This is a genomic window from Xanthomonas sp. BRIP62415, from assembly GCF_003993515.1.
Lineage (GTDB): Bacteria > Pseudomonadota > Gammaproteobacteria > Xanthomonadales > Xanthomonadaceae > Xanthomonas > Xanthomonas euroxanthea.
Window position 1 is genome coordinate 172,437 of the sequence record NZ_QEZH01000037.1, and the last position, 57,671, is coordinate 230,107.

The window sequence follows — 57,671 nt, forward strand, 5'->3', positions numbered from 1 at the left end:
TCCGGGTCGGTGATGCGCAACAGCACGATCGGCAGGTCGCCGGAGATGGCGTGACTCCACAACGCCGACTGGCCGCGATGGTTGTGCAGCAGCACTTCGTTGTCGGCGCGCAGTTGCGGGTCGACGAACAGCACGCGCGCGGCCAGCCGCTCGTAGCGCATCGCATCGTCCAGCGAGGCATTGATCTGCCGGCGGGTGACCTGGCTCTGGGTCAGCGCCAGGTCGAACACGCGATCGGCCAGACGGCGGTCGCGGTACTTGTCGATCAACGCGGTGCAGGCCGCGCGCTGGGTACCGACGCCGTAGACCATGTCCACCTGCGCCTGTTGGTCCGGTGCCAGCGAAATACGGCAGCGGATCGCCACGATCGGGTCCAGCACCGAGCCGGCCGCGCCGGACAGGCTGGCCTGACCGTGCAGCGCCAGCGGATCGCGGGTGCTGCGCCCGCGCCCGACAAACGCGGCGCGGTCGGTCTCGTAGGAGATCGACGCCACATCGGCATCATGCACGGCCACCAGGTGCAGCATCCACGGCTGCGCTTCGTCATGCCCGCGCGGGCGCCGCGTGCACAGCAGCGCCTGTTTGTCGGCCAGGATCTCGGTCTGCACGAACAGGTTGCTGAAGGCCGGATGTGCCTCGTCGGCCTGCGCCGGTGCCAGCACCACTTCGGCATAGGTGGTGATTTCGATCACGCGCGTCTGCCGCGAGCGGTTGCGGATGCGCAGCCGGCGCAGTTCCACGTCGTCCTCGGCGGAAATGGCGATTTCCAGATGGCTGTCGTAGCGCTGGTGGCTGCCCTTGAACTCGGCCTTGGCCTCGGAAAAGATCGCCTCGTAGCGCTCCACCGGCACGCAGGTGGGCTGGTGTGCGGCCGACCACACCACGCCGCTGTCCACATCGCGCAGGTAGCAGAACGTGCCCCAGTGATCGCGGGTGCCGTCCTCGCGCCAGCGCGTCACCGCCATGTCGCGCGCGCGGCTGTAGCCACCGCCGGCCGAGGTCAGCATGCCGTGGTAGCGCCCGTTGGACAGCAACTGCAGCGCCGGCTGGGCCAGGCTGGGGTCGCGATGGATGCGCAAGGCCATGCCCGCCTCGGCGGCCACCGGGCGTTGCGCCGCGTCGGCCAGGCCTTTGACGTACACACCGGCGCGCGGTGCGCGCTCCTGCAGCAGCAATAGCGTGGCCTGGAACTGCGGGTCGGCGACAAAGCGCCGCTGCATCGGCGCATCGCGCAACACGTGGTCCAGCGCCAGCAGCGCCATGCCCTGGTGATGCGACATGAACGAGCGCACCAGCGCGTGGTGTTCGCCACGCGGCACCCGCGACGGGGTGTAGTCGATCGCCTCGTACAAGCCGAAGCGCCCGCCAAATCCCAGCGCCTGCAGCTGCTGCAGGTTGCGGCAGGCCGCATCCGGTTCGACCATCAGTGCCATGGCGCTGGCATACGGGGCGATCACCAGGTCCTGGCCCAGGCCGCGCTTGAGCCCCAGGCCGGGCACGCCAAAGGCGCGGTACTGGTAATTGCGCCGCGTATCGACCGTGTTGTAGCCCGATTCGGACACGCCCCACGGCACCGCGCGCGCGGCGCCGTAGCGGATCTGCGCCTGCACCGCGCCGCGCATCGAGCGGCTCAGCAGCGTCTGCGGGTAGCTGGGCATCACCAGGTCGGGCATCAGGTACTCGAACATCGAGCCGCTCCACGACAGCAGCGTCGGTTCGGCGCCGGTGTCGGTGAGCGTGCGCCCGAGTGCGAACCAGCTGTCCTGCGGCAGCTTGCCCTGGGCAATGGCCACGAAGATCCCCAAGCGTGCCTCGGAGGCGAGCAGATCGTAATGCCCGCTGTCCAGGCGGTGGTCGTCGACGTTGTAGCCGATCGAGAGCAACTGCTGGGCGGGGGTGTAGAGGAAGTCGTAGTCCATCTGCGCCAGTTGCCCGGCGATATGCGCAAGCCGTTGCAGCTCCTGCACGCGTGCGGCGGCCCAGGTCTGTACGCCAGATGTGAGGTGGCCGGCGGCGAGTTGGCGCAGCGTGGCGACGGTGGCGCCAGGCATCTGCGTTGCGTGCGCATCGGTATCGGCAGGCGTGCCTGCACAATGGACCACCTCGGCCAGGGCGGCCGCACAGCTGTCGATCAAGCGTTGCGGCCACGGCTCGTCGTCGTCGCTGCCCGGCATCAGCGCCAGGAGCGTGTGGCTCTGCGCCAGCAGCAGGGCCAGCGCCTGCTCGGCCTGGTGCAGGTTCGGCGCGGGCTGGCTGCGGATGCGCTGCACGCTCTGCGCCATTGCGTCCAGCGCCTCGGTGGCGGCGTCGCTGCGTGTGCGTGCTGGCGATGCCAGCAGGCCCAGGATGTCGGCCAGTCCATCGAATACGGCCATCGACACCGCCGGTGCATCCACCAGCGCCAGCAGCCCTTGCCGCAGCGTCAGCAGATGCCCGACCAGGTTGCCGCTGTCCACGGTGGAGACGTAGCGCGGCAACAACGGCACCAGCGTTTCGGTGTCGTACCAGTTGTAGAAATGGCCGCGGTAGCGCGGCAACGTTTCCAGCGTGGCCAGGGTATCGGCCACGCGGGTCATCGCGCCGGCCACCGTCAGGTAGCCCAGATCGTAGGCGGCCAGATTGGCCAGCAGGCCCAGGCCGATATTGGTCGGCGAGGTGCGGTTGGCCACCACCGTGACCGGATATTCCTGCACGTTGTCCGGCGGCAGCCAATGATGCTGCGCCGTGCAATGGCTCTCGAAGAACGCCCAGGTTTGCCGCGACAATCCACCCAGGAAGGCGCGCTGCTCCTGCGACAGCTGCGCCACCGGCGCGGCGGGCTGCTCGCCCAGCCAGGCCATCAACCAGGGCGCGCCCATCCACGCCAGCCCCAGCGGCAATGCCGCCCACAGGGCCAGCGGCGACCACCAGGCCACCGCAGCGACCACCAAGGCCGCACTGCAGGCGGCGCCGGCCATCAGCTGTTGCTCGGCACTGCCACTGCGCGCGCTGCGCTCCACTTCGCTGGAGGGCGCCCACTGCAACAGGTGGCGCCGGGTGATCGTCATCCGCACCAGCGTGCGGGCGATTGCCGACAGCTGCAGCCCCGCTTCGAATGGCAGGCAGGCCAGTACCACGCCGGTGCGCAGCAGGTGCTGACGCAGCCCCATCCCGACCTGGCGCGCGTGATGGCGCAGTCCCAGGCCCTCGGGCGGATGCGCCAGCGCATACAGCGCCGAACACAGCCCCGGCAGCAGCCACAGCACCAGCAGCCACAGCGTCCAGCGCAACGGGGTGGGCGAGACCAGCCAGCCGATCACCAACAAGCCCAAGGCGGCCGGTGCCACCAGGCTGCGGCGCAGGTTGTCCAGCAACTTGCCGCGCGACAACCACGACAGCGGATTGCGCGCGCGTCGGCCGCCACGGTCGGGCACCCACGGCAACAGCCATGGCAACAACTGCCAGTCGCCACGCACCCAGCGTGCGCGTCGCTTGGCATCGGTGGCATAGCGTTGCGGATGCCGTTCGTACAACCGCACGTCGCTGAGCAAGCCGGCGCGCACGTAGCAGCCTTCCAGCAGGTCATGGCTGAGCACACGGTTGTCGGGGAAGCGGCCGGCCAGCACCTGCTCGAAGGTGGCCACCGCATAGATGCCCTTGCCGATGAAGGAGCCTTCGCCGAACAGATCCTGATACACGTCCGACACCACGCGGGTGTACGGGTCGATGCCCGGCTCGATGCCGAACATGCGCGCAAACCGCGATTCGCCGCCCTCGCTCATGCCGGTGCCCAGGCCGGGCTGCAGAATGCCGTAACCGGCCTCGACGATCTGCCCGGACGCATCCATGCGCGGCACATTCAACGGATGCGACATCGCCCCGACCAGCGCGCGTGCCGCATCCCGCGGCAGGTGGGTGTCGCTGTCGAGCGTGATCACATAGCGCACCTGTACCAGCGCGGCCACATCGCCCTGCACCTGCAGGAATTCGCTGGCTGCCTGCAGCCGCGCGTCGTCGGCGCACAGCAGGCGGTTGAGCGCCTCCAGCTTGCCGCGCTTGCGCTCTGCGCCCATCCAGCAGCCCTCGCCGGCGTTCCACTGGCGTGCGCGGTGCAGCAGGAAGAAGCGATCGCCGTGCGCATCGGCATAGGCCGCGTTGAGCCGGTCGATGTGCTGCGCCGCATGCGCCACCAGCGCCATGTCTGTGGGCAGCACTGCCTGCCCGGCATCGAGGAAATCGGTGAGCAGCGCGAAGTACAGCTGCGCGTCGCGGTTGGCCAGGTAGTGCACCTCCAGCGCGCCGACCAGCTCGTCGATGGCCTCGTGGTTGGCCAGCATGCTCGGCATCACCACCAGCGTGCGGCAGTCGGGCGTAATGCCGGCGCGCAGGTCCATGCGTGGCAACGGACGCGGGCGCACCCACAGCGTTGCCACCCAGTTGACCAACGCAATGCCCAGCTCGCTGGCGGCCAGCAGCGCGATGCCGGCGGTGATCCACCGCAGCATTGGCGGCGCTGCACTCACGCCCTGCAGCAGCACGCCGGTCCACAGCAACGCGACCGCTGCGATCGGCAGCAGGTAGACCGGCAGCGCAACGCGACGCGCACGTGGGCGCAGTGGCGCCGGCGTGCCTGACGCGGCTGGGTCGCGCAGCGCGGCACGCAGCCGCGGCAAGCCCGCATCCACCAGGTAATAGCCCACGTGGCTGGCCACCGGCGTGGCGGCATCGGCGTGCGCGGCCAGCTGCAGCACCGCCTCGGCCACGGCCGGCTCGTCGCGCTCCAGGCGCTGCGCCAGCTGTTCCACCACATGCCGGTAGCTATCGCGGGTATGGAAATCCATGCGTGCGTAGACGTCGGCCGGATCCTTCCGCAGGCTCTGCTCGACCACGCTCATGGCCTCGACGAAGTCGCGCCAATCCATCTCGTCCAGGAACCGCAGGCTACCGATGCTGTTGCTGATCGACACCTGCTCGGCTGCCTGGCGCTGGCTTTCGGCGTGCACCAGGCCTTCCACACTGTGGCCCTCGCTTGCCAGCCATTGCTCCACCCAGGCGCTGGCCATCGACAACACCGGCCCGCGGCCCTGGATGCCACGCGTCAGCTCGGCCACGAATGCACCGGTGGCCGGCGGCTGCGAGCGTGCCAGGTCGGCCACCACCACCACCACATCCTTGGGCTGGGTGGCGGCAGTGGTGTTGAGCAATGCCGCCCAATGCGCCGCCAGGCTGCTGTCGCGTCCATCGTGCATGATGTCGTCGGCAATGCGGCGCAGGTTGTCGATCAGCGCCAGCCGCAACATGATCGGAATCGCCCACAACTCGCCGAGCTTGAGTGGCACCACCTGCTGGTAGGCGGCGATGAAACGGCTCAGCGTGATGACATCCACGCGCCCGTCGCCATGCGCCACCACCTGCAAGCCCAGCTCATACACGCGCGGCAGGCCCACCGAGGTGGGCGTGCGCAGACGCGGCAATTGCCGGCTGTAACCGGGCGGAAGATGCTGGCGCGCCAGGCGCATCTGTTCTTCGACCAGATAATAATTGTCCAGCAACCATTCGCCGGCCGGGTGCAATTGCACGCCGTCGGCCGCCATCTCGCTCAATCGTGCAGCGGTGCTGCCAAGCGAGCGCTGGTTGGATTTGAGCTGCGCCAGCAGCAGCTCGCGCGTGGGCCCGGTATGCAGCACATGGGCTTGCGCCAGCGCCTGTCCCAGCGCTTGCATCTGTTCGTCGCCGAACAGGGCCGCGCCTTGCGGCGCTGGATCGACCGGGGACTGTTGCAGTGTTGCGGCTGGCTGCGTGATCGACTGCCACCAGAGGGAGAACGCAGAAGCCTTCCGCTGTAGCGGCATCGAGACATGACCTGTGCAGCAGGTGCGCCGCTAGAGGTTGTGATCATGCGCGCTGGCCCGGTGGCGCATGTGAAGGCAGGCCGCTTCATCTGCCTGCCGTGTCTGCGCAATAGGTCTGCGTCTCCTCGGTGCGTACCATTGATCAGGACTGCCTGCCTGCGTCGAAGGCGCGCGACGGTAGTCAGGCACGCGGTGTCGCCTGCGACAGGCCAGCGCGGCGCAGGCAGCGGCCCATTCGCTCTCTGCGCGCCTGCTTCCGCGCAGGACAGACCGGAGACGCGGCCATGCTGCATGCTGCGCCTTTATGCAGGGAACAGCCGACATGTCCACCACCGCGCCTGACCACGCCCTAGCAACGCCGGCCCGGCGTGCGATCACGCCACGTGCCGCGTGGCGCGTCGCGCTGACACTGACGCTGCTGATGCTCGACAGCGCGGCAGCGACCACGCCCACGCCCACGCACGCCACCCTGCACGTCGCCGGGCTGGAACAGCCGGCGCAGATTCGCGTGGACCGCTGGGGCGTGGCGCATCTGTACGCCAGGACCGACAACGATGCGTTTTTCGTGCAAGGCTTCAACGTCGCGCGCGACCGCCTGTTTCAGCTCGATCTGCTGCGCCGCAAAGGGCTTGGTCATCTGGCCGATGCATTCGGGCCGGCCTATGTCGAACAGGATCGCGCCGCGCGGTTGTTCCTGTATCGCGGCGACATGGCCAGGGAATGGCGCAGTTACGGGCCTGACGCACAGCGCGATGTCAGCCGCTTCGTTGCCGGCATCAATGCCTATATCGACTGGCTGGGCGCAAACGCGCAGGCACTGCCTTATGAGTTTGGTCGCTTCGCCTATCGCCCGGAAAAGTGGGCGCCGGAAGACGTGCTGCGCATCCGCACCACCGGCCTGAGCCGCAATGTCAAAAGCGAAGTCGCGCGCGCCAAGGTCGCCTGCAAGGCTTCGCTGGCTGTGGATGCGGTGCGCCAGACACTGCAACCGACCTGGACCACCACGGTGCCGGAGGGCCTGGATCCCTGTCTTCCGGAGGATGTGCTGAAGGTCTACGAACTGGCGACGCAAAGCCCCAGGCTCAGCGCCGACACGCAGCTTGCGCTTGCGCAGACCAAGCCGCTGCGTGCGGCCGAGGACGTCTCCGCCGAAGGCAGCAACAACTGGGTCATCGCACCACAAAAATCCGCGACCGGCCACGCCGTGCTCGCAGACGACCCGCATCGCGCCTATACCGTTCCCAGCCTGCGCTACTTCGTGCATCTGAACAGCCCGGGCCTGAACATCATCGGCGCCGGCGAGCCGACCGCACCTGGCATTGCGATCGGCCACAACCAGACCAGCGCGTTCGGTCTGACCATCTTCAACATCGACCAGGAAGACCTGTATGTCTATCGCCTGAACCCGGCCGACAACGCGTCCTACTGGTACAACGGCAAGTGGGAGCCGTTGCGCACGCAGCACGAACGCATCGCAGTGCGCGGCGGCGCAGCGGTGGATGCGCAGCTGCAATTCACCCGCCACGGGCCGGTGATCCATCTTGATGCAGACAAGCACATCGCTTATGCGATCCGTTCGGTGTGGAGCCAACCGGGCACGGCCCCCTATCTGGGGTCCTTGCGCTATCTCAAGGCGGACTCGTTCGAGCAGTTCAAGGACGCGCTTGCACAGTGGGGCGCGCCGTCGGTCAATCAGGTCTACGCAGACGTCAAGGGCAACATCGGTTGGGCCACCGCCGGCATGACGCCGCGCCGCACGCGGTCCGACGGCCTGCTGCCGGTGCCTGGCGATGGCCGCTACGAGTGGGATGGGTTCTGGAACGCCGATGCCCTGCCTTCGGCGAAGAACCCGGCGGCAGGCTTCATCACCACCTCCAACGAGATGAATCTGCCGGCCGATTATCCGTACGCGCAGCGCAGGATCGGTTTCGAGTGGGCCAACGACGCGCGCCATGCGCGCATCACCCAGGTGCTGTCGCAGCTGCCAAATGTGAGCCTGCAGGATTCGGAAAGACTGCAGAACGATCAGGTGTCGCTGCTGGCGCAGCGCCTGGTCGCCTTGCTCACTCCGCTGCAGGCGCACGACGAGGCCACCACTGCGGCACTCGGCCTGCTCAAGCCCTGGGATGGCACGGTCAGCGCCACCTCCGCCGCCGCTGCGCTGGAGGAGCTGTGGTTCAGCCGTTATCTCGGCGAGGCCTACAAGGCACTGGTGCTGCGTCCATCGGAGGCAACCACCTTCGGCATGCCGGATGCGGCGGCGTTGATGGATGCACTGGAGCATCCCGGTGCAGCATTCGGTCCCGCACCGGTAGCACGCCGCGATCAACTGCTGCTGGACTCGTTACGCAGCGCGTACCTGGCGCTGGTCGAGCTGCAAGGGCCGGATCCCGCGCAGTGGCAGTGGGGCAAGCTGCACGTCAACAAGGTCTCGCATGCGATGAGCGCGGCGGTCGGCACCGATCATGCGTTGCTGGATGTCGGCCCGTTCGCCAAGGGCGGCAGCCCGTACACGCCCAATCAATCTAGCTACGACCCCAAGGATTTCCGCCAGACCATCGGCCCGTCCGCACGGCTGATCATCGACCTGGGCAACTGGGACAACGCGCGCGCCATGAACTACCCCGGCCAGTCCGGCGACCCGGCCAGCCCGCATTACCGCGACCTCGCACCGCTGTGGCTAAAGGGCAGCTATTTTCCGCTGCTGTACACGCGCGCTGCGGTTGATGCGGCCACCGAGCAGATCGTGGATCTGGTGCCAGCGCACGCAAAATAGCGCGTTGCTGGAAGGCGCGTATAGGCATCGAAGGCGACGCAGATGTGCTGTCGCCTTGCCGTCGGATGCATCGAATGTGCTGCGTGGAGTCGATACAGCACAGCACACGCTCGCTCCATGGATCAGCGCGTGCCAACAGTGCGAGAGATCGCGCTGCGTTCGATGTAGCAACTACACATGCATCAAATGCATCTGCTTTCGGCCAGAAGGCGTCGCGATGGTTTCTCCCTCGCACGCGCTAGTGGCTGAGGCGCTGGCTGGTCGCTGTCCACGCCACCTGCGCCGCCCAATCCTTCATCTACACCGCCCCTGCCATCCGACCTATTGACTACATCTGTCGTCACGTCTACGGTAGCGACAACTGTAGTCATGGAGAGCGGCATGCGCGGCAAGACCATCGGGGACCAGGAGCTGGCCCTGCTGCAACATATCGAAGAACAACGGCATGCCAGCGTTGGTGAGGTTGCGGCCGCGTTCGGTGAGCCGCGCGGGCTGGCGCGCTCGACCGTACTGACCATGATGGAGCGGCTGCGTGCCAAGGGCTTTTTGCGCCGCAAGCAGGTGGATGGCATGTACCGCTACAGCGCCACCGCCGGGCAGGACGACGTGGTGCGTGGCGCGGTGGGGCAGTTCGTGGAGAAGACCTTGCAGGGGTCGGTGTCGCCGTTCGTGGCGTGGATGTCGCAGCGCGCCGAGGTCAGCGATACCGAACTGGCTGAGCTGGAAGCCTTGGTCGCCAAGCTGCAATCGCAGCGCAAGGAGGATTGAGCATGTCGCCACTGATCGAATCGCTGTTATGGAAACTTGGCGCCACCAGCGTGCAGACCGCGGTGCTGGCGTTGGCGGTGTGGGCGCTGTGTCGCGCCGTGAAGCGCTTGCCGGCCACCACGCAAACCTGGCTGTGGTGGCTGGTGGGGGTGCAGGCCGTGGTCGGCCTGCTCTGGAACGCGCCGCTGCAGTTGCCGGTGTTGCCTGCCGCCACGCCCACGCCTGCGGTGATCGCCGGCGACAGCCTGGCGCCGATGGTGATGGCCAATGCCACTGCATCCGGTACGAGCGCCGTCGCCAACGCGACTGCCGCAGACGTGCTGCAGGGTGCAAGCGGTCAGTCCTGGGCGCTGTGGCTGGCTGTGTTGTGGGTTGCCGGCGTTGCGGTGATGTCGCTCGGCACCCTGCGCGCCTACCGACGCAGCCGCGCCCTGGTCCGCGCTGCCGCACCGTGTACCGATCGTGCGCTGGTGGCCGCACTGCGCATGGCCGCAGAAGCGCATGGCCTGCCGCAGCCGCCGGACATCCGTCTGTCGCAGCAGATCGCCTCGCCGCAGTTGATCGGCCCGTGGCGCCCGGTATTGCTGCTACCCGCCGCACGCCTGCCGCAGATGGCCGATGACGACCTGGACATGGCGCTGACCCATGAACTGATCCACCTGCGTCGGCGCGATCTGTGGTGGGGCTTGCTGCCGTCGCTGGCCCAGCACCTGTTCTTCTTCCACCCGCTGGTGCACCTGGCCGCGCGCGAATATGCCACCGCCCGCGAGGCCGCCTGCGATGCCGCGGTGGTCGCAGGCCATCGGCATTGCCGCCACGACTATGGCCGGCTGTTGCTGCAACTGGGCGTGGCACCGCGCCCGCATGGCGGCGTGGCCAGCGCCTCGCCGTCCTTCCTCAGCCTCAAGCGGAGATTGCTCATGTTGCAGAACCCGACCTCGTTCCCGCGGTTTGGCGCGGCGCTGATCCTGGGCGCGGTGGCCATCACCGGCGTGCTGCCGCTGCGCCTGGTGGCGATGCCCACCGCGCCGGCTGTTGCTGCCGCGCCAGCGGCCACACCCGCCAAGCCAGCTGCCGGCATCTCCAACACGGTTGCACCGGCTTCCGCCGCCCCGGCCACTGCGGCAGCGAACGCGGCCCCGGCAAACGCCGCCGCCCCGGCCGCAGCGGCGGCCTCCACCAGCCAGACATCCACCACCACGCACGGCCAGATCAACCTGTCGCACGACCCCGACCGTGATGCCTATGTGCTGCTGCAGGGCAACGACAGCGTCATGAATGGCTCGGTGGACGATCTCAAGCACGTGCGTCGTCTGGCCGGCAAGGACGGTCGGCTGATGTGGTTCCGCAAGGATGGCAAGCAGTACGTCGTGCGCGATCCCGACACCTTCAAGCGCATCGATGCGCTGTACGCGCCAATCGCCAAATTGGGTGAGGCACAGGGCGCGCTGGGCGAGCGCCAGGGCAAGCTCGGCGAGCAGCAGGGCGAGCTGGGTGCGCAGATGGCCGAGCTGGGAGCACGTGCTGCTGAGGCTGCCGCAAAGCACGTCAATGCCTCATTGCGCGACACCGATGCACGAACCGAGCAGGCCGCCGAACGTGCGGCGCAGGCAGCAGAGCATGCAGTCCGTCAGGCCGAACAAGCCATGCAGCGCAGCGGCGCCGAACAGCGCATCCAGGCGCTGGCCAGGCAGCAGGCTGCGCTCGCAACGGAGCAGGCAGATCTGGCCAGCCAGCAGGCCGCCGCCAGCGCACGCGCCGACAAGGAAGCCCGGCGCATCATGCGCGAGGCGATCGCACAGGGACTGGCGACGCAGATCGAGGGCTGATCGGCGCGGGCTGCTCGCCGATGCTGTCCGATCCTCAGGCGGCGAGCAGATAAACGACATCCGGCCGGCGGCATTGACTGTTGCCGCCGATGTGGATGAGCATATCGCAGGCCCTTTCCAGGGCCAGGACTAATGCCGTGGCGCGCATGGCCTGCATGGACCCTGGCCGAATTCGAGCAGGAGTTTGCCGCGTGGCAGATGACGGCTGCGGTATCGGAAAGCGCATCAGCAACCATGCGCTGCGCAGACTGACGCGGCGCCAAGCCCTCGCTCACCGAAGAAATGCGGTCAAAAAAGCCTCTTTCTCGGAGAAGAGGGCCTGATGCATTCGCCATACAAGCCCGACGTCAAACCTCATGCACCTCACGAAACGCGGCCATGTCCTTGAAGGTGCAAAAGTGAAAATGCGGCACCGTGATCGGCCCTGCTGCCGCAAGCCGTTTCAACCAATCGCTCACCGTAATGCGATATGCCGCCTGCTCAGCAGCATCAAGCGTCTCGCACAGATAGGCCAGCGAGATATGAAAGCGGAAGTTGGTGTAATCCGGACGCTGCAACCTGGTCAACACCATCAGCCCCTGGCGCGCAGTCTCCAATCGCTGCGCGGTGGCCGCATCGGCAGGCACTAGCGGAATCAGTAAATTGTCATTGCGGCCGGTTCTCGCCGCCGTTGGGTCGACCAGGAACCGGCAGGCCCCCAGCGGCGCAGCAGTGCGTTGCTGCAGCCGCGACAGGAAACTGGCGCTGATATCCGCCAACGCAGCATCGCGCGCCATATCGCCCGGCCACGGCCCACTCGCACGATCGATCTCATTGACCCCGCCCAGCAACGTGGCGTGATAGCTGCTCGGCGGCAACACCGCCAGCTTGCTGGCAAAGCGCTGCTCGGGCAACGCACGGTAGATGTCCAACACCCGGTCGAAACTATCGTAGCCATCGCCCTGCTGATCGAGAGGGCCTAGGAAGGTGTTGCCGGCAAATGGCAGCGGCGTTTTCGAGCGCAGGAATTTGCGACCCACATCCGGCAGCGCTGCGGTATTGGCCAGCGCCGGCAATGTCGTGGACAACAACGAGGCGCCCGCAGCGGCGGCCAGCAAGCGTCGCCGGCTGAAGAGCGTGTCCAGAAGTGACGACATGCAGCGTGTCCTTGAAATCGACGTCGAGGGCAAGCAGCAGGGTGTAAGTCGCGGAGTTGACCCGACGATGACAGCGGCACGCTTTTCAGTGCCGCAGCATGCTTCCCGTCGCCAACGCGGCCGTCTTTTCCGATGGCATTGCCGCAGCAGTACCGGCTCCGGGCACACCGCGCGTTCGGCTGGGCGTCGCTCTCACGTGCGCACTGCAAGGCGGTCGGGAGCGCTCCAGGGTGCATCCAGCATCGCAATCACGGGCCGATGCTGCGCTAATTGCGCGACCGATCGCGCATCGACCTCAAGGCGCGTCCATCAACGGAATCACCTCGCGGTCCTGTGCCTCCACCGCCACCAGGCGCTGCAGCAGCAGCGACAAGGTCACCACGTCCTGGTGGTTGTGCTCGGCCACGCGGCGCAGGTTGCGCGCGCTGCCGCCGCGCAGGTAGCTCAGCCATGCCGCCGGGGCTTCGGAGCCGGGCAGGTCGTCCTCGCGCACCACGCGCAGCAGTTGCCGTTCGATGGTGGCCAGCTTGCAGTTCTCCCAGGTGCCGCGATACCGCCGGCGCGTGGGGAACAGCAGGTCCACATGGTCCAGTGCGGAGATCGGGTCGCCGCGGCGCGCCAGCCGGTAGCGCGTCTTCAACAACGGCGCGTCGTAGCAGCGTCCGTTGTAGCTGGACAGCACCGTCTGCGGCGACAGCCAACTGCGGAACAGGTCCAGCATCGCGCTTTCGGCCGCCATCGTGGACATCATCAGCTGGCGCACGCGCAGCCCGCTGCCCTGCGCAGCGTCGATGTGCCAATCGGCCACGCCGATCATGAAGGCGCGCGTGCCGGTGCCGCCGGCCAGGCCGGTGGTCTCGGTGTCGAAGAACAGCAGGTCCATCGGGTCCACCGCGTCCTCGCGCTTGGCGAAGGCCAGCGACAGCGCCTGGTGCGGAATCGCCTGCGGCAGGAAGGCTTCGATCAGGTGCAGGCCGGGCGCGATCTCGTTGCCGGGCAGCTGCCGGTCGGTGGAGGCCGCACGCAGCGGCGCGTGCGTCGAGACCGCGCGCTCGCGCAGGCCGATCATCCGGCGCAGGCCGGCGATATCGGTACGTCGCTGCGGTGCCGGCATGGCGGTAGGCGCAGCCGGTGTCGCGCGCACAGCCGGCACGCGCGCGGCCGCATCGGCCGCCGCGCCTGCCGGCTTGTGGCGCACCTCGTGCTCCACCCAGGCAAACGCCGAGGTATCGCGCGCAGGCGGCGCCGCAACCGGCGCCTGCAAGGCGCGGCGCGTCATCGCCGCTGCGGCGGGCTGGGGACGGGGCGCACGGACAGCCTCTGCGCTGCCGGGCTGCGCGCTTGGCGTAATCGCATCGCGCGGCAGGGCGCGTGACGCAGACGCAGCCGCACCCGGTGCAGGCTGACGTTGGGCACGCGTGGGCATCACCGCATCGTCCCTGCGCGGTGCAGGCGTCAGCCCGCCGACCTGACGGCGTAGCAGGCGCAGACGTTCTGCGCTCACGCCAGGGTCGCTGCCAGGCACCGGTGCTGCCGGCGCACGCGTCGGTGCCGTTGCAGACATTTCACTTGCGGCACGCGTGCGCGCATCGCCCACAACAACTGCTTCACCAGATGTTCGTCCGACCACTGCGGAGTGCATCTGTTGTGCAGGCGAAAGCATCATGCATTCGGTCGCGAACGCTGAGGTTTCATCGTCCACGCCGGTCTGCGCGATCGCCGGCGCATCGCAGGGCGAAGATGCACCACGACGCACCTCACGTGCGGCAATGTCGCTAGTAGGAGCAGGATCCACGACTGCGCGTGCCATCGCTGCATGCGGCGCAACAGGCGCGCCTGCATTGGAATGCAGTTGGGGCACTCCACCAAGAATTCCGGCATCCGCATCAACCACAGGCGCTGCCTGCGCGCCATGCGGTGCATCGCCGTCTGCATCCGCCACCGGCGCACGCACATCGGCGTGCCCGGCCTGGCGCCGCAACAGCCGCAGCCGGTCCGCACTCACACTCATGCAAGCACGTCCAGCGCCAGGTCCTCATCCACCTGGGTGGCATGCCGCAACGGCGCATCGGCATCGAACAACAGCGCCAGCACGGTCAATGCCAGCGACTTGGGCGACTCGCCCTTGCCTTCTTCGTGCGCGGCCAGCACCGGGCCCACGCAGGCCGGGCAGCCGGCGCTGCAATCGCATCGCCGCACCAGCTCGTCGGCGCGCTGCAGCAGCTCGGCCTGGCGCAGCCACAGCGGCTCGCTCAGGCCCACCCCGCCAGGAAAGTTGTCGTACAGGTAGACGGTGGGCACGAACGCCTGCTGCAACTCCACCGCGCCTTCTTCACCCTCGTCCACGCCGCGCAGTTGCCCGCGCCCGGTCTGGTCGGCCACCGCAAACCACGCGCCATCGCCATTGCCCACGGCCTTCTGCAGGTCGCGCGCATCGGCCATCACCGCCACCGTGGCCACCACGTGCAACGCATAGGCGGCGCCCAGGAATCCATCCAGCGCATCCTGCTTGGACGCAAACGCCTTGCCCAGGGTGGCCTGCGGCAGCTGCCACCACACCGCAGTGGTGTGCAGTTCCTGGTCGGGCAGATTGACCGGCCCGTAGCCGATGTTCTCGTGCGTGTAGTAGCGGATCTTCTTGTAGCCGGACACGCGCCGCACCACATGCACCTCGCCGTGATGCGAATCGCCGCGCCCGGCCACGCCGCCGTCGAAGCGGTCCAGCACCTTGAGCTTGGTGTAGTCGATGCTGTCGGTGTAGTAGTCCACGTGGGTGCGCGTGACATAGGCCTTGCGGCCTTCCCAGTCCAGCCGCTCCACCTGGTACGGCGTGCTCTGCACCATGTGGATGGCGCCTTCGTACAAGGTCAGCGCAGCGGCCGAGTAATCCACCTCGGCAATGATCTGCTGCTTGCCGTCGCTCTTGTCCACCACCACGAAGTTGCCGTCGGCCACCGAGCGCAGGCTCACCGCATTGGCCGGGTAGCTGTCGGCGATCCATTCCCAGCGGTCGCCTTCCTGGTGAATCACCTCGCTTTCGGCCAGCGCTTCCAAAAACACCAGCGGGTCGATCGGCCCGAACGGTTCGCTGGCAATGAATGGCAGCTCGAACGCCGCGCAGCGGATATGGTCGAACAGGATCAGCGGCTGGTCCGGCGCGATGCGTGCGTGCTCGGGCGAGGCATCGGCGAAGAAATCCGGGTGCCGCACCACGTACTGGTCCAGCGGCTGCGAGCTGGCCACCAGCACGCCCAGCGCCGGCTGCTGGCGCCGCCCGGCACGGCCGAAGCGCTGCCAGGTCGCCGCCACGCTGCCGGGGTAGCCGTTGAGGATCACCACATCCAGCGCGCCGATATCCACGCCCAGCTCCAGTGCCGAGGTGGAAATGATGCCGTCGATATTGCCGGCGCGCATCGCGCGCTCCACCTCGCGCCGTTCGGTGGGCAGGTAGCCGCCGCGGTAGGCACGGATGCGTGGCGGCTTGCGCGGGTCGTGGTCGAAGATGTCCTTCAGGTACTTGGTCAGCACTTCCACCATCAGCCGCGTCTGTGCGAACACCAGCGTCTTCAGCCCGCTCTTGATCGCGATGCGTGCAATGCGGTTGCTCTGCGAGCGTGCCGACGCGCGCAGCCCCAGGTCGGCATTGACCACCGGCGGGTTCCACAGCAGCACGTGCTTGTCGCCAGTGGGCGCGCCGGACTCGGTGATCGCATGCACCTGTTCTTCGATCAGGGCCTGCGCGTGCGCGTGCGGGTTGCCGATGGTGGCCGAGCACAGGATGAACTGCGGGTTGGCACCATAAAACGCGCAGATGCGCTTGAGCCGGCGCAGCACGTTGGTGACGTGGCTGCCGAACACCCCGCGGTAGGTGTGGATCTCGTCGATCACCACATAGCGCAGGTTCTCGAAGAACTGTGCCCACTTGGTGTGATGCGGCAGGATCGCCTGGTGCAGCATGTCCGGGTTGCTCACCACGATGTCGCCATGCAGGCGGATCGCCTGGCGCGCGTCGCCGGGCGTGTCGCCGTCGAAGGTGAAGGCCTTCACCCCCAGCGCGCCGGCGCGGTTCAATTCCAGCAACTCGGCCACCTGGTCCTGTGCCAGCGCCTTGGTCGGGAACAGGTACAGCGCCTTGGCGCCAGAAGTCATCGCCGCGCTCACCACCGGCAAGGTGTAGCACAGCGACTTGCCCGAGGCGGTGGGCGTCACGATTGCCACATGCTCGCCGCGCTGGCTCGCCGCCCAGGCGTCTGCCTGGTGGCTGTAGAGCCGGTCGATGCCGCGCGCGCGCAAGGCGTCGGCCAGCGCGGCCGGCACATCGTCCGGGATCGGCGCATAGCGGCCCTCGCGGCCGGGCAGGGTGAAGCTGCCGGTGATGCGGTCGTGGTAACGCCGTTCCAGGCGTTCGGTGAGCAAGGCACCATCGCGGCTGGGCCGGCCATCGGTGGTGGCCAGCGCGCGTTCGGCGGTTTCGGTGCGGGGAGCGAGGGCAAACGGAGGCATACGGCGGCTCCCAAAGAGGGGCATGAGACAGGGGAGGTGTCTCAGGGTATGAGACCGGGGCCAAACCGGCGAGCCTGTGTCACTGAGCGGATTCAGCAAGCCGGGTATTCTGTTGCCCCCGCCGCGTCACCGTTGCCTGCACGGCGTGGGCTCCCCCATCTCGAAGAACCGCCGTGCCCGTTTCCCCCAGCATCGCTGCCCCGCACTACAAGACCCGTTCCGCCCGCCGTGCCGATGTGATCGTGCATGCGGCCGGCCTGTTCCTGGCCATCGTCGGCGGTGCCTGGATGGTCTGGCGCGCCCATGCCAACCAGACCATGCTGCTGGCCACCTGCGTGTACGCGCTGGGGCTGCTGGTGATGTTCGGCTGCTCGGCCGCCTACAACTTCGCCCCGCCGCAGCGCCAGCCGATGCTGCGCAAGTTCGACCACGCCGGCATCTTCGTGATGATCGCCGGCTCCTACACGCCGTTCCTGCTGGTCGCCCTGGACGGCACCTGGCGCTGGGCGATGATCCTGGGCGTGTGGGGCGTGGCCTTGTTCGGCGTGTTTGCCAAGCTGTTCCTGCCCGGCATCGCCAAGGGCTTCTGGGTGGCGATCTACCTGCTGCTGGGCTGGGCCGGCATCGTGGTGATCAAGCCGTTCGTCGCCGGCCTGGACAGCACCGTGCTCTGGCTGATTGCCGCCGGCGGCGCGTTCTACACCGTGGGCGTCACCTTCTACGTGCGCAAGTCGCTGGTCTACAACCGCGCCATCTGGCACGCCCACGTGCTGGGCGGCGCACTGTCGCACTGGTGCGCCATCTGGTTGTGCCTGCGGCCGTTGGGTGGGGTGTAGCCAGGTCGGCCGCCTCGCCCGGCGCAGCCGACTTGCCTCACCCGGAGTGATACTTTAGTGTCACTCCATGCGCACAGAACTTGTCACCACGCTCAAGCGTCAGGCCACCGAACTCCTCGCTGATGTCGAGCGCGACAAGGAGCCGATCCTGATTACCCAGCATGGTCTGCCCAGCGCATATCTGGTCGATGTCACCAGCTATGAGCGCCTGCAGCAGCGGATGGCGATCCTCGAAGGTATCGCCCGTGGTGAAATGGCGGTAGCGGAAGGCCGCAGCCTGAGCCACGAGCAGGCCAAACAACGTCTGGCGCGATGGCTGAAATAGTCTGGTCGGAGCCGGCGGTGGCCGACCTGGACGCGATTGCCGACTACATTGCACTTGAGGACGCAGCCGCCGCAGCGGCACTGGTGAGACGGGTGGTTGCGCATGTCGAGCAATTGGCCGAGCACCCGGAGAGCGGGAGCTGCCCGCAGGAACTCAAGCGCTCCCGCTACCGTCAAATCGTCGAACCACCGTGCCGCGTGTTCTACCGTGTGGATGGGCAGCGCGTCGTCGTGGTTCACGTGATGCGCTCGGAGCGGTTACTCCGGAGAAATCGTCTTTCGCGCTGACAGCGCCCCCCCTACAACTTGGTCTTCAACACCGCCTCGAAGGCCGCGTCCGGCGCAATGCGGTCGGAGAGCACGATCACCGAATGCAGCGTGCCCCGGGCCTGTACGTTGTACTCGAAGCCCACCGGCGTGCCGCCGTGGCTGAACACCTCGATCTCGCTGTACTCGCCGAGCCGGCCTTCGTAACTTTCGCGCTCGAAGCCGTGCTCCTTGGCAAAGTTGCCGGCGGCGGTACGTGCGCCTTCCCACACCGCGTCCTCGTAGGTCATCGGCTGCAGCAGGCTGATCAGGTGCGTCGCGCAGGCGCTGGTGCTGGTCACGCCATAGCCATCGACCTCGCCCATCAGCGGGATCTTGTGCCTGGTGCGCTTGGGCGTGGCGGTGACCGTGCAGCCAAGCTGCTGCAGGTTGGCAAGGGTGAAGTGCTCGGCTTCCGGGCGCGGCGCGCCGGGGGTGCCGGCGCCGGTACAGGCGCACAACGCGCAGAGCAGGCCGAGTGGGAGGCAGCGGTGTAGGCGAAGGTTCGGCAAGGGGGCGTCCATGCAAGGGGGCAAGTGCGGCACCGCGGTCGGCGGTGCGCCGGATGCGGGCGCATCGGCGGCCGTGGAGTATCCGCCGCTGCCGGCTGGCGCGCCAGGCGCGCTGCGGCCGGCCGCAGGGCGACGGCGTGGTACACGTTTCCCTTGCCCGCAGCCGCGTGGCGTGCCGCGGCCGTACTCACCTCACCGCGTCGGCACCCGCATGCGGATGCCGTCCGTCGCAAAGGACGGGTCCAGCGGCGCCCGCCGCTGCACCCACATGTCGCCCATCATCCGGTCCAGCCCGCGGTCCAGGCCGGTGACCAGCCCCGCACCCGGGGTGAAGGTCAGCTCGCCGAAGTAGATCTGCCCGCGCTGGATGTACCAGTCCACCCGCACGTAATCGACATCGCCCGCCAGCCGCTTGCTCAGTTCCAGCGCCTGTTCCAGCAGCGCCGGCGGGCTGGGTGGCGTGCGCCCGTCGTCGCGGATGCGGTGGAAGGCCGTGTGCAGGTTGTTCACGAAGAAGGTCATCGCCAGCTTGGGCGTGTCAAAGCGCCCGTAGATCACCTGCAGCACGTACTGAAAACTGCCGTCGGCCTGTCGGAACATGTGGAACTTGTAGTCCACCGGCACCTGCTGCGCATCGCCGATGTACTCCTCCACCAGGATCCGCGGCGGAATATCGCGGTAATGGATCTCGCGCACCATGTCGGAGAAGTCGGTGCGCAGCCACTGGCCGCAGCGCTCGATGATGCGCCGTTTCTGCACAGCGTCCGGCTCCTCGCGCACCACCTCCACCATCGCCGCGCCATGGTTGGCCTTGATCACGGTCTGCCGCCACTGCGGCAGGCGCAACAGCTCCTGCGGGTCGGTGCTGTCCAGCAGCAGCGGGATCAGGTGCGCCTCGCCGATCCTGGCCGCCACATACGGGCGCACCGCAAACTTGTCCGCCAGCCGCTGGTACAGCGGGTAATCGCCGTGCACGCACTTGCGGTAGAGAATCTTCTCGTTGAAGCACTTGGGCGCATACAGGTCCGGCAGCCGCCCGAACGTGTGCAGGTAATACAGCCGGTCCTGGTGCCGCCAGGGCAGGGTACGCAGCAGGCCACGCGCGCCTTTGCGCAGCAGGCGCCTGAGGCCCGGCATGTCCGAGGCCGGTGCGGGCAGCTGCGGTGCCGGGGCCGCGCAGCGCTCGTCGAACGAGGCCATCAACGGCGGCGGCATGGCCAACCATCCTTGCGCTGGCGCACCGCGCCCGCCCACCAACGGCGTGGTGAGCGCCAGCATGTTGTCGGTCATGTGGAAATCCTTGATCCGCTAATAAAGTGCGACACCAGTCACATTTTATTGTGACGTAGCGCACGATATACGGAAAAGGCGAGACCGGGGGAGCAATTTGTCTCAAACCGCCTGCCGGCCTGAATCAGGTCGCTTTCGCGCCCCGGCCGGCCGCCTCCAGCCAGCAAGCCGGCGCCGCAAGGGGCTGCCGGCGCGGGGCATGGCCCGGTCTGCTGCGCCGCCGGGCCAGGCCGGGGCGTGGCACCCTTCGGCCACCGGGCCGGCCGCGGCATGGCCCGGTCCGCCCTTTGCACGCACCGGCGGCAACCGGCACCGTAGCCCGCTCACCTCAACGGAGCCGTCTGCATGACCATCACCATCACCGCCTTCGAACGCTCGCCCGACGGCGGCAAGGGCCTGGTGCGCGATCTGCGCGTGCGCTGGGCGCTGGAAGAGGTGGGCCAGCCCTACCAGGTGCGGCGGGTGCCCTTCGCCGCGCTGAAGCAACCCGCGCATCTGGCCCTGCACCCGTTCGGGCAGATCCCCACCTTCGAACAGGGCGCGCTGGTGCTGTTCGAAACCGGCGCCATCGTCCTGCACATCGCCGAGCGTTATCCCGGCCTGCTGCCGGCCGACCCCAACGCCCGCGCCCGTGCCATCGCCTGGATGTTTGCCGCGCTCAACACGGTGGAGCCGCCCAGCCTGGAGCTGGCCACCGCCACGCTGCTGGAAGCCGACAAACCCTGGACCGCAGAGCGCATGCCGCTGCTGCAAAAGCGCATCCGCCGGCGCCTGCAGCACCTCACCGCGCACCTGGGCAGCAACGCCTGGCTCGATGGCGACTTCAGCGTCGGCGACCTGCTGATGGCGTCGGTGCTGCTGCGCATCGGGCACTTCGGCCTGCTGGACGCCTTCCCCGAACTGCTGGCCTATGTCGCCCGCGCCGAGCGCCGGCCGGCCTACCAACGCGCCTTGGCGGCGCAGTGGGCGATCAACGGGGCAGGTGCCTGAGCGAGGGGGCCAACGGCACGGAGCTCGCTGCCCGCTCCCCTCGGGGCAGTGTCGGCTTCCCATGCCCACAGGCACAGGCCGCAGTCGCATGGCGCGCCGACATCGCGCACCATGCCGCCGTCTTCAACGGAATGGAGTGACCCATGCGCACAACCCACGTCCTGGCCCTGGCCGCCCTGTGCAGTGCGCTCGCCGCCTGCACAGACACAGGCCGGCCAGCGCCTACCGACCAACCGTCAGCGGCAACGCCTGCAGCGGCCGCAGCCACGGCAGGCCCCGGCGCAGCAGCGCCGTCGCCGGATCGAACAACTCGCTCACCCAGGGCGTGAGCCAGCAGGCACGGCGCTACCTGTGCCCGCAGGGTCCGGGCGCGTGCAAGGCCAGTGGGCCATTGGTGGCCGACTCCGAGGCAGAAGCACAGTGGCTGCTCACCCACGGCTACCCCTCCGAGAGTGAGCGCGCACGCCTGGATGCCTTGCAGCTGGACCAGCTCAAGGCGGAGTCGCAAGCAGGCAACCAGGCCGCCACGGTGGTCTATGGCATCAAGACCGCAGTTGCCGGCCGCTTCTCCACCGGCGTCGGCATGCTGCGGCGGGCCGCACTGGCCGCCTGTATGCCTACTACGGCCTGTCGGAGGTGTACGCCAGCGACACGCAGCACAAGAACCTGGTCGACAGCCTGGCCTACCTGCGCCTGGCGTACCTGCTGGGTGATGGCAAAGCCGCGCGCGCCATCGCGGCGAAAGGACTCAGCGGCGTCGAAAATGCCGTTGCCGACGAGCGCGCCGCAGCGCTCTACAAGACGTTTTCGAACAACCAGCGCCCCTCGCCCAGACCGCTCGACTAAGCGTGCAATGCGCGGGCCGAATGCATGGCCGTGCAGGAGGCACCGCCGGCGCAGCTGCAGCAGCCCGGCGCCTCACCGGGCACGGCCCGGCAGACCGTCCACGCAGCACGGCCGCCCGCGCGGCCGCCACACCGCCCAACGCCCGCCTCACCAGACCTGCGCACGCTCCTGCTCGGAGCGCACCATCGCATCGCCGGCCTTGCACGAGAACGCCTTGGCGTACTGCGGCATGTTGGACGGCCCGGCGTTGACGCGTACCACGCTGGGCGGATGCGGGTCGGCGTTGAGTGCCTTCACCTGTGCTTCTTCCCGGCGCGCACTGCGGTGTTTCCGCGCCCAGTTGATGAAGAAGCGCTGCTCGGGCGTATACCCATCGATGGCGACGTTGCGCTCGGGGTGCTGTTGCAGATCCAGCATCAACGCATCGTAGGCGGTGCCGACCCCGGTGAAGTCGGCGATGCTCTCGCCCAGCACCAGCTGCCCGTTGACGTGCAGGTCCGGGCGGTTCTTGAGCGGCACGTAGCTGCTCATCTGCTGCTTGATCCTGTCGGTGCGGGTGTCGAACGCGGCAACATCCGCGGGCAACCACCAGTTGCGTGTGGCGCCGATGGCATCGAATTGCCTGCCCTCGTCATCGAAGGCATGGCTGATCTCGTGACCGATCATGGTGCCGATCCCGCCATAGTTGAGGCCATCGTCGGCAGTGGCACTGAACAACAGCGGCTGCAGGATCACCGCAGGAAAGAAGATGCTGTTCTGGCGCGGCGCGTAGAACGCATTTACGGTCTGCGGCGCCACATCGTCCCAGCTCATCCGATCGGCCGGCTTGCCGATCCTGGCCATGTCGGCGCGGTGGTTGAAAGCGGTCGCACGTTCGATATTGCCGAGATAGGCGCCCTCTTCCAGCCGCAAGCCCGACCAATCCTGCCACCGGTCCGGATACCCGATCTTGGGAACGATGTTGGCGAGCTTGTCCAATGCCTTGGCCTTGGTCGGAGCGCTCAGCCAGTCGGCATGCGTGATGCGCAGCTTCATGGCGGCACGCACGTTTTCCACCAGCGCCAGCGCCTGCTGCTTGGAGGCAGGAGAGAAGTGGCGGGCCACATAGAGCTGGCCCATCGCCTCGGCGATCGTCGTGTTCAACGCATCGATCACCTGCTTCCAGCGTGGCGGCTGCACCTGCCGGCCCTCCAGCGTCTTGGCGTAAAACGCGAAATGGTTCTCCACGAACGGCTTGCTCAGGGCCGGTGCCGCATCGTCGATGGCGCGGAAGCGCAGGTAGGCTTTCCACTGCGCCACCGGCGCGCGCTGCAACTGCGCATCGAATGCCTTGAAGAACGCCAGCTGCGACAGCGCCAGGCCGCTTTCCCCTTCGACACCTTGCGCGGCCATGAAGCGGTCCCAGGCAAAATGCGGCGTCAGCGCATTGGCCTGTGCCGTGGTGAGCCAGTGGTAGGTATTGCTGGGCTCGCGCATCTGGGCCGGCGTCAGCAGCGCGGCGGCCAGGCGGCTTTCCAGTTGCAGCACCTGCGCTGCCTGCACCGATGCCTGTGCGGCCGGTGTTCCCGCCAGCACGAACGACCGCGCGATATACGCCAGGTAGGCTTTGCGAATGCCGGCATATTGCGCATCGGCATAGTAATCCTTGGAGGGGAGCGTCATGCCTTCGACGTTGGCATAGGCCACCATCGTCGAAACGTCCTTTTCATCCGGATGCGCAACAAACTGAAACAGCACCGTGGTGCCTTGGGCATGACGTTGGGTAATGAAGCCGGCAATGGCGCGCGCATCCTTCAGCGCATTGATCTCGGCGAGCCGTTGCCGGATGGGCGCCGCGCCCAGGCGCTCGATGCCCGCCTCGTCCATGCCCGAGGCGTAGAACGTCCTGACCAGCTGCTCGATCGAACCGGCTGTCGGCTGCGACTGCAGCAACGCCTCTGCAATGGCGTGCTGATCCCGATAGGCGCGGTTGTAGAAATCAAACGAGGTACCAATGCCAACCTCGTCGTCAGGGATGCCTCTGGCAAGCGCCTTGCCGTTGGCAAAGGCATTCAGATCCTGGCAGGGGTCGGCAGCGGGATCCAGTTCATTGATATCCAGCGCCGGTGCATCTGCAGTGGCCATCGGAACCGGCGCTGCAGGTTTGGCGTTGATTGCCTGCTCGCTGGCCTGCTTGCAACCGCTCAATGCCATGAAGGCCGCAAGCGCGAGAAGGTTCCTGCTCAACATGGTCGTGGCAGCCGTACATTGGGGGAGTGCCGCGAGCTTAGGCGAGCCTTGCGCGCAGGCTGCGCGCAGACGAACAAAGTTGAGCATTCCCCCAACGCGATCAGCGGCCAGTGTGCGCAAAAACGAAGTGGTGCCGTCACGACGACTGCATCACGGCCCGCGTCAAGGACGCGACGCCGCCATGCGCTGCAGACTGTTCGCACAGGCCGCTGCAATGCCATCCATGCATCCACGGCCACCAACCCGCCACGCGGCAAAACGCCCGCCTCACCAGACCTGCGCACGCTTCTGCTCGGAGCGCACCATCGCATCGCCGGCCTTGCACGAAAACGCCTTGGCGTACTGCGGCATGTTGGACGGCCCGGCGTTGACGCGTACCACGCTGGGCGGGTGCGGGTCGGCGTTGAGCGCCTTCACCTGCACTTCTTCCCGGCGCGCATTGCGATACAGCCGGGCCCAGTTGATGAAGAAGCGTTGCTGGGGCGTGTAGCCGTCCACGGCGACATTGCGCTCGGGGTGTTGTTGCAGATCCAGCATCAGCGCGTCGTAGGCGATGGTGACCCCGGTGAAGTCGGCGATGCTTTCGCCCAGCACCAGCTGTCCGTTGACGTGCAGGTCCGGCCTGCTCTTGAGCGGCACGTAGCGGCTCACCAGCTGCTTGATCTTGCCGGTGCGCGCCTCGAAGGCCGCCCGGTCCGCCGGCAGCCACCAGTTCCGGTTGGCACCGATGGCATCGAACTGGCTGCCCTCGTCATCGAAGCCGTGGCTGATCTCGTGGCCGATGAACCCGCCGATTCCGCCATAGTTGAGGCCATCGTCGGCTGTTGCCGCAAACAGCGGCGGCTGCAGGATCACCGCGGGAAAGTAGATGCTGTTTTCGCGTGGTGCGTAGAAGGCATTCACGGTCTGCGGCGCCACATCGCCCCAGCTCTTGCGGTCCACCGGCTTGCCGACCTTGGCCATCTCGGCGCGGTGATTGAACGCCGCCGCCCGTTCGATGTTCTGCAGGTAGGTGCCGGTGTCCAGCTGCAGGCCCGACCACGCCCGCCAGGTGTCCGGATACCCGATCTTCGGCATCATGTTGGCCAGCTTGTCCAATGCCTTGGCCTTGGTCGCAGCGCTCATCCAGTCGGCGTGCGTGATGCGCAGCTTCATGGCGGCGCGCACATTCTCCACCAGCGCCAGCACCTGCTGCTTGGACGCCGGGGGAAACTTCTGGGCGACATACAGCTGGCCCATTGCCTCGGCGATCGTCTGGTTCAATGTGGTGATCACTTGTTTCCAGCGCGGCTGCTGCACCTGCCGGCCCTCCAGCGTTGTGGAGTGGAACGCGAAGTGGTTCTGCGCGAATGGCTTGCTCAGTGCCGGCGCCGCATCGTCGATGGTGCGGAAGCGCAGATAGGCTTTCCATTGCGCCACCGGCGCGCGCTGCAACTGCGCATCGAATGCCTTGAAGAACGCCAGCTGCGACAGCGCCAGGCCGCTTTCCCCGGTGACACCCTGCGCGGCCATGAAGCGGTCCCAGGCGAAGTGCGGCGTCAGCGCATTGGCCTGCGCGGTGGTGAGCCAGTGGTACATGTTCTTCGGCTCGCGCTGCTCGGCCGGCGCGAGCAGCGCGGCGGCCAGGCGGCTTTCCAGCTGCAGCACCTGCCCGGCCTGCACGGCCGCTTGCTCGGCCGGCACGCCGGCCAGGACGAACGTGCGCTGGATGTACGCAAGGTAGGCCTTGCGGATGGGCGCGTATTGCGCGTCCACATAATAATTTTTTGCGGGCAGCGTCATGCCTTCGACCAGGGCATAGCCCACCATCTTCGACACGCTCTGCGCGTCGGGCTGGGCAACGAACTGGAACAGCACGTTGGCGCCCTCGGCGTGGCGCTGGGTGATGAAGCCGGCAATGTCGCCCGCATCTTTCAACGCATCGATCGCCGCCAGCCGCGGCTGGATGGGCGCCGCGCCCAGGCGCTCGATGCCCGCCTCGTCCATGCCCGAGGCGTAGAACGTCCTGACCAGCTGCTCCACCGAGCCGCTGGCCGGCTGCGCTTTCAGCAAGGCCTCTGCAATGGCGTGCTGATCCCGATAGCTGGCGTTGTAAACGTCATACGAGGTGCCGATGCCCACCTCGTCGTCGGGGATGCCCTTGGCCAGCGCCTTGCCATTGGCAAAGGCATTCAGATCCTGGCAGGCGTCGGCACCTGGATCCAGTTCGTTGATATCCAGCGCCGGCGCCGCCGCGGTGGCTGCCGCCGCAGGCGTGGGTGCGGTGGGTGCGGTCGCTTGCTCGCCGGCCTGCTTGCAACCGCTCAAGGCCATGAAGGTGGCAAGCGCGAGAACGTGTCTGCTCAACATGGGCGTGGCAGCCGTGCATGGGGAAGGTGCCGCGAGCTTAGGCGAGCCTTGCGCGCAGGCTGCGCCCGGGCGAACAAAGTTGAGCATTCCCGCGTCCGCAGCGGCACATGCGTGCAGGAAAGCGAAGCGCCGGCGGCGCACCGGCACCGGCACCACCGCAGCGCAGGTGGCGCTAACGGTTGAGCTGCGGAATCTTTGCAAACGCCTCGGCAATGAAATCCATGAACACGAGCGCGCGCTTGGGCACCAGCCGGTTGGCGGCGTAGACAATCTGCATCGGCGCCGGCGGCGGCGCAAAGGCATCCAGCACGGTCTGCAATTCGCCCGAGGCCAGGCCTTGCTCGTACAGCCACGCCGGGCCCAGGCCGATGCCGAGCCCGGCGCTGACCGCCGCGCGCGCGGCCTCGGGCGAGTTGACCCGGAACCGGCCGGACACCGGCACGTCGGTATCGCGGAAACGCCAGCTCGCCCCGGTGCTGAGCAGCGTGTACAGCACGCAGTCGTGGTGGCGCAGGTCCTCGGGCACGGCCGGCACCCCGCGCCTGTCCAGGTAGGCGCGGCTGGCCACCGTCACCCGCGTGAACGCGCCGATGCGGCGTGCGCGCAGCGCACTGCTGTCCAGGTGGCCGATGCGGATGGCCAGCTCCGCGCCTTCGTCGAGCAGGTTCACGTAGCGGTCGTTGATCTGCAGGTCCAGCTCCAGTGCCGGAAACCGCTGCAAGAACGCCGGCACCAGCGGCAGCACGAAGGTGTGCGACAGCGCCGTGGGGCAGGCCACCCGCAACAGCCCGGAGGGCTGCACATCGTCGCGCAGCGCCATTTCAGACTCGCCCACCGCATCCAGGATGCGGCGCACCTCTGCGTAATAGCGCTCGCCCTCCGGGGTGAGCACCAGCTTGCGGGTGGAGCGGTTGAGCAGCCGGGTCTGCAGGTGCTGCTCCAGCGCCGCCACATGCCGGCTGACGTTGGGCTGGCCCAGCCCCAGGTCGCGCCCGGCGGCAGAAAAGCTGCCCGTCTCCACCGCGCGGGCAAAGCAGGTCATCAGCAGAAACCGGTCCATGCGTCCTCGATTCATGCGCACAGCGCATGAAGGTTATGTTCCCGCAGGATCTTATAGCAGCCGGGGCATGGGGCGAAGATGCCGCATCGAAGGCCGCCATACGGCGGCCGGGCACCGCACCATCAGGAGCACACCATGTCACGTCTTGCAGGCAAACGTACCCTCATCACCGGCGGCACCACCGGCATTGGCCTGGAAACCGCCAAGCAGTTCCTCGCCGAAGGCGCCCGCGTCATCGTCACCGGCGTCAACCCCGACTCCATCGCCAAGGCCCAGGCCATCCTGGGGCCCGACGTGCCGGTGCTGCGCGCCGACTCGGCCAGCGTTGCCGCCCAGCAGGAGCTGGCGCAGGCGGTGCAGGCCCATTATGGCCAGCTCGATGTCGTCTTCCTCAACGCCGGCGTCTCGGTCTGGGTGCCGATCGAAGAGTGGACCGAGCAGGCCTTCGACGCCTCCTTCGCCATCAACGTCAAGGGCCCGTACTTCCTGCTGCAGGCGCTGCTGCCGGTGCTGGCCAACCCCGCCTCGGTGGTGCTCAACACCTCCGTCAACGTGCATGCCGGCATGGCCCGCTCGTCGGTGTATGCCGCCACCAAGGCCGCCTTCCTCAGCATGACCAAGACCCTGTCCAGCGAGCTGCTGGGCCGCGGCATCCGCGTCAATGCCGTCAGCCCCGGCCCGGTGGAAACCCCGCTGTACGACAAGCTCGGCGTGCCCGACGCCTACCGTGCAAAGCTCAACGAGGAAATCGCCGCCAGCATCCCGATGGGCCGCTTCGGCACTCCGGAAGAGGTGGCCAAGGCCGTGCTGTACCTGGCCTCGGACGAATCCAGCTGGACGGTGGGTTCGGAAATCGTGGTCGACGGCGGGCGCCTGCTCAACGGCTGAGCCTGGCGGCCCCCCGCCAGGTGCCGGCAGGCGGCGCGTATCGCCGCCCTGCCGGCACCCACCTGCGCCTGCGCATCGCCATGCCCCGGTTGCATGGCGATGCGCAGGCGTTTTCTGCCATGCAGGCACGGCCGGCCCACGGCTGCCCTGGCACCCCCTTTTGCAACGCGAGCCACTGCCCATGCCCAACACCCTCACCCTGATCAGCCACCCGCTGTGCCCGTTCGTGCAACGCGCCGCCATCGTGCTGCTGGAACATGACGTCGCCTTCGAGCGCGTGGATATCGACCTGCACGCCAAGCCGGACTGGTTCCTGGCCCTGTCGCCCACCGGCAAGGTGCCGCTGCTGCGCATCGGCCAGCCGGACGGCAGCGTGGCCACCCTGTTCGAGAGCGTGGTGATCTGCGACTACCTCGACGAGACCAGCGGCAGCAGCAGCCTGTACCCGCGCGACCCGCTGCAACGTGCACAGCAACGCGCCTGGATCGAGTTTGCCGCGCCCACCTTTGCCGACGCATGGCAGTTCCTCAATGCCAGCGACCAGGCCAGCGCCGACACCGCCAGCGCCGCCTTCCGCGGCAAGCTGCAAAAGCTCGAACAGGCGCTGGGCCAGGGCCCGTATTTCGCCGGCCCCACCTTCGGCATGGTCGATGTGGTGTTCGCCCCGCTGCTGCGCTACTTCGGCCTGCTGCCCGCCGATGTCTGTGCACCCCTGTTTGAAGGGCTGCCGCGCATCGGCGCCTGGCGCGCCGCCCTGGCCGCCCGGCCCAGCGTCATCGGCGCGGTGGCGCAGGACTACGCCAGCCGCTTCCAGCAGCATCTGCACAGGCAGCGCGCCTTGCTGGCAGAGGCGGTGCGTGTGCCGGCGTAAGCAGCCAATGCCAACGTGCAGGGCTGGCCGCGTCACATGCCTGCCCTAGCAACTAACCCTCAGTGCCAAGGGCTTGCCAGGCCTGAGACGCAGCCTGCGGAGTCACCCGCCGCGTCAGCCACCAGAACAACAGCGCAAGCGCACTGACCAGCGCGCCCAGCAGGCACACACCTTGCCAACCCGCGTGGGCATAGGTGACGGTGGTGCCGATGGCACCCAACCCGCTGCCGACCGCATAGAACAGCATGTAGAGGCCGACCATCCGGCTGTGGGCTTCGGGGCGCGTGCGGAAGATCAGGCTCTGGTTGGTGACATGCAGCGCCTGGCCACCCAGGTCGAGCAGCACGATGCCGATTACCAGCGCCCACAACGACCATTCCATCAGCGACAGCGGCCACCAAGCCAGCAGCAATACGGCCAGCGCCGCGGCGCTGGTGCGCTGGGCATGGCCACGGTCGGCCCACTGCCCGGCACGCGCGGCCGCCAAGGCGCCCACCACACCGACCAAGCCAAATGCACCGATGACGGTGTGCGAAAAGCTGTACGGCGGCGCACTTAACGGAAGCACCAGCGCGCTCCAGAAGATGTTGAACGCGGCGAACATCAACAACGCCAGCATGCCGCGCACTTGCAGCACCTTTTCTTCCCGCAGCAGCGTCAGCATGGAGGCGACCAGACGCGGGTAAGGCATGGGATTGGCTGCCAACGGCAAGGCTGGCAGCCGCCGCCACAGCGGCAGCGCGATCACCAGCATCAGCCCGGCGGCGCAGAAGTACACGCCGCGCCAACCTGCCAGATCGCTGACGCCCCCTGCGAACACGCGCGCAAGCAGCAGACCGATGAACACGCCACTCTGCGCCGTCCCGACAACCCGCCCTTGTTCATGGCGCGCGGCAGCACTGGCCGCATAGGCGATCAGCCCCTGGGTCATCGCCGTGCCCAGCAGCCCCACCGCCAGCATGCCCGCCAGCAGGACAGATGCAGACTGGGCCATGCCGACCGTCGCCAATGCCACCACCAGGCCCAGCAGTTGTACCGCCATCAATCGGCGACGATCTACCCGATCCCCCAGTGGCACCAGCAACAACAGGGCCAGGGCGCAGCCGATCTGGGTGGCCGTCACCACGCCTCCCACGGCGGCATGACTGATGTGGAAGTCGCGGGCCAGCGCATCCAGCAGGGGTTGGGCGTAGTACACATTCGCCACGCTCAAGCCACTGGCGGCGGCAAACAGCAGCACTAGGTCGCGCGGCATATCGGCAGTTCGGGATGACTTCATGCGCCACAATCCATGCAATCTGGTTTCAAAACAAAACTCATTGAAGGCTAGGGCACGCAGTTTTAAAATGCAACCAGAAATTTTGGTTGTTGCTATCTGTCTGGAGAAGTCATGCCGCGCCGTCCTATCAACGACGAACCCTGTCCCGTTGCTCGCGCCGTCGATGTGGTCGGGGATCGCTGGTCGCTGTTGATCGTGCGCGATGCGTTCGATGGCACGCGCCGCTTCAGCGACTTTCAACGCAGCCTGGGCATGGCGCGCAACATCCTGTCTGACCGTCTTCGCAAGCTGGTAGAGCAGGGCATTCTCGAAACCCAGGATGCCTCGGATGGCACGGCCTATCAGGAATACGTGCTGACGCCGCAGGGCGAGAGCCTGTTTCCCTTAGTGGTAGCGCTGCGCCAGTGGGGTGAGCAGCACCTGTTTGCACCTGGCGAACGCCATTCGGTGCTGATCGACAAGCGTACGCGCAAGCCGATTGCGCGCATGGCGCCACAGGCCAACGATGGTTCCGTGCTGCTGCCTGCCACGACCGAAGTGCGGAAAGTGAAGTAAGGCGAAATGCGCCTAGCTGTGATAGCTACGATCAGCCCACGACAAAGAGCGCAGCCCATGGGCTGCGCTTTCCCTTTCAAGGCTGTCTTGTGGCGGACCGGGGATATGGATGGTGAGACCTTGCCCGCTGCGACGCTCCCGCACTTTCCCCCGCGAAGCCCCTACGTGGCGCCTAGCTCGGAAAGCAGCAGGAGCACATAGAGGCCGAAATCTCGCCTAACCTGTTGCCCCGTCAGATCTTTCGCGCCACTGCGTAGCTCCACAAAAAACTTGAAAGCGGACATTTTCCATTTCAGGAAAGCACTCTACGAGTGATCGAACCTGATGGTCTTGCAGTATCTGCCGCATCGCGCGCTGCAACCCGACTTGCGCGGCCAACTTAATCGGCCTAGCGTCGCCTGGCCACCATTCGGGTGGCGAGGAGGTCACAGCATGGCGACCAACGAGAAAACCGGCCCCAAAGCAGCAAAGGCGGCTAGCAAGGTCCTGAAAAGTGGCAGCACCGGCAAGGATTCAAAAACAGCGGCCGCGTCCGCTTTAAGCCAAGCGCCGGATAAGAAAAAAAGAAGTAATTAAGCGAACACGGCAGTAAATAAGCGAGCAGTACAGTAAATCGGTGAAGGCGCTCGACCAAGCACGAGCGCCTTCTACCCGAGTAATTTCAGTGCGTGTAATCACAGCGGATGACGCCACTGGTACAAAATGTCGGGTACCCGCTGACAAAACCTCTACATAACGGTAGGGTGCAGACTGGAACGGGGGTTTCATGCATGGGAAGCAGATGGGGAAGTACCTGGTTTACCGCTGCGCGGTCATTACATGGCCGCTTGGGCTCGCTATGTGGTTGGCTTTCTTTGCCATCCGAAACAGCATGCAGTGGTTGCTGTCGCAGAAAATCGGCCAAATCGCGCAAGGCTTCAATCAAGGCATCAGCGCAGCGCTCACATCCATCGCATGGATGGTGTTAGCAACGTATGGCTTGGCCGCGCTCGCTTCGTTTGTAGGCAGATACTAATGTCGTAAGTGGATGGACACGCCAAATACTCTAGGAGTTTCGTTGCCCACGGCTGATTGACTGCATCTAGTCAAAATAATAGATGGGCTAGGTAAACCTAAGAGCCAAAGGAGGGGGGGCAGCGATTTAATAAATACATTCGACTTGTAAAAATCGAAGAAGACTTATTGGTCAGCAAATTAAATTTATTAATAATTAATGGGTGAAGTATGAATAACTCTTCCTATGACTTAATTCGCGACGCAATTGTTAACAAAAAAATTGTTGTAGCCACTTATCAGGGGCACGTTAGAGAGATGTGCCCCCACGTAATTGGTCTCAAAAACGGTAGAGAGCAGGCGCTGTTCTATCAGTTTGGAGGTACAAGCAGCAGCGGGCAGTTAGTAGCCGATTCGCCCAAAAATTGGCGCTGTATTCCTATCCAAGGATTATCTGAAATTTCTACAAGAACGGGCGATTGGTGTGCTGCTGAAAATCATTCACGTCCGCAGACTTGCGTTGATGAGATTGACATCGAAGTAGATCTAGATTAATCAACATCAGAAGTTAAAACTTTTTGATTTTTTAATTTCCGGTCTCAATCGAAAAGTTGCCATAAAATCTCGTGAAGGACGTGCGGAAAAATGAATAAGTTGAAGGTTGTTTTGCAGAACTGTTATGGCATCCACTCGTTGTCGCACGAGTTCGACTTTGATACCGGCATAAACGGAGAAAAGAAACAATCAAAAGCATATGCTATTTATGCTCCCAATGGCTTGATGAAATCCTCGTTTGCTAAAACCTTTGAAGATGTAGCTAATGGAGTCGAGCCAAAAGAAGAACGTTATAGTAGAGCGTCAGAATGTAGTATAACGCTAGATGATCTCCCGATAATAAAAGAAAATATATATGTATTAAAGTCGGAGATTGACATTAGTTTGGATAGTCCAGCTATGACAGACATTCTCGTCAATCCTGAAAAAAAGGCGCGTTATGACGAGCTATTAGTAGGACTGGAAAAGCACAAAGTAAAATTGATTGGTGCGCTGCAAAAGAAATCGAAAATTAAGAAGGGGGATGTCGAGAAAGTCATATTGGCAGACTTAGGAGAAATATCGCTGCCGGCATGTATCCAAAAGTTAAGTGAATATTCATGCTTAGATGATTTAAGTCCATATGAATATGCAACTATATTTGACCCAAGATCACTAGAGGTATTGAAAAGTAAGGAGTTTATATCTAAGGCCCACGAATTCAGTAAGCGCTACCAAGACTTGTTTAACAAGGCAGGCTCAATTTATAAGAGGGGTATTTTTAATCCGGCGCGCGCAGAAACATCTTTTTCGACGCTAGACAAGCAGGGATTTTTCGCTGGAGGTCATCGCGTTCATCTAAGTGGTGAAAAGGCCTCAATTGACAAGAAGGAGTTAGACGAAAAGCTTTCGCTAATCCATGCCGAGATCGATGGAGATGTAGAGCTCAAGAAGTTGCGAAGTAGCCTCGCTAGAAACGCACAAACTATCGCGTTGAACGAACTGATAGAAAGTCTTTCACCTAGTGAAGTGGAATTCTTACTTGATAAGTTGAAGCCGGAACGTCAGCTTGAATTTCGCAAAGATTTATGGGCTTTTTACATCAAAAATGCGCCCGAAGTTTCGGTTTATATGTCTTGTCACGCTGATAGCAAAAAAGAAGTTGAATTAATTGAGGCGGCCGCATCACAAGAAGCTCCCCAATGGGCCGCTGCAGTTAAACGCTTCAATGATCGATTTGTAGACATGCCATTTACTCTTTCTGTAAGCAATCAAGCGCAAGCGTCACTTGGAAAAGAGAACGCAAGATTGATGTTCTTATTTAAGGATGGGGAGGACGAAGCTAGCTATCTTCGCTCTGAAATTAAAACGCTTAGCCAAGGAGAAAAGAGAGCTCTGTACCTCCTGAACTTTATTTTTGAAGTGGAAGCAAGAAAGTTAGCTAAGAAAAAGACAATTTTCATAATTGATGACGCGGCGGATTCGTTTGACTATAAAAATAAGCATGCAATAGTTCAATATTTAAACGACTTATGCTCTGTAGATTTTTTCAGTCAAATAATACTCACGCACAATTTTGATTTTTTTCGAGCACTTGCGCTAAATTTTGTTGGCCGAGAAAGATGTCTCATGGCGAATAGAGGGAAAAACGAAATTGGGCTATTTAAGGCCGATGGAATTAGTAATATTTTCATTAAAAAATGGAAGAGTCAGGTTCACAAAAATGACGTCATCCTGTGTGCCTCCATTCCATTCACTCGAAATATAGTTGAATACACTACGGATAGTTCATCAGCGGACTACCTACAGTTGACTAGTTTACTGCACTGGAAAAAGGAGACGGATAGCATAACGGTAGGTGACTATATCAAAATATATAACAGAGTCTTTTCTAAGAATATATGCTCAGACAATAAGAAGCTAATTAAGAATCTTCTGTTCGAGAAGGCGGATGAAATCTCCGTAAGCAGCAACCACGACGGATTGAACTTAGAAGATAAGGTGCTGCTTTCTATCGCAATACGTCTTTCCTCGGAAATTTATATTACACGAAAGTTGCGTGAACATATGGGCGATCCAGATTATTGGTGCCCGTCCAAAAGCCAGTTTGGCAGTTTGATAAAAGAAATATCAACCAAGCTCCCCGACCTGGCGGAACTCCGAACTTTAGAGAAAGTAAGCATCACGGTGAGCTCAAATATTCACCTTAATTCTTTCATGTACGAACCTATTTTAGACCTGACGATTGAACATCTCGTCAGCCTTTACAAGGAAGTTAGGAAGATGGAATCTCCTTGACCATCGTGCCGGCCTCGGCCTGCTTCAGCGCAAACGCGATCTGTTCTTCAATGAACTTTGACTTATTTATGGCGACGGGCGTTCTGGGCCTGAGCGTAGCCAAATTATTGAGTTCTGGTTGATCTAAATTCTAGGACGCAAGTCAAAACGTAGTTTTAGCGGGCAGTGCTCAAATCCCCAAGCACATCGTCCACCTGCTCGGCCAGGTACTGCAGGCAGTGCGCCCATTGCTGGAGTGGAATGGCTGGCATGCCCATTGCACCTTCGTCACGGGCGCGCGGTGCGGCCAGGGTGGCGAGCAGGCGTAGTTGGTCGCGTACGCGCAGCAGGTGGTATTGCGTGCCTTCGGACATCCAGTAGCCAGGTTCGTCGTGCATGCCGCTCTCCTTGCCATGAGGCAGCTCCCGCTGCACAACGCAGCGGGATGCCGGGAGGCTAGAAACCGCAGACAGCCGGCGGGCATATTCCCCTTGCGGGTGTTGTATTCGCCGCCCTCCCGGCGCAAGAACGCCGAGCAGTGCCAGGCCAGATGGCCGAGCACAAAAAACCCACCAAATTCTCGGAGGTGGGTACCGCTGTCTGTGTGGAGTTTCTAGGCTCCAAGCGGAAGTGTGCGTGTGGCGGTGAGTTGGGTCAAGTTGAAGCGATGTCCGGTGCCCACATGTGCGGCTTTGCATGTAATTTTTTCGAGTGGACGCGCGGCGGCAATGACGCACTAGTTATCAGTTGACACATCGCCAAACAGGTAGCAATCTCGGTGGCAAGGAGCCTAGAAACTCCTCAGACAGCGGTACCCACCTCCGTCAAACCGGTGGATTTTTTGTGCCTGGATTTTTTGTACGAGTGCAGCCGACGCGATGCCTATGTGGGAGTGCAGCTAATGCAAAAATGTTTGGGAAAACAATTCTGAAGTCTGTCTGCGGTTTCTAGCCTCCCGACATCCCGTTGCGTCGTGCGACGGGGCTTGTTCGTCAAGGAGGGCTTTGCCATGCGTCGTTCCTCGTCCCGCCCCACGCCTGCGCGCAAGCGCGCCACGGTGCGCCGCCTACCGAAGTTGTCTGGCGCTCGCTGGACCCTTCGATCCCGCCGCGGCGCTACCTCGAGCGCACGCCCATCCCCGAACCCCGCGCCGAACCCCGCACGCCACGGCGGCCCGGCCGGCCGCGTGCGCCGCAGCAGTGCACCGTTGGCTATGGGTACTATCCCGACAGTCACCAGCGCATTCCCACCCTGCGCCTGCGCGGCCGCTGGCTGGAACAATTGGGCTTTGCCATCGGCAGCAAGCTGCACATCCGCCAGCGCGATGGCGAGCTGGTCATCAGCCTTGTAGACCCACATTGATCACGCCGCAGCGCATGCGCGCACCGCATGTGCCCGGCCCGTTGCTGGAGACGTCGCATGATGAGTGAGGGCATGACCGGCGCGTTGCGTGCAGACCGCCACGGTGTCATCGGCCAGGTGGTCGCGGCACGCGCGCACGCCGTAAGCGCGGTGCCGGTTGAGCGCTACGGCAGCCGCCCGTGGCGCCACCGCAGCGCCTGTGCCGTGCGCGAGCTGCAGGCCCGCGCGCCCGCGGCGGGTATCTACGCGCTTGGCCGCGTCACCACGCGCTGGCACGTGCGCGAGGAGCGTACGCCGGCCAGGGAACGCTTCGACCAGGCGGTGGTGCAGCTGCAGGCAGAGCTGCTCACCTACATGCGGCGGCGCCTGCGCGACCCGCACACCGCCGCCGACCTCGCCCAGGAAACGCTGCTGCGCCTGCTGGCCTACCGCAACACGCCAGACATCCACAGCTACAAGCTGCTGCTGTACCGCATTGCCCACAACGTGGTGCTGGAGCACTGGCGCACGCGCCACCGCAGGCACGCCGCCCGCCATGTGCCGCTGGAGGACAGCGAACCGCTCGCCGCCGCTGGCACGGCGGTGGACCAGCTGGTGGACGCCCGCCGCACCCTGCAGCACCTGCACACCCACACGCTGCCCGCGCTGCCGCCCAAATGCCGCCAGGCCTTCATGCTCAACCGCTTCGACGGCCTCACCTACCCGGAAGTCGCCGCCGTCATGGGCATCTCGGTCAAAATGGTGGAAAAACACATCAGCCGCGCCCTGGCCGCCTGCCGCGCGGCGGTGGGTGAGTGACGCCAGGGCAATGCATCACGCAGGTGGCAGTGCATCACGATCAGTCGGGCACTGGCCCGGTTCATTGCGCTTAGCTATTCGGCTACGTTAGCGGCACGCGGCTCCACGGGCCACTAATAGGTTGGTGCTCATTTGATCAGGGTGCGCCACGTCATCCTGTTAAGACTCCGTTCTCTGCTCTTCGCTCCCATCTCCTTGGGTTCTCTTTGAGCGCCAACGACTGTGACGCGCAACGGGGACCCAGCGCGAGAATTCCCCTAGTGTTGCATCAGGCAGCGACGGCGAACGCGAGTCACTCGGCACGCCGCCGATTGCCAGTCAGACGCAATCGCCCCCTCCCCCCACAGCACAGCGCCCCCCAGCGCAAAGGTTCTTCATGATCGATGTCATCAAGCGGAAAATCTTCTCAAGACGTTCGGTCATGGGGCCCGTGTTTTCCACCGTCATGCTCTTGGCTGGAACGACAACCGCGGCACTGGCAAGCGAGCCTGTCGGCTTCGGCGCGGGAACCACCGGAGGCACGGGGGGCGAGGTGGTCGATGTCTCCACACCGGAAGAGCTCAAGAATGCCTTGTGCCAGCGTTACCAGGGCTATACCTGCATAGACGACACGCCTCGCATCATCCGCCTTAACACCGTCATCGACTTCACGGCAACGCTGGGAACCACGTCCACAACGGGCTGCGTTTACGCTGACAGACAGTGTGCAGAGCCGAGCGGGAAGCAGGAGCGGGTTCTGGACAACGGGTCATACTGCAGCGGTCGTATAACGTTCCCACTGACCTACGACAACGCAGCGAAGTCACTGCTATCCGTGGGTTCGAACAAGACGCTGATCGGTGTCGGGGCATCGGCGGGGATAAAGGGCACTGGCTTGTCGATGACCGGCGGTGTGTCGAACATCATCGTGCGGAACCTGTCGATCACCGATCTCAATGAGGGCATCGTCTTTGGCGGCGATGCAATCAGCATCGATAACGCAAGCAGGATCTGGATCGACCACAACGCGTTCGCACGCATCGGCCGGCAGATGATCGTGACGGGCTGGGGGCCGGCCAAGGCAGTCACCATTTCCAACAACATGTTTGATGGCGAGACCGCGTATGGGCACTACTGCAACGGCCGAAGCTCCTGGATCATGCTGCTGATCGGCGAAGCTGAAGAAATCACCTTGCTGGCAAATCACTTCCACGCCACCGCAGGGCGTTCGCCGGAAATCGGTACGGGCGGCATGATTCATCTGGCGAACAATCTGTATACGTCCAACTTCTATTTCGGCGCCACTGCGTCAAGGGACGTCAACCTGTTGGCCGAAGGTAACTACTTCAATCCAGAGGGCCAATACTTCTTCCCTGTCGCCAGTACACCCGGCGATCTGGTGTTCGCGCCACTGGATGAGAACGTGTCTTCCACCGGGTCGCTTTGCTCGCAGACGCTGGGGCGTTCCTGTGTCACCAGTTACACGGAAATCGGACAGGAATCGTTTCTGCTGGACACCACGGTGATGGCCAATATTGCCGGCAATGCGACCTGGAAGAATGCGATAGGCAGCGTCAGGCCAATGATGTCCAACGACGTCGCCAAGTCGGTGGCCGCCAACGCAGGCCCAAGAGCCGATCCGGACAGCGTTAGCCGGTAGTTTCAAGCGGGGGGCGAGACGCACGTGCTCGTCCCCTTGCCCGTGGTTGCGCACCTGCTTTGCACACATCGAGTTGGCGCGATGGTGAGGGTGCTGGCTGGGCCGGGCGCGTTGCAGCGGCCCAGCCGACAGCGCTCAATCAGGCATCGAATCACTGCAGCGTTGCGTGGATGGCCGCTGCTGTCGGCGCATACGGTGAAGGCGGCTGGCGGGCGGCGTTTTGCATGCCAAACGAGGCGAGCAGAAAGAGCAGGCCCAGCGCTGCCGGTACCGCACCCTTGGGCTTGCGCACACCCAGATGCGCCATGCCGGATAACAGCAGGTGGTAGAACATGCCGGCGTAGGCAAGATCGCTCAACGCGGTGTTGAAGCGGCACACAATCGCCACCGGGCCCAGAATCTTGATGACGATCATCCAGGGCACCAGCAACGGCGCCGAGTAACCCAGCTCGGCCTGCGCCTTGCGCACGAACTCACCCTTGACCAGATACATGCAGGCAGAGGCGAGATACAGCAGGCACAGCAGTGCGGTACTGATCCAATAGACAGAGATGCTCATGGTGTTTGCCAGTCAATATGCGAATGCAACCGGCAATCAGAATGTCGCCTAAGATACCTATTGAAAAGTAGGATGAATCACTGGGGTTTAGTATGAAAAAGCAGACCATTGATACAGGCGAGCCCAATATGCATGCAGAAATGCGCCGTGCATTTGCGCTGCTGTCGGGGAAATGGAAGCTGGAAATCATGTGGCTGCTGAATCAGCGGATGTATCGCTTTGGCGAGCTGCGCGCGGCAATCCCCGGCATCACTCAACACATGCTGACGGCGCAATTGCGCGAGCTGGAAGCAGATGGCCTGGTCACACGCACCGTGTTTGCAGAGGTACCGCCACGCGTGGAATACGCCATCACGCCAAAGGCGCATGGACTGGGGCCAACCATGGAAGCGCTGACCGCGTGGTGGCAACAGTACGGCGACAGCATTGCGAAGCGGCCTGCTACACGCGGGCGCAAGCCAAGCGGTTAGAGACAAGCGGCTGGTCCTTCCGGGTGGGTTCATGACGCAGACCTATTGGCCGGCATGCGCGCGCACCTGTCCCAAGAATCGTTACAGCAATCTGCGCACAATCCTGGCGATCAGGCTTGTAGGTCAACACCTGTCCAGACCCCACAAACGCCAACGCCCCATCATGTCGGGGCGTTGGTGCGATCTCGCCGAAGTGGGCGTTGCCGTCCGCACTTTCGTGCGTTACGGCTGCTGACCAGTCCACTGCTTCGCCGCGGCGGGCGTGACACCCGCGGGCAATGCAGTCGGCGTGGACAGCTTCGATCGACTTACTTGGAGGCGTCGCGCACTTTGTCGGCGACCTGGCCAGCCTTGTTCTGCACCTTGCCGACGTTCTTTTCGGTGGCGCCTTCCAGCTCGGTGCTCTTGTCGCCCGTGACACGGCCGACGGTTTCCTTGATCGAGCCCTTGATCTCTTTCGCGGTGCCTTCGATACGGTTCTTGTCCATGGGTGTGCCTCTTACGGTTGGGGATGTTGGAGGCCAGTCTGGACCCCGGTGGTGTGAGTGCGACGTGGGCATGCCGTCATCCGCGCGTCAGGACGCTTGGCTGCTGCGCTGGCGTGTGCGCGGCCTGTGCGCGAGCAGGGCGTTGTTCTGCACGTCTTGTTGAGACCGCTGCGTGCCACAATGCGCGCACTTTTTTGCCAGGCAATGCCGTCACGTGAGCACAGTGCGCCCCGCCATCGAGCCCATTGGCCTGGAGTTTCTTGCGGGGGGCGGCGAGATGGGGGCCTTGATGCGCGCCCACGACTGGGCGGCCACGCCGATGGGCGCGCCCGAAACCTGGCCGCAGTCGCTGCGCTCGTCGTTGTCGGTGGTGCTCAATTCCACCCTGCTCGGTGCGGTGCTGTGGGGGCCGGAGCTGCGCCTGTTCTACAACGACGTATACGTGCAGTCGATGGGCGAGCGTCATCCGCAGGCGCTGGGCCAGCCGGTGACCGAGGTGTGGAAGGAAACCTACGCGCCCATCGCGCAGGCCTTTGCGCGGGTGATGCAGACCGGCGAAGGCTTCGGGCAGGAAGTGATCACCTTGCCGATGCTGCGCAACGGTGTCAGCGAGATGACCTACTGGAATGCCACCGCCTCGCCGATCCGCGGCGAGGACGGCAGCGTGGTGGGGCTGATGAATATCGCCATCGAAACCACCGCGCAGGTGGCGGACGCGCGCAACCGCGACCTCCAGCACGCGCTGCTGAGCGACGAAAATACGCACCTGGTGCACGAGGTGGTCAACCGCACCAGCGAGCGCGATCGTGCGCTGGAGGCCGAAACCGTGGCGCGCCGCAATGCCGAGCGGGTGCAGCTGGCACTGGCGGCCGGGGCGATCATCGGCACCTGGATCTGGGACCTGCGCACCGACGCGTTTTCGGTGGATGAGGCCTTTGCGCAGAACTTCGGCTTCGATCCGTCCAGCAGCCGCAACGGCCTGACACTGGAGCAGGTGATCCGGACGGTGCACCCGGACGACCGCGAGGGGCTGCGCGCGGCCATCGGCGAGGCGCTCGCCCGCGGCGGTGCGTACGCGCACCAGTACCGGGTCAAACGGCGCGACGGAAAGTACTACTGGCTCGAAGCCAATGGCCGGGTCGAAAAGGCCGCCGATGGCACGCCGCTGCGGTTTCCCGGCGTGTTGCTCGACATCGAGGCGCGCCACGCGCTGTCGGAAGAGCGCGACCGCGCGCTGTCGGCCTTGCGCGAGTTGAGCGACACGCTGGAGCAGCGGGTCACCGAGCGCACGCGCGAGCTGATGACGGTGGAAGAAGCGCTGCGCCAATCGCAGAAGATGGAAGCGGTGGGGCAGCTCACCGGCGGGCTGGCGCACGACTTCAACAACCTGTTGGCGGGCATTTCCGGTGCGCTGGAGCTGATGAGCCTGCGCATCGAGCAAGGCCGCTTCTGCGAACTGGAGCGTTACGTGGCCACCGCGCAGGGCGCCACCACGCGCGCGGCGGCGCTGACGCACCGCTTGCTGGCGTTTGCACGGCGGCAGACGCTGTTGCCCAAGCCCACCAACGTCAACCGGCTGGTGGTGGACATGCTGGAGCTGATCCAGCGCACGGTGGGCCCGGGGATCTGCGTGGAAAACGTCGTCGCGGCCGAACTGTGGCTGGCGCTGGTGGACGCGCCGCAGCTGGAGAATGCGCTGCTCAACCTGTGCATCAACGCGCGCGATGCGATGCCCAACGGCGGGCGCGTGCGCGTGCAGACCAGCAACCGCCGGATCGACCGCGAGATGGGCCAGCAACTGGGCATGCCGGAGGGCCACTACCTGTCGTTGTGCGTGAGCGATACCGGCACCGGCATGCCGCCGGAGGTGGTGGCGCGCGCGTTCGATCCGTTCTTCACCACCAAGCCGATCGGCGAAGGCACCGGCCTGGGCCTGTCGATGATCTACGGGTTTGCCAAGCAATCCGGCGGGCAGGTGCGCATCCACTCGGAAGTGGGCAAGGGCTCGACGGTGTGCATCTACCTGCCGCGGCACGCCGGTGCCGATGACAGCAGCGACGGCAGCACCGCCGCGCTGGAACTGGCGCCCTCGCTGGCCGGCGAAACGGTGTTGATCGTGGATGACGAGCCGTCCATCCGCCTGCTGTTCACCGAGGTGCTGGAAGAGCTGGGCTACACCGTGCTGGAGGCCGGCGACAGCGCCGCGGGGCTGGGCATCCTGCAGTCGCCGGTGCGGATCGACCTGCTGATCAGCGACGTGGGCCTGCCCGGCGGCATGAACGGCCGGCAGATGGCCGACGCCGCACGCGTGGGCCGGCCCAACCTCAAGGTGTTGTTCGTCACCGGCTTTGCCGAACACGCGCAATTGAACGACGGCCACCTGGAGCCGGGCATGGCGGTGCTGGCCAAGCCCTTCAGCGTGAGCGTGCTCGCCACGCGGGTGAAGGAGATGATCGCCAGCGAGTGCTGAGTGGTGCTGTGCTGTGCAGGCGTTTGCCTGCGCGCGTGCGCGTGCCCGGCCTGCGGCGACCGGGCCGGCCTCACTCCACGCTGGCGGCGACCAGCCGCTGCCATAGCGCGGCATTGGCGGCGTGGTCCGGCTCCAGCGTGGACAGCACGCTCAGCGCGTGCTCCTGCTGCTCGGCGCCGTGGCGGGCGAGCATGGCCAGCGCGGCGGCCAGCCGGCCGTACCGCAGCGCCATGCCGAGCGAGCTGGTGAGCAGGGTGGTGTCGTGCCCGGGGCGTTGCTCGTCCAGCGCGGTGCCCAGCGCGGCGGGCAGCTCCCAGGTGGTGGCGATGGTCTTGGCGACGGCGGCGGTATGGCGCTCGACCAGCACGGCGGCCACCTCCAGGCTATAGGGCACGCTGGGGCGCTCGGCGTAGGCATCGCGCAGCACGCGCAGGATCACCACCGCACCCAGGCCCTGCAGCAGGCCGGCCAGCTGCGCGGCCAAGGTATCGCCGGCGCGCTCGCGCATGTAGGCAGCCGCGGCGGCGGCAGTCCGCAGGGCGTAATCCCATACCGCGGCCGGCAGGCGCGCGTAGAGGCCGCCCTCCAGGCTCAGCACCGGCTGCATGACGGCGGCAGCGACGATCTGGCGCACGCCCTCGGTGCCGATATGCACCACGGCCCGCTCCAGGCTTTCCAGCGGACCACCCTGCGGGCGGTACAGCGCGCTGTTGGCGATGCGCAGCAGGTTGGCGGCCAGCGCCGGGTCCTGCGCGATGATCGCGGCGATGCCGCGGCCGGAGGCATCCGGGTCGTTGACCGCGCGCATCAGCTGCGGCAACAACTGCGGGCGGCGTGGCAACAGCTGCGGGCGCAGGTCGACATGGGCGAGCGCAGCGCCGACCGCATCCAGCACCGCGGCCTGGGCCGGGTCGGTGGGCAGGCGGCCCTCGGCCAGCGACGGGTTGGACATCACTGCGGCATACATGCGGCGCAGCAGCGGCTGCATCGGCGGCGGCCCGCACAGCAGGGGGTGGGGTGTAGCCGCGCGCTGCGCCTGTGCCTGCCCGTGCGTGTGCACGGCCGCGGCCGCGGCCGCCGCGGGTGCGTCCTGCAGGCCGGTGTCGGTGGCGGCAGGCGCGGCCGCAGCGCTGGCGCTGCGCGCACGTTGGCGCAGCAGCAGCCATGCGATGACGCCGGCCAGTCCCAGGCCGGCAAGCAGTCCGGCAGCAAGCAGCAACACAATCACGGAGGTCCAGGGGTCGTCTGATCGGTGCAGCGACTATCCGCGAAGCCGCTGTTGACGGCAATGCAGGCGTGCGTGGCGCGCGGTGCGAGCAGACCCGCACACCGGCACTGCCATGCTGCACTGCGGGGATGAGCGGCGTGTCTTCCAGCTGACCACTGCGCTGCACGTGGCGCTAACGCAGCAGGCAGCACTATGCGTCACCAGCTGTGCAGCCCTAGAGCATCTAGGCAGCTTAAAGGGTGCAGGCATCCGCAGTTGGACCACTTTCGATACGAAGACACCGCGCATGGCGCGGTGTTTTTGTTTGTGCACGGGGACGGGCACACGCGCGCGATGTCACAGGCGGTGCATTACGGCATCACCGCGCTACAGCGTGCCCTGTTTCCACAGCCGCACGATCGCGGCCGGTGCATGTTCTTCGGGGATGCGCAGCGGCTCGCTGGCGCCGTCCCAGGCAATGCTGAAATAGCGGCGATCGCCACCACCGGCCTGCGGGCGCGGCAGCGCATGCGCCAGGCACTGGTCCAGCACGCTGCGCAGCTGCAGGCGCTGGGCATCGTCCAGCTCATCCATCACCAGCTGCCGTTCGCGCCGCATGGCGGGGAAGGCGGCCACCCCGCCTTCGCGGGCCAGCCGCAAGGTCACGCCTGCTTCCACCGGCGGACGTTGTGCACTCATGTGAGCACGCCCACGTCGCGCCAGGCCTGTTGCACCGCGGTTGCCTCGGCACTGCTGGCGCCATAGTCCGCACCGGCGATGCGGACGGTGAGCGCGGCAAAGGTGGCGAAGTCCGCGCCGGCGGCCAGCTCGCCGCCGGTGAGCGCGCGGTACCAGATGCGGCCGGTCTTCTCCCATGCGTAACCACCGATGGCCACGGCAGCGCGATAGAACGCGTGGTTGGGAATGCCGGAGTTGTAGTGCACGCCGCCATCGTCCTCCTGGGTGTCGACAAAGCCGTCCATGCTGGCCGGTTGCGGATCCTTGCCCAGCGCCGGGTCGTCGTAGGCCGTGCCGGGCGCGCGCATCGAGCGCAGGCCCAACCCGTTGATGCCGGGCATCAGCAAGCCGGCGCCGATGATCCAGTCCGCCTCGCTGGCCTGCTGCTGCAATGTGTACTGCTTGATCAACACGCCGAACACATCCGATAGCGACTCGTTCAAGGCACCGGACTGGTCCTGGTAGATCAGGTTGGCGGTGCGCTCGGTGACGCCGTGGGTCAGCTCGTGGCCCACCACGTCGATGGCGATGGTGAAGCGGTTGAAGATTTCGCCGTCGCCATCGCCGAACACCATCTGCTCGCCGTTCCAGAAGGCGTTGTCGTAGCCACGCTCGTAATGCACGGTGCCGATCAACGGCATGCCGTCGCCGTCGATGGAATTGCGCGCGTACACGGTCTGGAAGAAGGCGTGCGTGGCGCCGAGATAGTCGTAGGCCTCGGTCACTGCCACATCGTCGGTGGCGGCCGCGCCTTCGGCACGGACCAGGGTGCCGGGCAGTGCGGTGCCTTGCTGCGCATCGTAGATCTGCCGCTGCACTGCTTGCTCAGTGGGCGCGCTCGCTGCATCGGCGGCCGACGGCCGGGTGCGTGCGAGCAGGCCGAGCGCGCGCTGCTGCCGCAGCTGGGCGGTGATCTGCCGGGACAACCGCGCGCACTGCCGCGCACGCTCGGGTGCGGCCTGGGCCACATGGTCCAGCAGATACGGCGGCAGGATGCCGGCACGGCGTGGGGTGACAACTGCAGACATGAGCGACCTCCACAAGGACTGCGCCCGCGACTATGTCGAGGCCGGCTTTAGGAATTCGTTAGGCAGGCCCACTGTGCGCCCCGCGCAGGCATCGCGATAGGCCTGGCGTTCATTCCAGCTGCGACAAGGCCTGCTGGATCGGCGTCTGCCCGTCGATGAAGCCCACCGTCTTGCCGATGGTGGCCGGCAGCGCCAATGCCGCTGCGATGACCTGCGCGACGTTGGCACGCGACACGCCGCCGTCGGCATCGCCGCCCGGATCACGGGTGATGCGGCCCGAGGGCGGGTCCTGGGTGAGGCGCCCCGGCCCCAGCACGGTCCAGTCCAGCGGCGTAGTGCGCAGGTGCGCATCGGCCGCAGCCTTGGCCTGCGCGTAGGCGAAGAAGGCATCGTCCGGGCCAATGCCGTGTTCCAGCCCGGCGCCGAGATAGGACACCATCACGTAGCGGCGCACGCGGGCCTGCTCGGCGGCGTGCATCGAGCGGATCGCCGCATCGCGGTCTACCGCGTAGGTGCGCGCGGCATTGCCGCCACCGGCGCCTGCCGACCACACCACCGCATCGTGGCCGGCCAGCTGCGCGGCGATGGCGTCGGTGTCGGCCTGTTCGATATCGAACAGCTGCGGGGTGGCGCCGTCAGCAATCACATCGTCTGCGTGCGCAGGATTGCGAAACAGTGCAGTCACCGAATGCCCGCCGCGCACCAGCAGCGGCGTGAGCAGGCGTGCGACCTTGCCATGGCCGCCGATCAACACGATACGAGACATCCCAACCTCCAAGATGGCGCGCCCTCGCGGCGCGGACTGCCCGCATCCTCGCCAACAGGGCGCTAAGGCAGCGTTATCGGCCGCGCAGGCGCATGGCCAAACGCTGTTTCCCGGCATGCGGTGCGTGGATGTCCGGATGCGATGGGGCGGTGACGCACGCAGTGCAGCGGCATCGCGACCACCCTGCGCATCACGCAACCACCCGCAGGCGATGCACTGCATCGATCCGGCGGCATCGCGCAGCGGCGCTGGCATCCCTCGGCCCTCGCTACCAGCGTGCAAGGCGCAGATGCAAGGTAGACCGTCGCCCACGATCCTTTCGGTCAGCCCGTTGCCGATCATCGGGGTGGCGCCTGCCTGCCGCACATCTGGGACACTACGGCGCCACACCTTCGGGATGCCTATGTCCAGCGCAATCGATAGCGATCTTCGTCCACGCGTCGGATGCGGCGCGTTCATCCGCCGCGCCGATGGCCGCCTGTTGCTGGTGCAGCGCGGGCGTGCGCCCGAGCAAGGCCATTGGGGCCTGCCCGGCGGCAAGGTGGACTGGATGGAAACGGTGGAACATGCCGTGGTGCGCGAAGTGCTGGAAGAAACCGGCCTGCACGTGCAGCTGCAGGCCGTGCTGTGCATCGTCAGCTACTTCGAGCCGGACCTGGCGCCGCCGCAGCATTGGGTCGCGCCGGTGTATCTGGCCGCGATCCAGGGCAGCGAGCACGCCGTGCGGCGCGAGCCCGAGGCGATTGCCGACATCGGCTGGTTTGCGCTGGACGCGCTGCCGTCGCCGCTGACCACCTCCACGTTGCAGGCGTTGCAGCATCTGCCAACTGCGGCGTCGGCACCTGCCGCCTGAGTGCGATGCATCGATGCCGCTGGACCCGGTGCCGGCGGCGATGCACCGGCCTGCGCAGTGTTGGTGCTGATGCTTGCGGCACCGCGATGTTCGCGCGGATGCAGGGCGACGCGTGCGCTGCCTGCGATGCCGACCGCTTGCGTACGTTTGATGCGGTGGCCTGATTGCACGCTGCAATGTGCGTAGTTGCCGCATTTGCGTTACATCGCGTCGTTACATGCAACGCGCGTGTCTGCACGACTTCCAGCACATCATCTGCGCCGTCTGCTGGCGCTATCCTCGCCGGTTCGACTTGCCTGGGAGGGCACCGCATGACACGTCATTGGTTGAACAAAACGCTAGCACTCACGTTGGCCTGCACCGCGTGCAGCATGCACGCAACCGCCGCCGAGCCGGCCACACCGGCCACCGCATCCGCTCCGGATGGCATCCGGCACGTGCCTGCATTCGACCTGCCGGTGTCGGAGTTTCTGAGCCCGGCCGCACGTGCGCATATGGCCAAGGGGGTGGCCCGCGCCGATCCGTTGGACAAGGCCGACAACGCCACCTTGCTCAAGCAACTGCCGGGCATCCGTGCCGACACCGAACGGTGGGCCAAGGGCGTGATTGCGCAGCTGCGCACGCGCTACGCGGTGGAGATCACGCCCGAAACCTGGAATGGCGTGCCGGTGCTGCGGGTGGAGCCGCGCACGCGCACACCCGAGCAGGCCAGGCGCGTATTGATCGAACTGCATGGCGGTAGCTTCGTGATGGGCAGCGCGGCCTCGTTCGGGTTGATGGAGGCCATTCCGCTGGCGGCAATGACCGGCATGACGGTGGTCGCGGTGGATTACCGGATGGGCCCCGAGCACCAGTTCCCGGCCGCCAGCGAGGACGTGGCGGCGGTGTATCGCGCCGCGCTCAAGACCTACGCGCCCGAGCGCATCGGCTTGTTCGGGTGTTCGGCCGGCGGCGTGCTCACCGGCGAATCGCTGGCATGGTTCGCCAAGGAAAAGTTGCCGATGCCGGCAGCGGCCGGGCTGTTCTGCGCCGCAGGCGATGCGCGCTACCGCGGCGATTCGCGCATCGTGGTGGCGGCAGTGAACGATGCCTTGTTGCCGGACAAGGCCGGTGCGTTGCCGATCTGGGAAGACCTGTACTACGGCGACAACGTGGACTTCCACGACCCGCTGGTGTCGCCGGTGTTTTCCGATGCGGTGCTGCAGCAGTTCCCGCCAACGCTGTTTCTGACCGCCACGCGTGCGGCCGAGCTGAGCAATGCCGCCTACACGCATGCGCGCCTGGTGGATCTGGGCCGTGAATCGGATCTGCATGTGTGGGACGGGCTGGGCCACGCCTTCCACCTCACCAACGCGCTGCCGGAAAGCCAGCAGGCGCTGCGGGTGGCCGCGCGTTTCTTCAGCAAGCACCTGGGCCTGCCGCCACCGACGCTGGCCGCGCCACGCTAACGCCACGCTGACACCGACTAGGCGCGGTGCTTACATCCTCTGACCTAGGTTGAGACCGACTGGCGTTGCACATGCAACGCCGCTGTTGATCAGGAGAATCGAATGAGTCTGCAAATTCCTCAGGGTGCGTTGGTGGTGGTGGCCGATGGCGGCGAAGCACGCTGGTTCACCAATACCGGCAACGAAGCCAACGTGGTGCTGCGCCAGCACGCGCGCACCGATGTGCAGAACGTCGACGACGATGGCCCGGCCGGCAAGGCGCCGCAGGATCTCAGCGAGGCGGACATGGACGAGATGACCTTTGCCAAGCAGCTCTCGCATGCCCTGAACGATGGCGCGCTGAAGCACGAGTACACGCATCTGGTCTTGGTGGCCGACCCGACCACGCTGGGCCGCGTGCGCCCGCTGCTGCACAAGGAAACCCAACAGCGCCTGGTAGGCGACCTGGCCAAGGACCTGACCAACCTGCCGCTGGAAGACATCCAGCGCGCATTGTCGTAAGCACACCGGAGCGGCGAGACGATGGGGTTTGTTCGCGACTACGCCACCCAGGCGCCCGAACGTAGCGAGGTGGATGCACAGGCCGGCCTGCAGGTGCTGGAGTTCGGCACCGACTGGTGCGGCCACTGCATCGCCGCGCAGCCGCTGCTGCAGAAGTTGCTGGGTGGCGTTGCGGCGCTGGGCTACCGCAAGGTCGAAGATGGAAAAGGGCGGCCCCTGGGCCGCTCGTTTCGCGTCACGTTATGGCCGACCATCATCCTGCTGCGCGACGGTGTGGAAGTGGCGCGCGCCGTGCGCCCGCAGACGCGCGAAGATCTGCAGCCGCTGCTGTCGCAGCTGGGTGAGGCGCCGGTCTAGCGCGCAATGCGCCTGATCGATGGCTCGCCATGGCATGCAGATGGCTCGCGCATGCATGACGCGATGCAGGCGCGCATTGCGCCAGATGCCTTGAAACAAGCGGGTTTTCGCCATCTGGCGGCATCCCGCCTGCAGCGACCTGCGCGCTGTAGTACCATAGCGGGCTGATCAAGCCCTTGGGCATTGCCCATCCCTTGGTCGTCTGTCCCGCAGCGTCGCTGAGTTCACGCGGCCGTCCGGGAATGCCTCCGGCGTCATCCAGTGCCTGTGCCATTGCCATGCCTGACTGATGCGCCGTGTCCTGTGCGTTGCCAGGGCGAGTGGGCAGCGATGGCCGCACCTGGAGACACGACATATGCACGATACGCGCGCAATTGCCTCGCACTTCGGTTGGTTCAAGCGCCGCCGCCAACTGCAACTGGACGAGGTCACGGTGGTGGATCGCGGCATGCTGCGCAAGGCCGTGGGCGCTGCGGCGCTGGGCAATGCGATGGAGTGGTTCGACTTCGGCGTGTACGGCTATCTGGCGGTGACGCTGGGGCAGGTGTTCTTCCCGGCCAGCAATCCCACCGCGCAGTTGATCGCCACCTTTGCCACGTTCACCGTTGCGTTTCTGGTGCGGCCGATCGGCGGGCTGGTGTTCGGCCCGCTCGGCGACCGCTACGGGCGGCAGAAGGTACTGGCGGCCACCATGATCCTGATGGCGCTGGGCACCTTCAGCATCGGCCTGATTCCGTCCTACGCCAAGATCGGCCTGTGGGCACCGGCGCTGCTGTTGCTGGCGCGGCTGCTGCAGGGGTTTTCCACCGGTGGCGAATACGGCGGCGCGGCCACCTTCATTGCCGAATACGCCACCGACCGCAATCGCGGATTGATGGGCAGCTGGCTAGAATTCGGCACCCTGGGCGGCTACATCGCCGGTGCGGCCACAGTGACGGCGCTGCACATGACCGTGACCCCGGCGCAGATGCTCGACTGGGGCTGGCGGGTGCCGTTCCTGATTGCCGGCCCGCTGGGGCTGCTGGGCCTGTACATGCGCATGAAGCTGGAAGAAACCCCGGCGTTTCGCGCCTATGCCGAGCAATCCGAACAGCGCGAACGGGAAACCGCCGCGCAGGGCCTGCTGACCATGCTGCGCCTGCATTGGCCGCAGCTGCTCAAGTGCGTGGGCCTGGTGCTGGTCTTCAACGTCACCGACTACATGCTGCTGACCTACATGCCCAGCTACCTCAGCGTCACCATGGGCTATGCCGAGAGCAAGGGCCTGTTGCTGATCATCCTGGTGATGCTGGTGATGATGCCGCTCAACATCGTCGGCGGCCTGTTCAGCGACAGGCTGGGGCGCCGGCCGATGATCATCGGTGCCTGCATCGCGCTGTTCGCGCTGGCCATCCCCTGCCTGCTGCTGATCGGCAGCGGCCACGACGGGCTGATCTTCGCCGGCCTGATGCTGCTCGGCCTGGCGCTGGTGTGCTTCACCAGTTCGATGCCGTCCACGCTGCCGGCGCTGTTCTACACGCCGGTGCGCTACAGCGCGCTGTCGATCGCCTTCAACGTGTCGGTGTCGTTGTTCGGTGGCACCACGCCGCTGGTGACGGCCTGGTTGGTGGAGCGCAGCGGCGACCCGCTGGTGCCGGCCTACTACCTGATGGGCGCGGCGGCGATCGGCCTGGTGACCATGCTGTTCGTGCGCGAAACCGCCGGCCTGCCGCTGCGTGGCTCGCCGCCGGCGGTGGCCAGCGATGCCGAGGCACGCGCTTTGCTGCGCGCCGACAGCCCGGTGACGGTGGATGCGCAGCTGCCCGGCAGCACGGCACCGTCCATCGGCCCGGCACGCACGGCGTAGGCGGGCTCGGCACGCGCGGCCGGGCCCGTCACCGGTGCGCCTGTGCGGTTGGCACGCAAGGCCGTGGTCCGGCGCAGCGGTGGCGACCGTGCAGCCGCACTGCCACCGGGTGCCTGCAGTTGCCGCCGCTAGCGCGGCGCGTGGCCGTGCGGCTCGGGGTCGCGCATATCGGCCGAGGGCATGCCTTGGCCGGTTTCCACATAGCGTTTGAGGCTGCTGCCCAGGAAGAAGCGCCAGCCGCGGACGCAGGCGTCCCTGCAGGGCGAGTCGCGATAGCCGGAGTGTGCGAACTCCACCTGCGTGCCCTGGCTGGTGGAATGCAGATCGAAGCGCATCACCGTGCCCTCCCAGGCATCGGTGTCGAGCATGTTGGAGGCGTGGCAGCGCCACAGCACCAGGCGGTAGTCGGCGCCGTCGTCGATGCTCAGCTCCACCCGCCAGCCCTGCCGGCTCCACTCCAGCCGCACCCGGTTCCCGACCAGGCTTACCTCGCGCGTCCACCAGCAGGCCAGCTGCATGGGCTCGGACAACGCGACGCAGACCACTTCCGGTGCGGCCGCGATGACGATGCTGTGGCGGATCTCACGATTCATCTGACCAGCATTGGCTGCCTGATCCAGATGATCGCGCATTTTGCCGGCCGATTGCAGAATGCTTTTTCCTGACTGCCGGGTTCGCTCGTCCGGCGCTCACATGGCGCTGGGTACCATCGGCGCGAGCCCAACAACTGAAGAGCAGGCATGACGACGCTTCCGATAACGGTGATGGACGTTGCCGCGCAACGCGATCTGGCCACCGCGCACGCGCTGCTGGAAAACCCCGGTGTGGCAGCCCAGCTGGCCAATGCGTTGGGCGCACCGATCGAGAACCTGATGACCCGGCGGCTACCGAAACTGGTCACCCGCAGCATCGATGGCGTCACCCGCCGCGCGCTGCAGGTGGCGATGAAATCGGCATTACTGAGCCTGCGTGGCAGCACCGATGCGCAACAGCCCGCGTCCACCGCACGCCACACCATGGCGGTGGCCGTCGCCGGTGGTGCGGGCGGATTCTTCGGCCTGCCCGGCCTGCTGGTGGAGCTGCCGGTGACCACCACGGTGATGCTGCGCTCCATCGCCGATATCGCCCGTTCCGAGGGCGAATCGCTGCACGATCCGGAGACCGCGCTGGCCTGCCTGGAAGTGCTGGCGCATGGCGGGCGCAGTGTCGGCGACGACGGCGCCGAATCGGGCTACTTCGCGGTGCGCGCGGCGATGGCGCAACAACTCAGCGCCGCGGCGCATTACGTTGCCGCGCAAGGGTTTGCCAGCAAGGGCGCGCCGGTGCTGGTATCGCTGGTGTCGCGTGTTGCGGCCAAGTTCTCGGTCAATGTCGGCGAAAAACTCGCCGTGCAGGCCGTGCCGCTGGTCGGAGCGGTCAGCGGCGCCACGCTCAATACGGTGTTCATGCGCCACTTCCAGGCAATGGCGCGCGGGCACTTCATCGTGCGCCGCCTGGAGCGACGGTATGGCCAGGATGCGGTGCGACGTGCGTATGAGGCGCTGCCTGCGGCGCGTTGACGTAACGCACGGCGATGCTGCACACCGCGCGGCGGGTGGGCGTACGCGCCATCCCGGCAACCTGCAAGAACCGCAGGATTTGCAGGCCTGTACTGATGCACTGGCACCCGCATGCTGGCCTGGCATTGCATCGATCCAGTCGTGTGGCTGCACGCCGCCGTCTGCGCGCGCGACAATCGCGTTCGCTCTTCCCGGATGTTTTTCATGACCAAGCCCTTTTCTCCCGCCTCTGCGCGTAACCGCGACCCGATCCTGGAGGTGTTGCAACGACACGTTGCCGACCGTCGCAATGTCTTGGAAATTGGTGCGGGGACCGGGCAGCACGCTGTGCACTTTGCGGCGGCGATGCCGTGGCTGCGCTGGCAGGCCAGCGACCATGCCGATCATCTGCCGGGAATGAGCCAGTGGCTGGACGAGGCGGCACTGCCGAACACGCCGCCACCGATTGCATTGCAGGCGGTGTTGACGCCGACGCCCGGCCTGGCGCCCACCCCGCCATTGCCGCCCGCGCGGGCCGGCGTGCCTGCCGGCTATGACGCGGTCTACAGCGCCAACACCTTGCACATCATGGGCTGGCCGCAGGTGCAGGTCTTGTTTGCCGGGTTGCCGGCGGTGATGGCGCCGGATGCGCTGCTGGTGGTGTATGGGCCGTTCAACCGCCATGGGCAATTCACCAGCGAGAGCAACCGCGCATTCGATGCGATGTTGCGCGTGCGCGACCCTGCGTCGGGAATCCGCGATGCCGAAGCAGTGGACGCACTGGCGGCGTCGGTGGGGTTGCAGCTGATCGACGACGTGGCGTTGCCGGCGAACAATTGTTGCCGGGTGTGGTCGCGGCAGTCGCGGTGAGTGTGTTGCCGATCGTCTGCCGATGTTGCAGCGCCACTGTTTTCAACTCAATGCATGTCAGGTGCGACTGTCTGGGAGCAGCACCGCACGCGATCCTGCGCCGATGTGGCCTTGCGCTGCGGCAGTCAGCGCTGGCGTCGTTCCAGCCACCATAGGGCTGCGGCCAGCGTGAGCCAGGCCAGCAGCCAGGGCCAGCGGGTACCGGGTAGCGATGTAGGCGTGCCGATGCCTGCGCGCGCGTCGAAGGCGGCCATCGCAACGGTGGCGTCGCGGGTTTGCTGGGTGTACAGCGCGGAGGCACCGCCGGGCGCGCGCACATAGAGCCAGCGCTGTTGTGTGCCGGTCTGCAGGCGATGCCAGCCTGCGCTGGTCGGCCAGTAGCCGGCGCAGGTCCGGGCGCCGCTGGCGGCATCGATCAGCAGCGCCTGGGAGCGGCCGGTGGGGTCGGTGACATGCGCGTCTGCGGCGACACCGCACAGCGCCATGCGTTGGTGCGACCAGCCTGTCTGCACCGCAGCGGGCGCCGTGCCGCCGGCGCGTGCGACCGCACCGAACAGCTGCGCCCATAGCGCGGCATGCAGGTCGCTGCGGCCGGCCAGCACCAGGGCGAAGCTGTCTTCGACCAGGCCGATGCCGATGCGGCCGCGGCCTTGCTGGCGCCACCAGCCCAACGCGCTGCCGTCGTCTGCGCGTGCGGCGGTCACCACGTCGGCGTCCTGCGCTTGCAGCTCGCGGCGTTGCAGCGGCGGCAGGGACGTGGCGTCGGCCGGCGCTGCGGTGGGATTGCTGGCGCCGGGTGCTGCCAGCGCCAGTGGCGCGGCGACCGCGGCGCTGCTGCTGCCGCCTGTCACCGCCAGGCCCAGCGCGCCGAGCGCGGCGCGGGCGGCCGCATCCACGGGGCCGTCGGTGCGGACCAGCACGCCCAGGCCGCGGCCGATCGCAGCGCGCACGCCCTGGCGCTGTGCGTTGCCCAGGACGACCAGGCGGCGCTGGTCGATGACCAGCAGGTCCAGCGCATCCAGGCTGGCGGCATCCAGTGCAGCGCCCTCGCCCAGTTGCACGCCGGGGCCGACGGCGATCTGGCTGCGCACCTGCATGCCGGCATCGCTGGCCCAGCGGCGCAGGTATTTCAGGTCCGGCTGCGGGGCGCCGGCCAGCACCAGCATGCGTGCGGGCGGCACTGCGGCGATCAGCACCGGCACCGTCACGCGGCCGCGTTCTGCGCCTGCGGCATCGCGCAGGCGCAGTGCGAACACCACCTGCCCGGGTGCGCGCGCCAGGCCACGCAGCTGCACCTGGCCGCCCGCATCGGCGGCAGCGGTGTCGACCACCTGCCCGGCGGGATCCAGCAGCTCCACCCGCGCGCCCGGCAGCCCCTGCACGCGCGCGCTGATCGCGATGCGTTCGCCGGGTGCGACCGGGGGCGGCGTGGAGACGGCGACCAGGCCTGCCGGCGCCGGGGTCAGCGCCAGCCGCACCGGGATGCGCAGGGTGTCGCGGTCGCGTGCGAGCAGGCCGCTGCCATGCACGACCAGCGCGGTGGTGCCGGGCGCACGCCGCAACGCGGTGGCCAGATCCGGCATGCGAGTCACGCCTGGCAAGGCGGGCGCCTCGGGCAGCGCGACCCACGGCGCGGCATTGGGGCGAACCTGATCCGCCTGGGTGCCGGCGGTGGCGACATGCAGCTCGCTTGCACTGCCGGCGCGCGGCGGTGGCAGCAGCACCGGGTAGAGCAGGCCGGCGAGCAGCGGCTGGGCGGCGAGCAACAGCCACAGCCGCAAGCGCGCATGGGGCTGCCGCGCATGCGCGCGCAACAGCCGCCACCCGCTCAGCAGCACCAGCAGCAGCAAGGCACTGCCGACCAGCCAGGGCAGCGAAAGCGTCATGGTGGCGACTCCTGGCGCAGGGCATCCAGATAACGCTGGCCGCGCGCGTCCGGCGTGGGGCGACGGCGAACCGGGGCCGGCGGGGCAACGAGCGTGCGCCAGACCTGGGCGCGCAGCTGGGCGCGGCAGCTGGCGCAGCCCGGTTCGGCGCGCAGGGTTTCCACCGCGGCGGCCAGGCTCAGCGGATCGGGCAGGCGGTCCTGCTGGCTCTGCAGCCACTGCGCGTAGCGGGCCAGGGCGGCATCCGGGACCGGCGCCTGTTCGCCCAGCGCGTCCCATAGCTGCAGCGCGGATGGATCCGGATCCGGGCGGGTGTCCAGGCCGGCGGCACGGTCGCCCAGGCCGGCGCGGTCGCCGCTCAGGCGCCGGCCGGGGTCGATCGGCGGCAACTGCGTGCCGACCCGCGCCAGGTAGATGCGTTCGGCCTGCTGCACCTGCTTGATGAAGCCCAGCGCCTTGTTGGCAAACGGCAAGGCGCGTTCGGGGTGGCCCTGGCGCAGCTCGCCCTCGGACTGCCACATCTGGTCCAGCGCGGCGCGCAGCAACGCGCGGGTCTGCGGGTCGAGCAAGGTGGCGGCTTCGGCATGGTCGTGGGTGTGCCCGAACTCGGACAGCACATCCTGCGCCTGGCCGAAGCCGTGGCGTTCGGGCCCGCCGTCGCCGTGCGCATGGTCGTGGTCGTCCAGCGCGGCGGCGCCTGCGTCGGTGGCATGGTCGTGCGCATCGTGCCCGTGTTCGTCCCGGGCGGGCGCGGGCGCGGGCGCCGCCGCCGCAGGGGCGGCCGGTGCATCCGCGGTGGGCATGTCGGCGGTGGGCAGATCGTCGGCCGGGGTGTCGCTGGTGGGCGGGGCGTCGGCGGTCGGCGGGCCCTTGGGCGCGCCTTCGCTCTCTTCGCCCAGGAACTGGCCGTAGCGCAGCCGCAGCAGGCGCTGGTCCACGCCGATGGCGTCGGCGCGCTTGAGGTAGGTGGCCGCGTCCAGGCGCGGTTTTTCCTTCAGCAGTGCCTCGGCGTCGATGATGATCTGGCGCTGGCTGCGGAAGTAGGCCGGCAAGGTCTGCTTGACGCTGGCCTCCAGGCCGGCGGCCATGGTCTGCTCCGGCGGTGGCCAGCGCAGGATCACGCTGGCGCTGCGGCCTTCCTGCGGCCCGGGCTGGCGGGTGTCGTGAACGATGAGCTGGGCGATCAGGTCGTCGCCGGCCGCCATGCCCAGCGCCTGCGGCTGCAGCGTGGTGGAAAAGCCGCGCAGCCTGGCCGGGCCGCTGCCGCCGAGCGTGCGGCGCTGGGTGGTGAAGGTGATGTTCTCGCCGCTGCCCTGGGCCAGGGTCAGGCGCAGCTCGGCGCTGGCGGCCACCGCGTAGTCGTCGCTGGCCTCGAAGCGCAGCGTCCAGCCGCCATTGGAGGGCGTCCGCAGCACCAGGCTCTGTTCGGGCGCCAGCACGCGCACCTGCGGCGGGCGGTCCGGCAGCACGTCGAGGCGGTGCAGCCGGCGGTCGGCCGGCACGCCGTCGATGAGGATGCGGTACAGGCTGGCGCGCTCGGCGATCCACTGGCCCTGCCAGTGATCAGTAGTGCCCTGCCGGGCCAGCGCGATGCTGCGTCCGTCGGTCAGCCGCAGCGCCACGCTGCGCGGGGCCGGGCTGACCTGCAGCTGCCAGTGCAGCCGGGTGCCGGCCGGCACGCGCGCATCCAGGCCGGGCAGGCGGGTGGGCGGCAGGCCGGTGTAGGCGGGCGGGGTGCTGTGCAGCCGGGCCTGACCCAGCGTGGGGGCGCCGGTGTTGGCACCGGCGGCGGCGATCCGGTCCTTGCCTGCCGTGGGCCGGTGGGCGGAGTGCGGCCACAGCAGCACGGCGGCGCAGGCGAGCAG

At 66.0% G+C, this 57,671-nt stretch carries 46 protein-coding genes and 2 pseudogenes (2 of these 48 cut by a window edge); 27 read left to right on the forward strand and 21 right to left on the reverse strand.

The features are described 5' to 3' along the window. On the reverse strand, positions 1-5,702 hold the 5' portion of the coding sequence (locus tag EO141_RS20120) for a glucoamylase family protein (RefSeq protein ID WP_206514833.1). Its footprint begins 2,827 nt before the window's first position; the window shows 5,702 of its 8,529 coding nt (coding positions 1-5,702); the start codon lies at positions 5,700-5,702; its stop codon lies off the left edge, out of view. A gap of 550 nt (positions 5,703-6,252) precedes the next feature. Between EO141_RS20120 and EO141_RS20125 the strand changes: the two genes are divergently transcribed. The 3 genes from EO141_RS20125 (at position 6,253) to EO141_RS20135 (ending at position 11,204) form a co-directional block, all read left to right on the forward strand. Next, complete coding sequence (locus tag EO141_RS20125) at positions 6,253-8,607, forward strand: penicillin acylase family protein (protein WP_127170180.1); 2,355 nt, start codon at positions 6,253-6,255, stop codon at positions 8,605-8,607. A gap of 369 nt (positions 8,608-8,976) precedes the next feature. Next, positions 8,977-9,375, forward strand: coding sequence for a BlaI/MecI/CopY family transcriptional regulator (locus EO141_RS20130; protein ID WP_206514834.1), 399 nt, complete (start codon positions 8,977-8,979; stop codon positions 9,373-9,375). A gap of 2 nt (positions 9,376-9,377) precedes the next feature. Next, a complete protein-coding gene (locus tag EO141_RS20135) occupies positions 9,378-11,204 on the forward strand; it encodes a M56 family metallopeptidase (RefSeq protein WP_127170079.1) in 1,827 nt (608 codons plus the stop codon). 34 nt (positions 11,205-11,238) lie between these two features. Here the strand turns inward: EO141_RS20135 and EO141_RS21850 are convergent, their stop codons facing one another. From EO141_RS21850 to EO141_RS20150, 4 genes are all read right to left on the reverse strand, one after another. Then, positions 11,239-11,361, reverse strand: coding sequence for a hypothetical protein (locus EO141_RS21850; protein WP_256359924.1), 123 nt, complete (start codon positions 11,359-11,361; stop codon positions 11,239-11,241). A 190-nt stretch (positions 11,362-11,551) separates the two neighbouring features. Continuing rightward, complete coding sequence (locus EO141_RS20140) at positions 11,552-12,340, reverse strand: DUF1868 domain-containing protein (RefSeq protein ID WP_127170181.1); 789 nt, start codon at positions 12,338-12,340, stop codon at positions 11,552-11,554. 295 nt (positions 12,341-12,635) lie between these two features. After that, positions 12,636-14,351 (reverse strand): ribonuclease H-like domain-containing protein, encoded by a 1,716-nt coding sequence (locus tag EO141_RS20145; protein ID WP_206514835.1) that lies wholly within the window; start codon positions 14,349-14,351, stop codon positions 12,636-12,638. Continuing rightward, positions 14,348-16,843, reverse strand: a complete 2,496-nt coding sequence (locus EO141_RS20150; RefSeq protein ID WP_164739340.1) for a DEAD/DEAH box helicase — start codon at positions 16,841-16,843, stop codon at positions 14,348-14,350. Before EO141_RS20150 ends, EO141_RS20145 begins: the two co-directional genes overlap by 4 nt. 173 nt (positions 16,844-17,016) lie before the next feature. On the opposite strand from EO141_RS20150, the gene EO141_RS20155 reads away from it, so the two are divergent. The 3 genes from EO141_RS20155 (at position 17,017) to EO141_RS20165 (ending at position 18,291) form a co-directional block, all read left to right on the forward strand. Continuing rightward, positions 17,017-17,679 (forward strand): hemolysin III family protein, encoded by a 663-nt coding sequence (locus tag EO141_RS20155; RefSeq protein WP_127170080.1) that lies wholly within the window; start codon positions 17,017-17,019, stop codon positions 17,677-17,679. A gap of 67 nt (positions 17,680-17,746) precedes the next feature. Further along, entirely contained in the window at positions 17,747-18,004 is a 258-nt protein-coding gene (locus tag EO141_RS20160; RefSeq protein WP_104585948.1) for a type II toxin-antitoxin system Phd/YefM family antitoxin, read from the forward strand. Further along, on the forward strand, positions 17,992-18,291 hold the full coding sequence (locus tag EO141_RS20165) for a type II toxin-antitoxin system RelE/ParE family toxin (RefSeq protein WP_127170081.1): 300 nt from the start codon (positions 17,992-17,994) through the stop codon (positions 18,289-18,291). Before EO141_RS20160 ends, EO141_RS20165 begins: the two co-directional genes overlap by 13 nt. Before the next feature lie 11 nt (positions 18,292-18,302). Here the strand turns inward: EO141_RS20165 and EO141_RS20170 are convergent, their stop codons facing one another. Together EO141_RS20170 and EO141_RS20175 are read right to left on the reverse strand one after the other, a co-directional pair. Further along, complete coding sequence (locus tag EO141_RS20170; RefSeq protein WP_241236704.1) at positions 18,303-18,821, reverse strand: hypothetical protein; 519 nt, start codon at positions 18,819-18,821, stop codon at positions 18,303-18,305. A gap of 192 nt (positions 18,822-19,013) precedes the next feature. Then, positions 19,014-20,111 (reverse strand): ATP-grasp fold amidoligase family protein, encoded by a 1,098-nt coding sequence (locus EO141_RS20175; RefSeq protein ID WP_241235905.1) that lies wholly within the window; start codon positions 20,109-20,111, stop codon positions 19,014-19,016. A 345-nt stretch (positions 20,112-20,456) separates the two neighbouring features. Here EO141_RS20175 and EO141_RS20180 point away from each other — a divergent pair, with 345 nt between their 5' ends. Next, positions 20,457-21,101, forward strand: a complete 645-nt coding sequence (locus EO141_RS20180) for a glutathione S-transferase family protein (protein WP_127170082.1) — start codon at positions 20,457-20,459, stop codon at positions 21,099-21,101. A 143-nt stretch (positions 21,102-21,244) separates the two neighbouring features. Beyond that, positions 21,245-21,947: pseudogene (locus tag EO141_RS20185) on the forward strand (hypothetical protein). Positions 21,948-22,094: 147 nt separating this feature from the next. Here the strand turns inward: EO141_RS20185 and EO141_RS20190 are convergent. The 3 genes from EO141_RS20190 to EO141_RS20200 form a co-directional block, all read right to left on the reverse strand. Next, positions 22,095-24,176 (reverse strand): M13 family metallopeptidase, encoded by a 2,082-nt coding sequence (locus EO141_RS20190; RefSeq protein WP_127170083.1) that lies wholly within the window; start codon positions 24,174-24,176, stop codon positions 22,095-22,097. 267 nt (positions 24,177-24,443) lie between these two features. After that, positions 24,444-26,525: a M13 family metallopeptidase gene (locus EO141_RS20195; protein ID WP_127170084.1), complete on the reverse strand. Its 2,082-nt coding sequence runs from the start codon at positions 26,523-26,525 to the stop codon at positions 24,444-24,446. A 172-nt stretch (positions 26,526-26,697) separates the two neighbouring features. Beyond that, positions 26,698-27,600 carry a LysR family transcriptional regulator gene (locus EO141_RS20200; RefSeq protein ID WP_197942524.1) on the reverse strand — a complete coding sequence of 301 codons (903 nt, stop codon included), beginning with the start codon at positions 27,598-27,600 and terminating at the stop codon, positions 26,698-26,700. Between the two features lie 120 nt (positions 27,601-27,720). On the opposite strand from EO141_RS20200, the gene EO141_RS20205 reads away from it, so the two are divergent. Together EO141_RS20205 and EO141_RS20210 are read left to right on the forward strand one after the other, a co-directional pair. Beyond that, positions 27,721-28,473 (forward strand): SDR family oxidoreductase, encoded by a 753-nt coding sequence (locus EO141_RS20205; RefSeq protein WP_039518017.1) that lies wholly within the window; start codon positions 27,721-27,723, stop codon positions 28,471-28,473. 181 nt (positions 28,474-28,654) lie between these two features. Then, entirely contained in the window at positions 28,655-29,344 is a 690-nt protein-coding gene (locus EO141_RS20210; RefSeq protein WP_127170085.1) for a glutathione S-transferase family protein, read from the forward strand. Between the two features lie 52 nt (positions 29,345-29,396). On the opposite strand, the gene EO141_RS20215 is transcribed toward EO141_RS20210, so the two are convergent. Continuing rightward, complete coding sequence (locus EO141_RS20215) at positions 29,397-30,623, reverse strand: MFS transporter (protein ID WP_127170086.1); 1,227 nt, start codon at positions 30,621-30,623, stop codon at positions 29,397-29,399. 111 nt (positions 30,624-30,734) lie between these two features. Between EO141_RS20215 and EO141_RS20220 the strand changes: the two genes are divergently transcribed. The 5 genes from EO141_RS20220 to EO141_RS20235 all read left to right on the forward strand — a co-directional run bounded on the left by EO141_RS20220 (position 30,735) and on the right by EO141_RS20235 (position 35,003). Next, positions 30,735-31,178, forward strand: coding sequence for a helix-turn-helix domain-containing protein (locus EO141_RS20220; RefSeq protein ID WP_127170087.1), 444 nt, complete (start codon positions 30,735-30,737; stop codon positions 31,176-31,178). A gap of 432 nt (positions 31,179-31,610) precedes the next feature. Next, on the forward strand, positions 31,611-31,754 hold the full coding sequence (locus EO141_RS21465) for a hypothetical protein (protein WP_164739341.1): 144 nt from the start codon (positions 31,611-31,613) through the stop codon (positions 31,752-31,754). Positions 31,755-31,959: 205 nt separating this feature from the next. Further along, complete coding sequence (locus EO141_RS20225) at positions 31,960-32,193, forward strand: hypothetical protein (RefSeq protein ID WP_127170088.1); 234 nt, start codon at positions 31,960-31,962, stop codon at positions 32,191-32,193. 209 nt (positions 32,194-32,402) lie between these two features. Beyond that, positions 32,403-32,726, forward strand: coding sequence for a hypothetical protein (locus EO141_RS20230; RefSeq protein ID WP_127170089.1), 324 nt, complete (start codon positions 32,403-32,405; stop codon positions 32,724-32,726). A gap of 90 nt (positions 32,727-32,816) precedes the next feature. Continuing rightward, entirely contained in the window at positions 32,817-35,003 is a 2,187-nt protein-coding gene (locus tag EO141_RS20235) for an AAA family ATPase (protein ID WP_127170090.1), read from the forward strand. 155 nt (positions 35,004-35,158) lie between these two features. On the opposite strand, the gene EO141_RS20240 is transcribed toward EO141_RS20235, so the two are convergent. Next, a complete protein-coding gene (locus tag EO141_RS20240; protein ID WP_164739342.1) occupies positions 35,159-35,380 on the reverse strand; it encodes a hypothetical protein in 222 nt (73 codons plus the stop codon). A 611-nt stretch (positions 35,381-35,991) separates the two neighbouring features. On the opposite strand from EO141_RS20240, the pseudogene EO141_RS20245 reads away from it, so the two are divergent. The 3 genes and pseudogenes from EO141_RS20245 (at position 35,992) to EO141_RS20255 (ending at position 38,781) form a co-directional block, all read left to right on the forward strand. After that, positions 35,992-36,344, forward strand: a pseudogene (locus EO141_RS20245) (SymE family type I addiction module toxin). A gap of 204 nt (positions 36,345-36,548) precedes the next feature. After that, positions 36,549-37,142: an RNA polymerase sigma factor gene (locus EO141_RS20250; RefSeq protein ID WP_241236705.1), complete on the forward strand. Its 594-nt coding sequence runs from the start codon at positions 36,549-36,551 to the stop codon at positions 37,140-37,142. Between the two features lie 376 nt (positions 37,143-37,518). After that, positions 37,519-38,781, forward strand: coding sequence for a pectate lyase (locus tag EO141_RS20255; RefSeq protein WP_127170092.1), 1,263 nt, complete (start codon positions 37,519-37,521; stop codon positions 38,779-38,781). 151 nt (positions 38,782-38,932) lie between these two features. On the opposite strand, the gene EO141_RS20260 is transcribed toward EO141_RS20255, so the two are convergent. Next, on the reverse strand, positions 38,933-39,340 hold the full coding sequence (locus EO141_RS20260; protein WP_127170093.1) for a DoxX family protein: 408 nt from the start codon (positions 39,338-39,340) through the stop codon (positions 38,933-38,935). A gap of 92 nt (positions 39,341-39,432) precedes the next feature. Between EO141_RS20260 and EO141_RS20265 the strand changes: the two genes are divergently transcribed. Further along, the gene (locus EO141_RS20265) at positions 39,433-39,810 is read left to right on the forward strand and encodes a helix-turn-helix domain-containing protein (RefSeq protein ID WP_127170094.1); all 378 of its coding nucleotides are present in this window, start codon (positions 39,433-39,435) and stop codon (positions 39,808-39,810) included. A 308-nt stretch (positions 39,811-40,118) separates the two neighbouring features. Here the strand turns inward: EO141_RS20265 and EO141_RS20270 are convergent, their stop codons facing one another. Beyond that, on the reverse strand, positions 40,119-40,298 hold the full coding sequence (locus EO141_RS20270) for a CsbD family protein (RefSeq protein ID WP_102580081.1): 180 nt from the start codon (positions 40,296-40,298) through the stop codon (positions 40,119-40,121). A gap of 214 nt (positions 40,299-40,512) precedes the next feature. Between EO141_RS20270 and EO141_RS20275 the strand changes: the two genes are divergently transcribed. Then, a complete protein-coding gene (locus EO141_RS20275) occupies positions 40,513-42,768 on the forward strand; it encodes an ATP-binding protein (RefSeq protein ID WP_127170095.1) in 2,256 nt (751 codons plus the stop codon). 70 nt (positions 42,769-42,838) lie between these two features. Here the strand turns inward: EO141_RS20275 and EO141_RS20280 are convergent, their stop codons facing one another. The 4 genes from EO141_RS20280 to EO141_RS20295 form a co-directional block, all read right to left on the reverse strand. Then, the gene (locus EO141_RS20280; RefSeq protein WP_164739343.1) at positions 42,839-43,996 is read right to left on the reverse strand and encodes an HDOD domain-containing protein; all 1,158 of its coding nucleotides are present in this window, start codon (positions 43,994-43,996) and stop codon (positions 42,839-42,841) included. Between the two features lie 366 nt (positions 43,997-44,362). After that, on the reverse strand, positions 44,363-44,674 hold the full coding sequence (locus EO141_RS20285) for a protealysin inhibitor emfourin (protein ID WP_104586106.1): 312 nt from the start codon (positions 44,672-44,674) through the stop codon (positions 44,363-44,365). Beyond that, a complete protein-coding gene (locus EO141_RS20290; protein WP_127170096.1) occupies positions 44,671-45,741 on the reverse strand; it encodes a M4 family metallopeptidase in 1,071 nt (356 codons plus the stop codon). The genes EO141_RS20285 and EO141_RS20290 overlap by 4 nt, the downstream gene beginning before the upstream one ends. A 109-nt stretch (positions 45,742-45,850) precedes the next feature. Further along, positions 45,851-46,507, reverse strand: coding sequence for an SDR family oxidoreductase (locus EO141_RS20295; RefSeq protein ID WP_119127208.1), 657 nt, complete (start codon positions 46,505-46,507; stop codon positions 45,851-45,853). Between the two features lie 397 nt (positions 46,508-46,904). Between EO141_RS20295 and EO141_RS20300 the strand changes: the two genes are divergently transcribed. The 5 genes from EO141_RS20300 to proP all read left to right on the forward strand — a co-directional run bounded on the left by EO141_RS20300 (position 46,905) and on the right by proP (position 51,512). Further along, positions 46,905-47,360: an NUDIX domain-containing protein gene (locus EO141_RS20300; protein ID WP_127170097.1), complete on the forward strand. Its 456-nt coding sequence runs from the start codon at positions 46,905-46,907 to the stop codon at positions 47,358-47,360. A 371-nt stretch (positions 47,361-47,731) separates the two neighbouring features. Continuing rightward, positions 47,732-48,808: an alpha/beta hydrolase gene (locus tag EO141_RS20305; protein WP_184630900.1), complete on the forward strand. Its 1,077-nt coding sequence runs from the start codon at positions 47,732-47,734 to the stop codon at positions 48,806-48,808. 102 nt (positions 48,809-48,910) lie between these two features. Further along, positions 48,911-49,309 carry a host attachment family protein gene (locus tag EO141_RS20310; RefSeq protein ID WP_104586097.1) on the forward strand — a complete coding sequence of 133 codons (399 nt, stop codon included), beginning with the start codon at positions 48,911-48,913 and terminating at the stop codon, positions 49,307-49,309. Between the two features lie 21 nt (positions 49,310-49,330). Continuing rightward, on the forward strand, positions 49,331-49,666 hold the full coding sequence (locus EO141_RS20315; protein WP_127170098.1) for a thioredoxin family protein: 336 nt from the start codon (positions 49,331-49,333) through the stop codon (positions 49,664-49,666). 355 nt (positions 49,667-50,021) lie between these two features. Further along, positions 50,022-51,512, forward strand: coding sequence for a glycine betaine/L-proline transporter ProP (proP, locus tag EO141_RS20320; RefSeq protein WP_104586093.1), 1,491 nt, complete (start codon positions 50,022-50,024; stop codon positions 51,510-51,512). 128 nt (positions 51,513-51,640) lie between these two features. Here proP and EO141_RS20325 read toward each other — a convergent pair whose 3' ends face one another. Beyond that, positions 51,641-52,105 carry an SRPBCC domain-containing protein gene (locus EO141_RS20325; RefSeq protein ID WP_104586134.1) on the reverse strand — a complete coding sequence of 155 codons (465 nt, stop codon included), beginning with the start codon at positions 52,103-52,105 and terminating at the stop codon, positions 51,641-51,643. 171 nt (positions 52,106-52,276) lie between these two features. Here EO141_RS20325 and EO141_RS20330 point away from each other — a divergent pair, with 171 nt between their 5' ends. Then, the gene (locus EO141_RS20330) at positions 52,277-53,071 is read left to right on the forward strand and encodes an EcsC family protein (protein WP_127170186.1); all 795 of its coding nucleotides are present in this window, start codon (positions 52,277-52,279) and stop codon (positions 53,069-53,071) included. A 204-nt stretch (positions 53,072-53,275) separates the two neighbouring features. Beyond that, positions 53,276-53,920 carry a DUF938 domain-containing protein gene (locus EO141_RS20335; protein WP_127170099.1) on the forward strand — a complete coding sequence of 215 codons (645 nt, stop codon included), beginning with the start codon at positions 53,276-53,278 and terminating at the stop codon, positions 53,918-53,920. 125 nt (positions 53,921-54,045) lie between these two features. Here EO141_RS20335 and EO141_RS20340 read toward each other — a convergent pair whose 3' ends face one another. Continuing rightward, entirely contained in the window at positions 54,046-55,806 is a 1,761-nt protein-coding gene (locus EO141_RS20340) for a carboxypeptidase regulatory-like domain-containing protein (protein WP_127170100.1), read from the reverse strand. After that, positions 55,803-57,671: the 3' portion of a DUF4175 domain-containing protein gene (locus tag EO141_RS20345; RefSeq protein ID WP_164739345.1), read on the reverse strand. It continues 408 nt past the right edge of the window; only the last 1,869 of its 2,277 coding nucleotides appear in the window; its start codon lies off the right edge, out of view; the stop codon is at positions 55,803-55,805. Before EO141_RS20345 ends, EO141_RS20340 begins: the two co-directional genes overlap by 4 nt.

What these genes read in the sequence shown, in the direction of transcription:
- EO141_RS20125 (WP_127170180.1), top strand. Translation starts at nt 6,253, where the DNA reads ATGCTCGACAGCGCGGCAGCGACCACGCCCACGCCCACGCACGCCACC.
- EO141_RS20130 (WP_206514834.1), top strand. Translation starts at nt 8,977, where the DNA reads ATGGAGAGCGGCATGCGCGGCAAGACCATCGGGGACCAGGAGCTGGCC.
- EO141_RS20135 (WP_127170079.1), top strand. Translation starts at nt 9,378, where the DNA reads ATGTCGCCACTGATCGAATCGCTGTTATGGAAACTTGGCGCCACCAGC.
- EO141_RS21850 (WP_256359924.1), bottom strand. Translation starts at nt 11,361, where the DNA reads ATGCAGGCCATGCGCGCCACGGCATTAGTCCTGGCCCTGGAAAGGGCC.
- EO141_RS20140 (WP_127170181.1), bottom strand. Translation starts at nt 12,340, where the DNA reads ATGTCGTCACTTCTGGACACGCTCTTCAGCCGGCGACGCTTGCTGGCC.
- EO141_RS20145 (WP_206514835.1), bottom strand. Translation starts at nt 14,351, where the DNA reads ATGAGTGTGAGTGCGGACCGGCTGCGGCTGTTGCGGCGCCAGGCCGGG.
- EO141_RS20150 (WP_164739340.1), bottom strand. Translation starts at nt 16,843, where the DNA reads ATGCCTCCGTTTGCCCTCGCTCCCCGCACCGAAACCGCCGAACGCGCG.
- EO141_RS20160 (WP_104585948.1), top strand. Translation starts at nt 17,747, where the DNA reads ATGCGCACAGAACTTGTCACCACGCTCAAGCGTCAGGCCACCGAACTC.
- EO141_RS20165 (WP_127170081.1), top strand. Translation starts at nt 17,992, where the DNA reads ATGGCTGAAATAGTCTGGTCGGAGCCGGCGGTGGCCGACCTGGACGCG.
- EO141_RS20175 (WP_241235905.1), bottom strand. Translation starts at nt 20,111, where the DNA reads ATGACCGACAACATGCTGGCGCTCACCACGCCGTTGGTGGGCGGGCGC.
- EO141_RS20180 (WP_127170082.1), top strand. Translation starts at nt 20,457, where the DNA reads ATGACCATCACCATCACCGCCTTCGAACGCTCGCCCGACGGCGGCAAG.
- EO141_RS20190 (WP_127170083.1), bottom strand. Translation starts at nt 24,176, where the DNA reads ATGTTGAGCAGGAACCTTCTCGCGCTTGCGGCCTTCATGGCATTGAGC.
- EO141_RS20195 (WP_127170084.1), bottom strand. Translation starts at nt 26,525, where the DNA reads ATGTTGAGCAGACACGTTCTCGCGCTTGCCACCTTCATGGCCTTGAGC.
- EO141_RS20200 (WP_197942524.1), bottom strand. Translation starts at nt 27,600, where the DNA reads ATGAATCGAGGACGCATGGACCGGTTTCTGCTGATGACCTGCTTTGCC.
- EO141_RS20205 (WP_039518017.1), top strand. Translation starts at nt 27,721, where the DNA reads ATGTCACGTCTTGCAGGCAAACGTACCCTCATCACCGGCGGCACCACC.
- EO141_RS20210 (WP_127170085.1), top strand. Translation starts at nt 28,655, where the DNA reads ATGCCCAACACCCTCACCCTGATCAGCCACCCGCTGTGCCCGTTCGTG.
- EO141_RS20215 (WP_127170086.1), bottom strand. Translation starts at nt 30,623, where the DNA reads ATGAAGTCATCCCGAACTGCCGATATGCCGCGCGACCTAGTGCTGCTG.
- EO141_RS20220 (WP_127170087.1), top strand. Translation starts at nt 30,735, where the DNA reads ATGCCGCGCCGTCCTATCAACGACGAACCCTGTCCCGTTGCTCGCGCC.
- EO141_RS21465 (WP_164739341.1), top strand. Translation starts at nt 31,611, where the DNA reads ATGGCGACCAACGAGAAAACCGGCCCCAAAGCAGCAAAGGCGGCTAGC.
- EO141_RS20225 (WP_127170088.1), top strand. Translation starts at nt 31,960, where the DNA reads ATGGGGAAGTACCTGGTTTACCGCTGCGCGGTCATTACATGGCCGCTT.
- EO141_RS20230 (WP_127170089.1), top strand. Translation starts at nt 32,403, where the DNA reads ATGAATAACTCTTCCTATGACTTAATTCGCGACGCAATTGTTAACAAA.
- EO141_RS20235 (WP_127170090.1), top strand. Translation starts at nt 32,817, where the DNA reads ATGAATAAGTTGAAGGTTGTTTTGCAGAACTGTTATGGCATCCACTCG.
- EO141_RS20240 (WP_164739342.1), bottom strand. Translation starts at nt 35,380, where the DNA reads ATGCACGACGAACCTGGCTACTGGATGTCCGAAGGCACGCAATACCAC.
- EO141_RS20255 (WP_127170092.1), top strand. Translation starts at nt 37,519, where the DNA reads ATGATCGATGTCATCAAGCGGAAAATCTTCTCAAGACGTTCGGTCATG.
- EO141_RS20260 (WP_127170093.1), bottom strand. Translation starts at nt 39,340, where the DNA reads ATGAGCATCTCTGTCTATTGGATCAGTACCGCACTGCTGTGCCTGCTG.
- EO141_RS20265 (WP_127170094.1), top strand. Translation starts at nt 39,433, where the DNA reads ATGAAAAAGCAGACCATTGATACAGGCGAGCCCAATATGCATGCAGAA.
- EO141_RS20270 (WP_102580081.1), bottom strand. Translation starts at nt 40,298, where the DNA reads ATGGACAAGAACCGTATCGAAGGCACCGCGAAAGAGATCAAGGGCTCG.
- EO141_RS20285 (WP_104586106.1), bottom strand. Translation starts at nt 44,674, where the DNA reads ATGAGTGCACAACGTCCGCCGGTGGAAGCAGGCGTGACCTTGCGGCTG.
- EO141_RS20290 (WP_127170096.1), bottom strand. Translation starts at nt 45,741, where the DNA reads ATGTCTGCAGTTGTCACCCCACGCCGTGCCGGCATCCTGCCGCCGTAT.
- EO141_RS20295 (WP_119127208.1), bottom strand. Translation starts at nt 46,507, where the DNA reads ATGTCTCGTATCGTGTTGATCGGCGGCCATGGCAAGGTCGCACGCCTG.
- EO141_RS20300 (WP_127170097.1), top strand. Translation starts at nt 46,905, where the DNA reads ATGCCTATGTCCAGCGCAATCGATAGCGATCTTCGTCCACGCGTCGGA.
- EO141_RS20305 (WP_184630900.1), top strand. Translation starts at nt 47,732, where the DNA reads ATGCACGCAACCGCCGCCGAGCCGGCCACACCGGCCACCGCATCCGCT.
- EO141_RS20310 (WP_104586097.1), top strand. Translation starts at nt 48,911, where the DNA reads ATGAGTCTGCAAATTCCTCAGGGTGCGTTGGTGGTGGTGGCCGATGGC.
- EO141_RS20315 (WP_127170098.1), top strand. Translation starts at nt 49,331, where the DNA reads ATGGGGTTTGTTCGCGACTACGCCACCCAGGCGCCCGAACGTAGCGAG.
- proP (WP_104586093.1), top strand. Translation starts at nt 50,022, where the DNA reads ATGCACGATACGCGCGCAATTGCCTCGCACTTCGGTTGGTTCAAGCGC.
- EO141_RS20325 (WP_104586134.1), bottom strand. Translation starts at nt 52,105, where the DNA reads ATGAATCGTGAGATCCGCCACAGCATCGTCATCGCGGCCGCACCGGAA.
- EO141_RS20330 (WP_127170186.1), top strand. Translation starts at nt 52,277, where the DNA reads ATGGACGTTGCCGCGCAACGCGATCTGGCCACCGCGCACGCGCTGCTG.
- EO141_RS20335 (WP_127170099.1), top strand. Translation starts at nt 53,276, where the DNA reads ATGACCAAGCCCTTTTCTCCCGCCTCTGCGCGTAACCGCGACCCGATC.
- EO141_RS20340 (WP_127170100.1), bottom strand. Translation starts at nt 55,806, where the DNA reads ATGACGCTTTCGCTGCCCTGGCTGGTCGGCAGTGCCTTGCTGCTGCTG.